This is a genomic window from Oceanobacillus neutriphilus (assembly GCF_014645515.1).
Classification (GTDB): Bacteria; Bacillota; Bacilli; order Bacillales; family Amphibacillaceae; genus Oceanobacillus; species Oceanobacillus neutriphilus.
On sequence record NZ_BMLW01000018.1, the window covers coordinates 1 to 57,671 of the forward strand.

At 37.9% G+C, this 57,671-nt stretch carries 59 protein-coding genes, 3 pseudogenes and 1 riboswitch (1 of these 63 running past the window's edge); of the genes and pseudogenes, 15 read left to right on the forward strand and 47 right to left on the reverse strand.

Annotated elements, in window-relative coordinates:
- Positions 1-1,104 precede the first annotated feature (1,104 nt).
- The 10 genes from IEX29_RS23055 to IEX29_RS23100 all read right to left on the reverse strand — a co-directional run bounded on the left by IEX29_RS23055 (position 1,105) and on the right by IEX29_RS23100 (position 8,887).
- Positions 1,105-1,596 carry a YrvL family regulatory protein gene (locus IEX29_RS23055; RefSeq protein WP_188737661.1) on the reverse strand — a complete coding sequence of 164 codons (492 nt, stop codon included), beginning with the start codon at positions 1,594-1,596 and terminating at the stop codon, positions 1,105-1,107.
- A gap of 179 nt (positions 1,597-1,775) precedes the next feature.
- A complete protein-coding gene (locus tag IEX29_RS23060; RefSeq protein WP_188737663.1) occupies positions 1,776-1,985 on the reverse strand; it encodes a hypothetical protein in 210 nt (69 codons plus the stop codon).
- A gap of 85 nt (positions 1,986-2,070) precedes the next feature.
- A complete protein-coding gene (locus IEX29_RS23065; RefSeq protein WP_188737665.1) occupies positions 2,071-2,610 on the reverse strand; it encodes a hypothetical protein in 540 nt (179 codons plus the stop codon).
- Between the two features lie 321 nt (positions 2,611-2,931).
- Positions 2,932-3,507: a TetR/AcrR family transcriptional regulator gene (locus tag IEX29_RS23070; RefSeq protein WP_188737666.1), complete on the reverse strand. Its 576-nt coding sequence runs from the start codon at positions 3,505-3,507 to the stop codon at positions 2,932-2,934.
- Between the two features lie 139 nt (positions 3,508-3,646).
- The gene (locus IEX29_RS23075) at positions 3,647-4,105 is read right to left on the reverse strand and encodes a DUF2269 family protein (RefSeq protein ID WP_188737668.1); all 459 of its coding nucleotides are present in this window, start codon (positions 4,103-4,105) and stop codon (positions 3,647-3,649) included.
- 92 nt (positions 4,106-4,197) lie between these two features.
- Positions 4,198-5,622 carry a serine hydrolase domain-containing protein gene (locus IEX29_RS23080; protein ID WP_188737670.1) on the reverse strand — a complete coding sequence of 475 codons (1,425 nt, stop codon included), beginning with the start codon at positions 5,620-5,622 and terminating at the stop codon, positions 4,198-4,200.
- A 21-nt stretch (positions 5,623-5,643) separates the two neighbouring features.
- Positions 5,644-6,027, reverse strand: a complete 384-nt coding sequence (locus IEX29_RS23085) for a DUF4064 domain-containing protein (RefSeq protein WP_188737671.1) — start codon at positions 6,025-6,027, stop codon at positions 5,644-5,646.
- A gap of 275 nt (positions 6,028-6,302) precedes the next feature.
- On the reverse strand, positions 6,303-7,796 hold the full coding sequence (locus IEX29_RS23090; protein ID WP_188737673.1) for a carboxylesterase/lipase family protein: 1,494 nt from the start codon (positions 7,794-7,796) through the stop codon (positions 6,303-6,305).
- A gap of 435 nt (positions 7,797-8,231) precedes the next feature.
- Complete coding sequence (locus tag IEX29_RS23095) at positions 8,232-8,546, reverse strand: DMT family transporter (protein ID WP_188737675.1); 315 nt, start codon at positions 8,544-8,546, stop codon at positions 8,232-8,234.
- Positions 8,546-8,887 (reverse strand): DMT family transporter, encoded by a 342-nt coding sequence (locus IEX29_RS23100; RefSeq protein ID WP_188737677.1) that lies wholly within the window; start codon positions 8,885-8,887, stop codon positions 8,546-8,548. Before IEX29_RS23100 ends, IEX29_RS23095 begins: the two co-directional genes overlap by 1 nt.
- Positions 8,888-8,962: 75 nt before the next feature.
- Positions 8,963-9,062: riboswitch (guanidine-I (ykkC/yxkD leader) on the reverse strand.
- A gap of 267 nt (positions 9,063-9,329) precedes the next feature.
- Here IEX29_RS23100 and IEX29_RS23105 point away from each other — a divergent pair.
- The gene (locus IEX29_RS23105; RefSeq protein WP_188737679.1) at positions 9,330-9,989 is read left to right on the forward strand and encodes an RNA polymerase sigma factor; all 660 of its coding nucleotides are present in this window, start codon (positions 9,330-9,332) and stop codon (positions 9,987-9,989) included.
- 64 nt (positions 9,990-10,053) lie between these two features.
- Positions 10,054-11,010 carry an NAD-dependent epimerase/dehydratase family protein gene (locus IEX29_RS23110; RefSeq protein WP_188737681.1) on the forward strand — a complete coding sequence of 319 codons (957 nt, stop codon included), beginning with the start codon at positions 10,054-10,056 and terminating at the stop codon, positions 11,008-11,010.
- 39 nt (positions 11,011-11,049) lie between these two features.
- Here the strand turns inward: IEX29_RS23110 and IEX29_RS23115 are convergent.
- From IEX29_RS23115 to shc, 3 genes and pseudogenes are all read right to left on the reverse strand, one after another.
- Positions 11,050-11,145 (reverse strand): annotated as a pseudogene (locus IEX29_RS23115) (VOC family protein); the annotation flags it as partial.
- A 46-nt stretch (positions 11,146-11,191) separates the two neighbouring features.
- Positions 11,192-11,686: a L,D-transpeptidase family protein gene (locus tag IEX29_RS23120; protein WP_188737683.1), complete on the reverse strand. Its 495-nt coding sequence runs from the start codon at positions 11,684-11,686 to the stop codon at positions 11,192-11,194.
- 51 nt (positions 11,687-11,737) lie between these two features.
- A complete protein-coding gene (gene shc / locus IEX29_RS23125; RefSeq protein WP_188737685.1) occupies positions 11,738-13,615 on the reverse strand; it encodes a squalene--hopene cyclase in 1,878 nt (625 codons plus the stop codon).
- Positions 13,616-13,698: 83 nt separating this feature from the next.
- On the opposite strand from shc, the gene IEX29_RS23130 reads away from it, so the two are divergent.
- The 5 genes from IEX29_RS23130 to IEX29_RS23150 all read left to right on the forward strand — a co-directional run bounded on the left by IEX29_RS23130 (position 13,699) and on the right by IEX29_RS23150 (position 17,987).
- Positions 13,699-14,865 (forward strand): DUF2515 domain-containing protein, encoded by a 1,167-nt coding sequence (locus IEX29_RS23130; protein WP_188737687.1) that lies wholly within the window; start codon positions 13,699-13,701, stop codon positions 14,863-14,865.
- Positions 14,786-15,244, forward strand: coding sequence for a CBO0543 family protein (locus tag IEX29_RS23135; RefSeq protein WP_229720347.1), 459 nt, complete (start codon positions 14,786-14,788; stop codon positions 15,242-15,244). Before IEX29_RS23130 ends, IEX29_RS23135 begins: the two co-directional genes overlap by 80 nt.
- Positions 15,245-15,305: 61 nt before the next feature.
- Positions 15,306-16,349 (forward strand): YkvI family membrane protein, encoded by a 1,044-nt coding sequence (locus IEX29_RS23140; protein WP_188737689.1) that lies wholly within the window; start codon positions 15,306-15,308, stop codon positions 16,347-16,349.
- A 530-nt stretch (positions 16,350-16,879) separates the two neighbouring features.
- Complete coding sequence (locus tag IEX29_RS23145; RefSeq protein WP_188737691.1) at positions 16,880-17,638, forward strand: SDR family oxidoreductase; 759 nt, start codon at positions 16,880-16,882, stop codon at positions 17,636-17,638.
- 19 nt (positions 17,639-17,657) lie between these two features.
- A complete protein-coding gene (locus IEX29_RS23150) occupies positions 17,658-17,987 on the forward strand; it encodes a hypothetical protein (protein WP_188737693.1) in 330 nt (109 codons plus the stop codon).
- A gap of 24 nt (positions 17,988-18,011) precedes the next feature.
- On the opposite strand, the gene IEX29_RS23155 is transcribed toward IEX29_RS23150, so the two are convergent.
- The 5 genes and pseudogenes from IEX29_RS23155 to IEX29_RS23175 form a co-directional block, all read right to left on the reverse strand.
- Positions 18,012-18,389 (reverse strand): MerR family transcriptional regulator, encoded by a 378-nt coding sequence (locus IEX29_RS23155; protein ID WP_188737695.1) that lies wholly within the window; start codon positions 18,387-18,389, stop codon positions 18,012-18,014.
- An 866-nt stretch (positions 18,390-19,255) separates the two neighbouring features.
- Positions 19,256-20,041: an SDR family oxidoreductase gene (locus IEX29_RS23160; protein WP_188737697.1), complete on the reverse strand. Its 786-nt coding sequence runs from the start codon at positions 20,039-20,041 to the stop codon at positions 19,256-19,258.
- A gap of 82 nt (positions 20,042-20,123) precedes the next feature.
- Positions 20,124-20,525, reverse strand: a pseudogene (locus tag IEX29_RS23165) (alpha/beta hydrolase family protein); the annotation flags it as partial.
- A gap of 10 nt (positions 20,526-20,535) precedes the next feature.
- A complete protein-coding gene (locus tag IEX29_RS23170; RefSeq protein WP_188737699.1) occupies positions 20,536-21,549 on the reverse strand; it encodes a S66 family peptidase in 1,014 nt (337 codons plus the stop codon).
- A gap of 105 nt (positions 21,550-21,654) precedes the next feature.
- Positions 21,655-22,455 (reverse strand): nucleotidyltransferase domain-containing protein, encoded by an 801-nt coding sequence (locus tag IEX29_RS23175; protein WP_308423666.1) that lies wholly within the window; start codon positions 22,453-22,455, stop codon positions 21,655-21,657.
- Positions 22,456-22,534: 79 nt separating this feature from the next.
- On the opposite strand from IEX29_RS23175, the gene IEX29_RS23180 reads away from it, so the two are divergent.
- Positions 22,535-22,723, forward strand: coding sequence for a Uma2 family endonuclease (locus IEX29_RS23180; protein WP_268239113.1), 189 nt, complete (start codon positions 22,535-22,537; stop codon positions 22,721-22,723).
- A gap of 170 nt (positions 22,724-22,893) precedes the next feature.
- On the opposite strand, the gene IEX29_RS23185 is transcribed toward IEX29_RS23180, so the two are convergent.
- The 4 genes from IEX29_RS23185 to IEX29_RS23200 form a co-directional block, all read right to left on the reverse strand.
- Positions 22,894-23,085, reverse strand: a complete 192-nt coding sequence (locus IEX29_RS23185; RefSeq protein ID WP_188737703.1) for a hypothetical protein — start codon at positions 23,083-23,085, stop codon at positions 22,894-22,896.
- A 126-nt stretch (positions 23,086-23,211) separates the two neighbouring features.
- Positions 23,212-23,373 (reverse strand): hypothetical protein, encoded by a 162-nt coding sequence (locus IEX29_RS23190; RefSeq protein WP_188737705.1) that lies wholly within the window; start codon positions 23,371-23,373, stop codon positions 23,212-23,214.
- 88 nt (positions 23,374-23,461) lie between these two features.
- A complete protein-coding gene (locus IEX29_RS27275; RefSeq protein ID WP_188737858.1) occupies positions 23,462-23,653 on the reverse strand; it encodes a DUF3658 domain-containing protein in 192 nt (63 codons plus the stop codon).
- On the reverse strand, positions 23,634-24,239 hold the full coding sequence (locus tag IEX29_RS23200) for a DUF1835 domain-containing protein (RefSeq protein WP_188737706.1): 606 nt from the start codon (positions 24,237-24,239) through the stop codon (positions 23,634-23,636). The genes IEX29_RS27275 and IEX29_RS23200 overlap by 20 nt, the downstream gene beginning before the upstream one ends.
- A 208-nt stretch (positions 24,240-24,447) precedes the next feature.
- Between IEX29_RS23200 and IEX29_RS26885 the strand changes: the two genes are divergently transcribed.
- A complete protein-coding gene (locus IEX29_RS26885; protein ID WP_229720348.1) occupies positions 24,448-24,603 on the forward strand; it encodes a hypothetical protein in 156 nt (51 codons plus the stop codon).
- A 105-nt stretch (positions 24,604-24,708) separates the two neighbouring features.
- On the opposite strand, the gene IEX29_RS23205 is transcribed toward IEX29_RS26885, so the two are convergent.
- The 13 genes and pseudogenes from IEX29_RS23205 to IEX29_RS26895 form a co-directional block, all read right to left on the reverse strand.
- Entirely contained in the window at positions 24,709-25,158 is a 450-nt protein-coding gene (locus IEX29_RS23205; RefSeq protein ID WP_188737708.1) for a DUF1569 domain-containing protein, read from the reverse strand.
- Between the two features lie 310 nt (positions 25,159-25,468).
- Positions 25,469-26,323 carry an aldo/keto reductase gene (locus tag IEX29_RS23210; protein WP_188737710.1) on the reverse strand — a complete coding sequence of 285 codons (855 nt, stop codon included), beginning with the start codon at positions 26,321-26,323 and terminating at the stop codon, positions 25,469-25,471.
- A 323-nt stretch (positions 26,324-26,646) separates the two neighbouring features.
- Positions 26,647-27,210, reverse strand: a complete 564-nt coding sequence (locus IEX29_RS23215; RefSeq protein WP_188737712.1) for a GNAT family N-acetyltransferase — start codon at positions 27,208-27,210, stop codon at positions 26,647-26,649.
- 458 nt (positions 27,211-27,668) lie between these two features.
- Complete coding sequence (locus IEX29_RS23220; protein ID WP_308423667.1) at positions 27,669-28,169, reverse strand: HAD-IA family hydrolase; 501 nt, start codon at positions 28,167-28,169, stop codon at positions 27,669-27,671.
- A 15-nt stretch (positions 28,170-28,184) separates the two neighbouring features.
- Positions 28,185-28,706, reverse strand: coding sequence for a GNAT family N-acetyltransferase (locus IEX29_RS23225; RefSeq protein ID WP_188737714.1), 522 nt, complete (start codon positions 28,704-28,706; stop codon positions 28,185-28,187).
- 384 nt (positions 28,707-29,090) lie between these two features.
- Positions 29,091-29,651: a GNAT family N-acetyltransferase gene (locus tag IEX29_RS23230; RefSeq protein ID WP_188737716.1), complete on the reverse strand. Its 561-nt coding sequence runs from the start codon at positions 29,649-29,651 to the stop codon at positions 29,091-29,093.
- Between the two features lie 175 nt (positions 29,652-29,826).
- On the reverse strand, positions 29,827-30,372 hold the full coding sequence (locus IEX29_RS23235) for a hypothetical protein (protein WP_188737718.1): 546 nt from the start codon (positions 30,370-30,372) through the stop codon (positions 29,827-29,829).
- 346 nt (positions 30,373-30,718) lie between these two features.
- Positions 30,719-31,159: a DUF3995 domain-containing protein gene (locus IEX29_RS23240; protein WP_188737720.1), complete on the reverse strand. Its 441-nt coding sequence runs from the start codon at positions 31,157-31,159 to the stop codon at positions 30,719-30,721.
- Positions 31,160-31,179: 20 nt separating this feature from the next.
- Positions 31,180-32,217 (reverse strand): hypothetical protein, encoded by a 1,038-nt coding sequence (locus IEX29_RS23245; protein WP_229720349.1) that lies wholly within the window; start codon positions 32,215-32,217, stop codon positions 31,180-31,182.
- Positions 32,218-32,609: 392 nt separating this feature from the next.
- Positions 32,610-33,278, reverse strand: coding sequence for a response regulator (locus IEX29_RS23250; protein WP_188737722.1), 669 nt, complete (start codon positions 33,276-33,278; stop codon positions 32,610-32,612).
- Positions 33,235-34,299 (reverse strand): HAMP domain-containing sensor histidine kinase, encoded by a 1,065-nt coding sequence (locus IEX29_RS23255; protein ID WP_229720350.1) that lies wholly within the window; start codon positions 34,297-34,299, stop codon positions 33,235-33,237. Before IEX29_RS23255 ends, IEX29_RS23250 begins: the two co-directional genes overlap by 44 nt.
- A gap of 48 nt (positions 34,300-34,347) precedes the next feature.
- Complete coding sequence (locus IEX29_RS26890) at positions 34,348-34,782, reverse strand: hypothetical protein (protein WP_229720351.1); 435 nt, start codon at positions 34,780-34,782, stop codon at positions 34,348-34,350.
- Between the two features lie 428 nt (positions 34,783-35,210).
- Positions 35,211-35,534: pseudogene (locus IEX29_RS26895) on the reverse strand (GNAT family N-acetyltransferase); the annotation flags it as partial.
- A gap of 446 nt (positions 35,535-35,980) precedes the next feature.
- On the opposite strand from IEX29_RS26895, the gene IEX29_RS23260 reads away from it, so the two are divergent.
- The gene (locus IEX29_RS23260; protein WP_188737724.1) at positions 35,981-36,754 is read left to right on the forward strand and encodes a TetR/AcrR family transcriptional regulator; all 774 of its coding nucleotides are present in this window, start codon (positions 35,981-35,983) and stop codon (positions 36,752-36,754) included.
- 146 nt (positions 36,755-36,900) lie between these two features.
- Here the strand turns inward: IEX29_RS23260 and IEX29_RS23265 are convergent, their stop codons facing one another.
- The 3 genes from IEX29_RS23265 to IEX29_RS23275 all read right to left on the reverse strand — a co-directional run bounded on the left by IEX29_RS23265 (position 36,901) and on the right by IEX29_RS23275 (position 40,136).
- Complete coding sequence (locus IEX29_RS23265) at positions 36,901-38,355, reverse strand: FAD-dependent oxidoreductase (RefSeq protein WP_188737726.1); 1,455 nt, start codon at positions 38,353-38,355, stop codon at positions 36,901-36,903.
- Positions 38,356-38,457: 102 nt separating this feature from the next.
- Positions 38,458-39,252, reverse strand: a complete 795-nt coding sequence (locus IEX29_RS23270; protein WP_188737728.1) for an ABC transporter permease — start codon at positions 39,250-39,252, stop codon at positions 38,458-38,460.
- Positions 39,249-40,136 carry an ATP-binding cassette domain-containing protein gene (locus IEX29_RS23275; RefSeq protein WP_188737730.1) on the reverse strand — a complete coding sequence of 296 codons (888 nt, stop codon included), beginning with the start codon at positions 40,134-40,136 and terminating at the stop codon, positions 39,249-39,251. Before IEX29_RS23275 ends, IEX29_RS23270 begins: the two co-directional genes overlap by 4 nt.
- A gap of 248 nt (positions 40,137-40,384) precedes the next feature.
- On the opposite strand from IEX29_RS23275, the gene IEX29_RS27280 reads away from it, so the two are divergent.
- Positions 40,385-40,654 (forward strand): tetratricopeptide repeat protein, encoded by a 270-nt coding sequence (locus IEX29_RS27280; RefSeq protein WP_188737732.1) that lies wholly within the window; start codon positions 40,385-40,387, stop codon positions 40,652-40,654.
- Positions 40,642-40,929 (forward strand): hypothetical protein, encoded by a 288-nt coding sequence (locus IEX29_RS26900; protein ID WP_229720352.1) that lies wholly within the window; start codon positions 40,642-40,644, stop codon positions 40,927-40,929. Before IEX29_RS27280 ends, IEX29_RS26900 begins: the two co-directional genes overlap by 13 nt.
- Positions 40,930-41,145: 216 nt before the next feature.
- On the opposite strand, the gene glmS is transcribed toward IEX29_RS26900, so the two are convergent.
- Positions 41,146-42,948 (reverse strand): glutamine--fructose-6-phosphate transaminase (isomerizing), encoded by a 1,803-nt coding sequence (gene glmS, locus IEX29_RS23285; RefSeq protein WP_188737862.1) that lies wholly within the window; start codon positions 42,946-42,948, stop codon positions 41,146-41,148.
- Positions 42,949-44,036: 1,088 nt separating this feature from the next.
- Here glmS and IEX29_RS23290 point away from each other — a divergent pair.
- Positions 44,037-44,630, forward strand: coding sequence for an AAA family ATPase (locus tag IEX29_RS23290; RefSeq protein ID WP_188737734.1), 594 nt, complete (start codon positions 44,037-44,039; stop codon positions 44,628-44,630).
- Between the two features lie 89 nt (positions 44,631-44,719).
- Here IEX29_RS23290 and IEX29_RS23295 read toward each other — a convergent pair whose 3' ends face one another.
- Complete coding sequence (locus tag IEX29_RS23295; protein WP_188737736.1) at positions 44,720-46,513, reverse strand: S9 family peptidase; 1,794 nt, start codon at positions 46,511-46,513, stop codon at positions 44,720-44,722.
- A gap of 305 nt (positions 46,514-46,818) precedes the next feature.
- Between IEX29_RS23295 and IEX29_RS23300 the strand changes: the two genes are divergently transcribed.
- Together IEX29_RS23300 and IEX29_RS23305 are read left to right on the forward strand one after the other, a co-directional pair.
- A complete protein-coding gene (locus IEX29_RS23300) occupies positions 46,819-47,886 on the forward strand; it encodes an LLM class flavin-dependent oxidoreductase (RefSeq protein ID WP_188737737.1) in 1,068 nt (355 codons plus the stop codon).
- 3 nt (positions 47,887-47,889) lie between these two features.
- Entirely contained in the window at positions 47,890-48,456 is a 567-nt protein-coding gene (locus IEX29_RS23305) for an NADPH-dependent FMN reductase (protein ID WP_188737739.1), read from the forward strand.
- A gap of 197 nt (positions 48,457-48,653) precedes the next feature.
- Here the strand turns inward: IEX29_RS23305 and IEX29_RS23310 are convergent, their stop codons facing one another.
- The 7 genes from IEX29_RS23310 to cdaA form a co-directional block, all read right to left on the reverse strand.
- Positions 48,654-50,090 carry a glycoside hydrolase family 1 protein gene (locus tag IEX29_RS23310; protein ID WP_188737741.1) on the reverse strand — a complete coding sequence of 479 codons (1,437 nt, stop codon included), beginning with the start codon at positions 50,088-50,090 and terminating at the stop codon, positions 48,654-48,656.
- A 125-nt stretch (positions 50,091-50,215) separates the two neighbouring features.
- Complete coding sequence (locus tag IEX29_RS23315; RefSeq protein ID WP_373290717.1) at positions 50,216-51,061, reverse strand: histidine phosphatase family protein; 846 nt, start codon at positions 51,059-51,061, stop codon at positions 50,216-50,218.
- Positions 51,062-51,086: 25 nt separating this feature from the next.
- Positions 51,087-53,021, reverse strand: a complete 1,935-nt coding sequence (locus tag IEX29_RS23320) for a beta-glucoside-specific PTS transporter subunit IIABC (RefSeq protein ID WP_188737746.1) — start codon at positions 53,019-53,021, stop codon at positions 51,087-51,089.
- A gap of 145 nt (positions 53,022-53,166) precedes the next feature.
- The gene (gene licT / locus IEX29_RS23325) at positions 53,167-54,006 is read right to left on the reverse strand and encodes a BglG family transcription antiterminator LicT (RefSeq protein ID WP_188737748.1); all 840 of its coding nucleotides are present in this window, start codon (positions 54,004-54,006) and stop codon (positions 53,167-53,169) included.
- Between the two features lie 437 nt (positions 54,007-54,443).
- Positions 54,444-55,787 carry a phosphoglucosamine mutase gene (gene glmM / locus IEX29_RS23330; RefSeq protein ID WP_188737750.1) on the reverse strand — a complete coding sequence of 448 codons (1,344 nt, stop codon included), beginning with the start codon at positions 55,785-55,787 and terminating at the stop codon, positions 54,444-54,446.
- Positions 55,788-55,821: 34 nt separating this feature from the next.
- Positions 55,822-57,054 (reverse strand): CdaR family protein, encoded by a 1,233-nt coding sequence (locus IEX29_RS23335; protein ID WP_188737752.1) that lies wholly within the window; start codon positions 57,052-57,054, stop codon positions 55,822-55,824.
- On the reverse strand, positions 57,047-57,671 hold the 3' portion of the coding sequence (cdaA, locus tag IEX29_RS23340; protein ID WP_077605003.1) for a diadenylate cyclase CdaA. Its footprint extends 197 nt past the window's final position; only the last 625 of its 822 coding nucleotides appear in the window; its start codon lies beyond the right edge, outside the window; its stop codon occupies positions 57,047-57,049. The genes IEX29_RS23335 and cdaA overlap by 8 nt, the downstream gene beginning before the upstream one ends.

The following is a 57,671-nucleotide window of genomic DNA, read 5'->3' on the forward strand; positions in this document are numbered from 1 at the left end:
TAGCTTTCAGAAGTCAACTTCTGACTTAAATATTCAAGAAAAACGAGGTGTTTTTCTTCTTTCGTACTGGTTGTTTTGTTCAGTTTTCAAAGAGCAATTTCTTTGCCGCTTTTAAAAACAGCGACCAAATTAATATATCATGTTTTGAAAATATTGTCAATAACTTTTTTAAAAGTTTTCTTAATCGCTATCGGCTTTTCAAAAGCACAAATAGAATCATACCATACTATTAAATTAAAAATCAATCTTTTTTTTAATTTTTTTATTCCCTCTATCAAATAGATAGCTATTGCAGCATTTTTCTATATCCAATTAAACCCCTTTTCCCTCTGTAAATAGGCTATATTGACAAAGCTACTAGTGCAGGTTCACAGCTTAATTAAATAACATATAATATCTTACTTTCGCACATCAAAGCATGCATATAAAGTTAGATGAATCAACTAACCATTGCTTTCATTGGCTTTGATTATTTTTGTATGAACGCCTAAATAGTAAAAATATAAATATATTAAATCCTGACCAGCTTCTTTTCTATTGATCATTTTAATATTCTTATTTGTTTCATTCGAGTACTCCTATAGTTTAAAAGACTATTGTATACCAAAACTCGATAAGATAATTCCAATAGCAATTACTATTACAATAAAAGCAGGAATGGAAAGTATTATTTTATTTCTAAAAGGAATGGTATGAAATTTCTTAAATAACTTAGTGAACGAAAATAGGATGAAGCCAATAATAGGAAAAAATATAATAATTGCTATTAAATCCACTTCTGTAAATGGATGCTGGATGTAACCATCGAAAAAATAATTCACTATTATAAGCAAACCAAATAAGATAATTTCACAAATAAGAAACTTAACATAATTCATTTTAGAGTCCCTTGGCATATTCTTTCCTTCCCCGCTGCTTTATGATGAAATATAAATAGCGTAATAGCATTTAAAATAACGGTAACAATAAGAAGAACCGCCGAGGCAAAAACTATTGCCCCTGCTGTATCCATAAGAGCCGTCAAATCCTCAATTTTCACTAAATGATAGTTATAAACTATTCGGAAGCATAGATTTAAAATGTTATATCGTCCACATGGACAAGTTACTCGTCTTCATCATTTTTTTCATCTTCGTCTTTTTCATCATCATCTTCATCCTTATCATCATCAAAAACAATTTCTATTACAGTAATTAGCAGTGCGATAATAATCTCTGTTTTCGCAGAAAGCGTGATACTGCTCATAAATTCATCCACAGTAAATAGTACGAGCCAGTTCAATGTGAATTCAATCATAATCCGGACAATAAGTACCGTTGTTTTTTCAGTAATGTTCCGGACAGACAACATAAAAATTAATTTGGCGAAAATCTCAAATATGCCGCTTACAATAAACATGATGATAACAAAAAGTAACAAGGACCAAATGGAATCATACTGAACACCGAGCAGCTTAAAAATCCCTGCCAAGCCGAAGAAATAAAGCCCAAATACAAAGCCCATCGCAAAGATAATAAGTAGTGTTATCCCTATAATTATTGCTATTTTTTCCTTTACGTTCTTATCTCGAAAGGAATCATTTTCATTTTCTGACATACGTCTACTACTTCCCCCGTTCGTATTCTGCGATCTAGCATAAGTCCAAAGATAGCAGGATTTATATATTTTCTTTAACTTCATTGATTTATTATCTTTAATCTTTGATATCCTTTTTTATTTCTTATGCAGGTTTATTCTCAATAATACATTTTACGTTCTTTTAAACTATCCTACAATCAAACTTGATTATTTCCTTCCGTTATCGTTCTCTTGATATCAAAAATTCCTATCGTACCACAATTCAGGACTCCTATTCCTAAGAAACAGGTGAGTATCCAATTATTTCTCCAGCTTATAATGGTGCTGCCTAAACAGCTTAACGCAGTTACTACCGCTCCATATTTCGCATGCCATTTTTCTAGTTTTGAAGAACTTTTATCACTCAATTAGTCCATCCTTCGTTTTAAAATTTACAGTACAAATATCCGCTAATGCTGCTCTGTTATTCAATTATTCTGCATTAATAAGATTTTAATCATAACCACCTTTAGCATCTGGCAGCTCCTTATACGCTTCCTTTCCTCTAACGATGCCAAATACATAATTACGTAATTTAATTAGCTGCTCTGTATCATCGGTTGGGTCACAGTAGGCTCCTGAAACAGAATGTGTTATTGTTTCACCATTAATAATAATTTTCCAATCGTCATCTTCGTGTGGCTCTATATTACACATCGTGCCGTTTACAGGTTCAGGTGTGAATTCTTTCGTTTCAACAACATTGATTTCTATCATTCTTTCATAAATAGCTTTCATTTCTTCCTCTGTTAAAGTAATCTCTGTAGTTGCTGTCCCATCTGTTATTAAATCCTTCGTCACGGTACCTTCAAAAGTGTTAATAACATTATTTTTCCCCACGCCAAACTGAATAGAAAAGCCAAAGTCGTCGGGCATATCCTTTGGCATACTTACAGCTGGATCAACATGAGTCGGCTCGATTTCATTTGGTTCAGGTTGACTGCATGCACTCAGAGAAAGAATCAGTAAAGTAAAAAGTAATAGCTTTTTCATTAACAGCCTCGCCTCCTTCTATATAATAGATGAATGCTATTCTATTTCGTTTCATTATTATTGAAAAAAGCTGCTCATTTATGAGTGGTTATTTGATTATTTATTTGAATTCATTTTACAGTAAACTGCGGTTGGTTTAAATAAAAGTTTGAACAATTAATTATTTCCAATAGAAAAAAGAGCAGAAGAAGACAGCATGATTTTCTTCTGCTCTAAACCAAAATATATCAAAGCTTTACAGTTGGATATTTAATTTTATATCATCCTGATTCACAATAAATAAATTTTAAAAATTCATTCAGAGAGATATAAAATCCTATATCATTTATGATGATTGGTTAAACCTTGTATGATAAATTCAACTAAATAATTTATAACCTGCGGAAAATGTTGAATACCAACTTCATCTTTATGTGTATCGATGCAGATTAGTGAATCAAAGAAAACAGGTAAAAGTTCTTCATCGATATCTTCTCTGATTTTCCCTTGAGATTTCCAATTCTTAAGTAAATCCACGTACAAACTGCGAATAGCATCAATGTTTTTACCATTTTCATTTCTATAGTATTGCTCAAGTTCTTTATAAAAATCCTGATTATACCATTCTTTCAGTATAGGGTTTGCATGAATCTCCTTAAAATTTTCCATAAGAAGCAGCTTTATTAGTTTTACCGGCTCTTGCGTTAAATCAATTGATTCAATAAGACGGCTCTTGAGCTTCTCGTTCTCTTGGGTATATATTTCTATAAACAACTGCTCTTTGGACGTATAGTAGTTATAAAATGTTCCAACGCCTATATTGGCCTTTTCGGCTATCTGTTTAATATTCGTTTTTTTGAATCCTTTTGTACTAAATAAGTCCTTACCACATTTAAAAATATTTGATTTTACATCCATTGGCCCTCAACCTTTTTAGAGTGAATATTTATTTAATTATTCATATTAAAGCATACCGTTTTCATTACTGTCAACTTCAAGCGGGTTCCAGGATGAAGTTAGACAGGGACTGTTTAAATCTTGCCTTGAGCCGTTATTTTTAATTACCAGGCTTAAAAACCATCAGAATAAAGATAGTAATGAGCAGTGCGTTTTGTACCCAATCATGTGATATCTTCTGGTTTAATAGTTCTATATATTCTTGCGGAATATTTTCACCAACGTGAGTCTCGGAAATATTCAACATGGATTTCAGTTTACGCTCTATCGTGAACGAGCTGTAGATCCCTAAAATGATAAATAAACCCAATGCCAACAAATACCAAACTGTTTTAAACAATGATGGATTCATAACTCCCATTAATAAACCAGTGGTTACAAGCAGACCAAAGCCGATACTGGATAAGGGGTTTAATTTTCCAATGATTTTATGAGCATTTTTTAACTCATTCATATTTCCGGCGTTTTTTAAAATTTGATTAAATACCAGAATAGGCCCCAGCCCAATGATGGCAGCAAAAATATGGATTCCCACTAAAAAAGTATATAATTGATACATGTGTTTTCGCTCCTTCACCTTTTTTCTACATAGACGTTATCTCTTGATTTGAAATGATGTTTCCACTAATATCGATTATCACTCGAGCTTCATTATCCTTTCCTTCTGAATTTCAGCCCTTTATAATCCATTTCTGCGATATGACCATGTACATTTCTGTTAAATTTGACACAATCCATTGTCCCTTCCAATAAAAAAGTATTTTTATCAATAGGCTTTAAGCCCATTGGAGAGTCAAGCACATATGCCTGAAGCTGACTCTTTTTTACTTCAACGAAAAGAGACAAATTCATCGTCTCTGATTGATAATTACCAACATACTGTGATAAACAACCTTGTGACCCTGCTGCTTTGTTTTCATAGATAACATGAGACGCTTCAGCTGACCGGTTCTCCATGCAATTAAATGCCCCATTCATAATTGCAGTTGGTGCCACACTTAAAATATTAGTGAGGACTATCCCCGTTAAACCTTTTTCAGCAATAATATACATTTGTGCTCCTCCGCCTTTAAGACCGCCGGCATGTTCCACCAGTTTTGTTCCATGGTAGTCAGAAACGGTCGATAGGCCATACCCATATCCTTGTCTAATTCGTTTATTTCTCCAAATATGAGCCTCTGTCATCTGTTTGACACTATCATTTGTCAAAATCCGCTCGGGTCCTGCCTTTCCACCTGTCCGAAAAATCTCTGTAAATTTCAGCATATCGGAAACGGTCGATTTCAGGAAACCAGCGGCTCGCTGCACTGGAGTATCCCACCAGTTTCGGGAAGGGACAATGGTTTTTTCTCCATGCTTTTCACGAGATACATAAATTTTAGTTACATCTATATTATAAAAATCATCTAGAAAAAAAGAGGTGCGTTTCATCCCGGCAGGCTTCAAAATATGTTCATAAATATATGTTTCATATTTTTTCCCGCTTACCCGTTCGATAATTGCTCCTAACAAACCATAGCAATCATTACTGTAAAGCCACTGTTTCCCAGGCTCCCCCAATAATTTGAAATCCAATTGAGAAATATAATGGAGATATTCTTCATACGTATAAATCGGTTGAACCTCTTCTTTATTCCCTTGGATTGCCGGATCATACCTGAAATCATCTTCTGTTAAGCTTTCGTACAATACCATTGGAAATGTCTGGAGATCAGGGATACCACTTGTGTGAGTCATGAAATGATGAATTGTTATTTGATCAGCGTCTTTCTCATTTTTAAGTTGAAAATCGGGTAAATATTTTTTAATGGGGTCATGCAAGGAGAGTTTCCCCTCCTCTTTTAATTGCATTAAAGCAACACAAGTAAATGTTTTTGTAATCGATCCAATAGCGAATACAGTATCGCTTGTAATCTTCAATTGGTTTTCTAAATCACTGTAACCAAAGCCCTTTTCATAAAAGGTATGCCCATCCTTTGCCAGTCCGACAGCAACACCAGGGAGATGAGACTCTTTCAATACTTTTTCTACATAGGCTTCAAAAGTAGTAATCCAATCATCATTTTGCATTTGCATCACGCCCTTCTCCATACACTCCTATGGTTTTCTAATCAAAGTCATAATCCCTGCAGCGATAAAGAATATAGCGGGAATCATTCCGATTACTGAAATGGTACTAATCACTACAGATATGATAATCAATATCCACCCTGCAAGTTTTGGACTACGATTTCTTTTCAACAGCTGTGCCGCAATTACCCCAAATACAATACCGATCATTCCAGGCAAAATAAACATGGTACCGGCTTGACCTAACTGTTCCAGTGTATAAGCGTTTTGCTGCTCACCCCAGCCGGAGTCCAAATACCGCAGAAAAGATGCGCTGTTCTTGAGATATAAGAAAACCACACCAGTTCCAGCCATGATAAAACTCATGATTACTCCAAGCATACTTAATACGATTTCTACTGTACGTTTCATATGAAAAAACCTCCATTAAAATTAAATTAACGCATACTGAGAAACATTGCTTCTACAGATTAGTGGTTAATTGTAATAGTCCTTTTAACGCGTCTTGGTCAAGCTCATTTAAAATAATCAGTCTCTCATGCTTTCTACTCTTTAATCACTCACGCTCCTTTATCGTCCAATATGAATGAATATTTTTAAATTCATTCATATTGGACGATATAAATTTCATCTATATGAACTAATCCCGATTCCTTGCAAAAGCTGTGATGATGGGGAACATATTTCTAACGCATATGGAAGCGGTGATTGATTTCAGCTACATCACCCAGAGCTCCGATAACAGAAGCATACCGCATAGTTTGCCTCTGATTCCTCTCATAAGAAGGCCATGAGATAGAAACAGCAGGGTTGCCAGTTCTAATAAACCCAATCCACGCACTTTGAATTGCAGCTGTTAAATCAGCAACTACCCCTGGATCAGCCCCCTGCAATATCGGTACATCCTTGTATGCTTCGATATTTCCGAATATAAACGGCAGTTCTAAACCATGACAGGCTTTAAAAGGAGACCCAAATGGTGCCCAATCAAACTGATATACCCAAGTATGTGAGCCAGCTTTATGAGATGCTTCTGCTAACCTGATAGACGGCAGGAGGAATATATAATCAGTAATCAAGTCAGATACTAAATCGACAGTTGTACTGCCAGGGCGCCGCCACCGGTATTGCTCGATTGCCTCTTCTTTCCCGTTCAAAGTAACAAAACGTTCTTTAACAAGGGCTGGATCAAGGTCTTTTAGGTTCCCAAGAAGAATATTTGCTTCCTCTCTATTGGTACCCACAATGAAATCAATGCCGGCATCACCTGCTCCTTTTGCGGCTAAATCAATAAAATTATCCGCTGTAGAAAAAGAATTAAAAACAGGCATAAAAGGCAAATTAAGCTGGCCAAAGCGTGAAATTTCTTGAGCTAATTTTCCCGTTGCCTGTATAATTCGGGCAGGTGGCAGGGTATTCAATTGCGTGATTATTTCTTGTGGATCTCTCTGATTAATACCCAAAATATCCAGAAACCGGCTCGCATTTTCCAATGCTTTTGCTTCTGACAATGGAGCAAGACCTGCGGGAGCACTCTGCAGGATCGCTCTTCTGAAAAGCCCCCGCGCCTCCTGCATAGCCAATAGGCACATAATGGCATGGGCTCCTGCGGATTGCCCCATGATCGTAACCTGATCGGGATCGCCACCAAATTGCGCAATATGATCTTGAACCCAATTTAGAGCAGCGAGGATATCAGAAATCCCCATTTTGCCATCGCTAATCCCTGGATAATGCAAAAATCCAAAAGCACCAAGCCGATAGTTGACGCCTACAGTTACTATATCTCCCTCTTTGGAAAGCTCCGCTCCATCGTACCAGTCCAGTGATCCAGATCCAGTCATATAATGTCCACCATGTAACCAAACAACAACAGTCCGTTTTTGCTGATCTGCTGCAGGAGTTGAAATTGTTAAAGATAAACAATCTTCTCCTTGAGACGGTTCAGAAGCTTCTCCGATAGCTTGACGTAATGGAGAAGGCGGTTGTGGTGCAATAAAACCATGAATACTTGCATCCCGAATTCCAGTCCAAGCTGAAACAGGGCGTGTTGGGGAAAAACGAAACTCCCCTTCTGGTGCGCCGGCATACGGAACATTACGAAACTGAACAACGCCATTCCTTAGAACCCCTTGAAGTGAACCAAGAGAAGTTTGTACGATACATGATTCGTTTCTCATAGAAAGCAGCTCCTTTATTTAAAATGATATAGATGTTCTGGCTATCTCTTTCATATTCATTTTTTTGAAATCATTATTTACCCTCCCAATGAATGAATATTTTTTTATTCATTCACATTAAAGCACATATATTCATGCACTGTCAATCGGCATATATACCTTAGCAACTGCCGTTTATCCCCAATTACATGGTCATAATATATGTTTAACAGCGATGATACTCGGATTATATTATGCATTAATCAAATTCATTATGAAAACAAAAATAGGCAATAATAATTTAATTTATAGTAATTCAGCTTTATAAAAGTCCTGTTTCAGAAAATAAGAGCCTGGTTTGAACAGTTTTATTCAAAACAGGCTCACAAAATTATAATTCCGGCTTTTTTCTACCTAAATCCTCAAAAACAATCATTTATTTATATTTCTCATAAGTTATGAGATAAGTTTAAGCCCAATCACCGAGCATAAAACCATTGTTATAAAAACGATCCTCTTCCAGTCCTTTGATTCGCCATAAAATATCATGCCAATTAGTGCCCCGCCGACTACACCAATCCCTGTCCAAATGGCATAGCCAGTTCCCATAGGAATGAATTGCAATGAATAACTGAGTAAAGCAAGACTGGAACCAAATCCTAAAATGAGTAAAATAACGGTTTGCAAATTCCGCTTTACAGAAAGCTGATTAATCATTGCAACGCCAAATGTCTCCAGTAATCCCGCTATAATTAAAGTAAACCAGGCCATCAGGATTCAGCTCCTTTCTTTTCCTTATCAGGCGTAACTAATTTCAGCCCCATAACTCCAGATAATAGCACTGCTATTAAAAGAATTTTCATCCATTGGAATGCTTCTCCAAAGAAAAGAATCCCCGCAATCACAGTACCTGCTGTTCCTAAGCCTACAAAAACAGCATAAACCGTTCCAGCCGGAAGTACCTGTGCTGCTGTAATCATTAGATAATTACTGACGATAATAGCAATAACTGTTCCAGTCCAGGTCCAAAAATCATAAGAATGGGTCAATCCAATCACCCAAAAAATCTCCAAAAAAGCTGCAATAAACACTTTAATCCAGTTTCGACTCAACGAAAACACCTCCAATTTTATTCTTGCCAAAAAAAGAAAAAACAAAAAGCCCGGAGAGATAACTGTAGATACAGTTTCTCCCGGGCTTTTATCCCTCCGTGACACAGTATTTCACTGTGAGTTTTCTCTCGGTCCAGGCCAATATTAGCATTGCGGAACCCTAGAAAACATTTGCTTTACTCTATTCCTTTAATTTCTTATCATTATACACAAATTTTAAAATGATTCAAGCTTACCGATCTCTAACAAAATATAAAGAATGGTGGGACATAACAGGCTATATTACTTGTGCATGTTACACATATCCGCAATAATGTTGATAATATAATTAATAATCGCCAGGACTTTTTCGCATTCAAATATTTTACCCCAAAATCGTATCCTTTTCTCCTTGTTTTTCGTTAAAGGAAGTGAAAGGAGTGCTTAAAAAGGAGTGTAAATCATGAATCAAAAGTTTAATAAAGTTTGGGAAGACTATTCTTCTTCAACGTGGAAGGCTTGTCTGCATTTTACCAATAATCCCCATGATGCAGAGGATCTTATGCAGACAACCTGGATAAAAGCCTACATAGGTTGGCGAAAGAAACCTAAATCACTGTCAAAGGCATATTTTACCGCCATTGCAAAAAATACATGGATTGATGAGATCCGCAAACGAAAACTGCCAACTGTTCCATACGAAGATAACTGTCAGCAGTTCGGCAGTTCGACTGAGTTAATGACTTCTTTAAATTTCACACATGTTTTAAATACACTTGTCACCAGACTAACCATAAACCAGCAAATACTATTTCTTTTATCTGATGTATGCAGATGCAGTCTGAAAGAAATAGCATTTTTGACGAATATGCGTGTTGGAGCTGTGAAGGCAGCTCTTTTCCGGGCAAGACAAAAGGTAATAAATGAAGTTCGCGACAATATAGAAGAGGCACACTCTTTAGATGAAGAAGAAGCACTTCGGGTACAGCTATATAGTCAAGCACTGCAGAATGAGGACATACAGCTGATTGCCAGTCTTCTTACTGACAATGTAAGTATTCCAGCGTTATATGTTCAACAGCAGCAAGGCAATTCTTCAATAGATTGTAAAATGGCGGCTTAAGTACTTTATACCGTCAAGAGAAGTATCGGGTTACAGACTTTACCTTTAGGGAGGAATTAGACTAATGAAAGTTCTATTGCTGGGCGGCACATTATTTTTAGGGAAACATATCGCAGAACAGGCTTTGAATAAGGGAATGGAAATCACATTATTCAATAGAGGAAAAACAAACCCGGAATTTCTGAAGGAAACAGCTGGTGTCACACATATCGTTGGCAATCGCAGTACAGATGATATTGAAAAGCTTACGGGTTACTGGGATGCAGTGATTGATCCAGGTACTAATCCAAATGATGTACAGCGCTCGATAAATCAATTAAAGAATCGTTGCAATACTTATATTTACATCTCCAGTATTAGCGCATATAGGCATCTAAATAAAGGACCTGTACTCGAATCGAATACGTTACACGAACTGGATAAAGATGACTACGCCAGCAATAAGGCTACTTGCGAGGTCATTGTAAACAGTGATTTTTATAATAACTCACTTACTATCCGTCCAGGTCTTATTGTTGGACCAGATGACCCGACAGACCGCTTCACCTATTGGCCCTGGAGAATGCATCAGGGCGGAAGAATTCTCGTTCCAAATGTGAATGATAATAAAAAGATTCAGTTTATTGATGTGCGTGATTTAGCATCATGGATTGTTAAAGCTATTGAACAGGGTGTAAAAGGAACATTTAATACAGCTGGTCCAAAAGAGAAATTGGGATTTAAAGACTTTATGTTAACTTGCCAAAAACTAGTTTCACCAGAAAATACAGAGCTTTGTTGGGTGGAGGAATCTATTTTACAAGAAAATCAAATTCAGCCTTGGATAGAGCTTCCTTTTTGGCTTCCTGACTCCTTAAATATGAATGGAGTTTACGTGACCGGAAAGGACAGTGGAAAGCAGGGCTTGAAAGCGAGAAAGAGAAACGTGTGCTGGAAAAAGCGGGAAATAGTGCTATTTGACTTTAATGAAGCATCCTTTATAAATCCAGCTGTTGTATTAAATGAAAAGAACCCATTTTGAAAAAGCCTGCTCAAAGTGGGTTCTTTATTTGTTAAAAATTTATTCTGGTAAGTTCAGTTGCCAGGATACACCAAATCGGTCATTCAACCAACCGAATTTTTTACTGAATCCATAGTTATCCATAGGCATGAGTGCCATCCGACATTTCAGATGGCATTCTCCTTGTTATTGATTATACAGGTTACGGATGTATAAAAACCGGCGTTCCAATTGGAATAATCCCCGCCAATTCCTCCACATCCTGATTGTACATTCGTATACAACCATGCGATACGGCTTTGCCAATCGAACTCGGATCATTCGTTCCATGAATCCCGTAGTGTTCCTTTGACAGACTCATCCACATTGTACCGAATGGACCGCCTGGATTGGGCGCTTTATTAATCACGATATAATTCCCTACCGGTGTACCATGCAGCATTCTTCCCACTGCAATTGGATATTGCTTTTGCTGTACGCCGTCCTTTAATAAAGTCAGCTTCCGATTATTGACAGATATATCGATCTGATATGGAAGTGTATTGGCAGAAGAAAAGCCTGGTATGATTATAGACTGTCCCGAATAAATGACATTTGGATTTAAGGTCGGATTAGCGTTTATGATCGTCTGTATTGGTATACGATAATCCCTTGCTATTTGATGGAGTGTCTCCCCTGGTTTAACTATATGAATCATATCCAAGCACCTCACATATTTCTATCGTTATTGCACATCCGTATGCTTACTTCAACAAAATTTGTCCCGGTAATTTGCTAAAGCAAGCAGCGGAAACAGATATTCATAGCTATGATAATGTATATAAAATCCTCCTGCCAGCCCCTGCCCTTTCGGATAGGCTGTCGTACAATCATCTTTCTCCGATGACTCAAGTAAATACGAAATCCCCCGCTCAATCTCAGGTGTTGCCTTTTCCTCTGCAGCAATCAAGGTGTCTATTGCCCAGGCTGTATGAGTACGCGTACTCATCTTTAGCGGAACATACTTTTTCTCTATATCACTTTTACAGGATTCTCCCCAGCCGCCATCCTGATTTTGAATGGCATACAACCATTTAATTGCTTTTTGAATCTGCGGATGATCACTGCGTGTTTTAACCGCTGCTAATCCCGTAATCGCTGCCCAAGTTCCGTATATATAGCAAATTCCCCATCTCCCATACCAGGACCCATCCTTTTCCTGATTATGCAGAAGCCATTTTACTCCACGTTTAATAAGGGGGTGATTCGTATCTGTGCGGGTATCATTCCCAAAGAACTCCAATGTTCTCCCTGTCAAATCCGCTGTTGAAGGGTCCAACAGCATCGATCCTCCTCCTTCAATCGGCAGCCAGGAAAGCAATGTATTATCCACATTTTTCTCAAAGGCAGGCCAGCCCCCATCATCATTCTGCATAGAAACAGCCCATTGAATTCCGCGATCCCAGGCTTGGCGATAAATTGTATCTTCACGGGAGAGGGAGCGGATAGATCTCAACGAAGCTGTTGTATCATCCAAATCGGGATTAATCGTATTGATATTGGAAAACCCCCACCCGCCAGGTATCACATCTTGGTTATGAATGGCCCAATCACCATATTCCATTTGCTGTCTCTTCAGTAAATATTGGTTGGCTTTGTCAATTACCGTTGTGATCGGAGATACTCCAGCCTTTTGCAAAGCATGACTAATCAAAGCAGTATTCCAGACGTTTGCGGTCGTATACTGCATATGCGTTTGTTTTCCAATGTTGGTTTTAAACCCCTTTAGGCCCTCTACAGCCTTGATAATAATAGAATCCTGTTTTGAATAGCCCCTGGCCATCAAAGCAAATATCATCAAAAATGTCGAACTGAAATAACTGTAAAACGTGCCGTCTGACTCCGTCCGGTTTAGCATATACTCCTCCGCGCGCTGCAGGGCTAATTCATGAAGGTCTTCCGGCAGCCCTATCAGACTCCCAATCCCCCGTTGAAAAGGTGTATCAAAGGGGCGCCAGCTGTTTAGCTCCGTTTCCCAATCGCCATCATCTCCCCGCTGTAAAAATAAATCAGACAAATCGGGTGAGCGTTTGGTTTTCCGGCTGAATTTATAATCTGCTGTGATTAGTATAGGAATTAAATTTGACCGTGCGTATAAGGATAAGTCAAATATATTAAGTGGAAACGACACTGGAAAAAGAATGAATTGAACTGGAACAGGAAGATAACGCGGCCATTTGTACTGCCCTGTCAGAGCTAGCATGACTTTTGCAAACATATTGATTTCTTTTAAACCGCCATGCTGCTGGATAAACCTTGTAGCTAAACGTATCTCCCGGTCCTCCTTTTTTTTGCGGCCGGAGTAAAGGAGTGCATAACAGGCCTCCACTGTTGCCGTGAGATTCCCACCCGCTTCATCGTGAAATATTTTCCAGGCTCCATTTTTACCTTGTTTACGAAGGATTCTGCTTACCAGTGCATCAATTAAATCCTCCTCATCCATTTCCAATGTACGTAAAAGGATAATCATATAACAGTCTGTTGAAATTCCGGTTTCAAAAGGATATGACCAGGATCCATCAAGCTTCTGTTCCCCTGTAAGCCTATCAACCAGTTGATTTATTTCTGCATCCACCTTTTCTTTCATAAAAAAACCTCTCTTATAGGAACTATTTTTTTATACATATGCCACACGATGAGAGCATATTCCTTAGGTAAGGAGGCGACTGGATGACGATTGGCTGTTTCAAAAAGAAGAAAGTGTACGAAAAGTCACTTCTTGATATAAAAAAGGAATTGAAAATTAAAAGGAAGCAAAAAGCAAACGGCCTATCCTTATACATGCTGCCAAAAAGAGAAAGGATGTTAATTCACAGCATCCATCAAACAACAAATAAGCGGAATAAAAACAATGTTACCCGGACACAGGCTTACTACGATTTTTATATACAGCATCCTGAAATCCACTGGGCTTTATTAGGACATATGGTATCGCGGAACGGCGGCTGGAATATGACTGATTTAAAAGGTGACCTCCTATCGCGTTTGTTATCTGAAAAAGAACAAAATAACTTCTATTTATTTTTAGAGCGGGGCAATTGGTTAATATTTCAGGATGTTTACCCGCAATTATTACTATACGAGCAAAGCTTGAAAATAAATAGGAGCCTTTTTCACCTTCTTCCATTCCTGAACGTCTCTATCTTTATGGAAGTGGTATGGCAGCATTTCTGGGAGTATAACGATCGCTATCTTTTATCCATCGCAACCATTATTAACGAGCAAAGCTATTTGGAAAAAAAGGTGGTTCATCACCCCCATTATAAAGAAACTGTCTTAGATACATTAGGCTTTAAGCTGTATGATTTTCTGCGTTTTAATCATATCATTTTCCCGTTTTATAACTCTGAAAAACTCAAGAAGAAGCCTGCATTAATTGGCGATACACTGCACCATTTCGGTTCCCTCCATGAACGGATTATGCTGGGGAAGCGTTTATATTCCATCCTTTTTCAACAAGCGGATGTCTTACAGAATGTTTTGAGATGGACCGAGAAGCATCCTCATACAGGTTCCAGAGCAGATTATTGGGAGGATCTGTTTCATTCTGTAAATGAATCCGCTCCTGGTGCGATATATCAGCGAAGGACAAAGCATTGTAAACGTAAAAAAGGAATGCCCCGAATCTATAGTCCTCCACTGAAATACGCATGGAAAAACGTAGACCACTCACCGGCTGAAAAAGGAGACTGGTTTGATGATTTAACTATTATTGATTATTTAATAGAGGAAGAAAAAAATACAGGTGGGGAAATTCATGAAAAATACTGCAAAGCAATGGAAAAAATCGAGCTTGCCATCATTGCAAAAAAAGCAATCTTCCTCAGAGAGGAATAAAGAACAGCAGGCATATATCATAGCAGCTCTCCTTTCTTCTATCATTGGGAGCTATCTGGATTTATTTTTTGTCGGGATCGGCATGTATCATTTTCCAATGAGACTTTTTCCGGATATATTTACGGTTAATATCGCATTTACACTGCTCCTTCTTCCTGTCTCCGTCATTCTATTTTTGTATGTGGCCAATCGGCTGCGGTTTCTTTCACGATGCATTATGATTCTTGGTATCGGTATGGCTGCCCTTTTTATCGAAAGCGCCTCGGAACAGCTGGGATGGTTTGTCCATCATACCGATTGGAACCATGCTTATTCTTTTTTTGGATATATGTTGTTTTTCATGATTGTTTGGAGAGTTTTCCGCTTTTTTTCAAGCTAAAATCCGAAAAGCTGGTCTTTACCCTCTCCCATTATCATAGACATGTTGAAGAGGTGGCGTGATGAGAAATCGAAAAACTTCTATATTACTGTTAGCTGCGACGTATGTTGGAACGGTTATTGGGGCCGGCTTTTCTTCCGGAAAAGAAATTGTTACATTTTTCAGTGGCTATGGAGCTTTTGGAACCATTGGCATTGCAATTAGCGGACTGTTATTTATTCTGATTGGAACCAAAATAATGATTATATCTGCCCGAATCGGAGCTTATTCTTATCAGGAGTTAAATGAATATCTATTCGGCAAAAGCATTGCCAGAGTGGTTAATATTTTTATCTTCGTAGTCGTTATTGGTGTCACTTCCGTTATGCTTTCCGGAGCGGGAGCTGTGTTTCATGAACAGCTTGGTCTTCCATTTCAAATGGGCGTTATCATTACACTTATTCTCTCTTATATCGTTGTAATGAAAGGATTAAATGGATTATTTGCGATCAACTCATACATTGTGCCATTAATGATCCTGTTCAGTCTATTTATAGCGGCTTCCATTGCGGGCGGGCATCCACATCTGCTGGCAGAAAAGCTGATTCCTTTTCAATTATCGGACAACCTTGCCTGGGCAGGGTCGCCTTTTGCATATGCTGCATTTAATCTGATGACAGCACAGGTTGTCCTTGTACCGCTGGGGAAGGAGATTCAGGATGAACATATCTTGAAGTGGGGCGGCTTTTTAGGAGGACTGGCTTTATTTTTTATTCTGTTAACAATTCACTTTTCATTATCAGTCTTTCCAGAAACATTTCTTTATGAAATTCCAATGGCCGAGATTGTCCGATATTTTGGAACCTTTATTCACGTCCTGTTCTTAGTCGTTATTTACGGGGAGATTTTCAATACGGTTGTTGGAAATGTGTTTGGAATAACACGTCAGCTCCAGTCGGCATTCCATCTTCGTTATCAGCATGCTGTCTTGATCATTCTGTTTGTTATCTTTTTAATCAGTCAGGTGGGGTATGGTAAATTACTGTCGGTATTGTATCCTTTATTTGGTTATTTGGGACTATTCTTTCTGTTGTGGTTATTGATTAGAAAATTGCCTGGAAAGTAAGAGGTGGAGGTGCAAAATAAATTCTTTTACTTGAAACAAACTAATAGGTATATCAGTTTATCTTTAATAAGAATTCGCTTTTTATTTTAAATAAGGACGGTGGATGATTTAATAAAATACAAGCAGGATAATGAAGAAAATGTTCCCCCCTGGAATAGGAAGGTATAGATACTACTCTCAGGTGCAAAAGTTGAGTTAAATAATAAAAGATGGCCAAACAACAGCAAATACCTCGCTATTGTTTGGTTTCACTGTGTTTGTGTACTATGAATGTTTCCCCGCTTATATGATACTGTAAGCAACCGCGTCCATAATAAATAATCCACACGTTACAGCACTTAGGAAATATGTTTTTTCATTTATTTTTTCAAGCACTCTATGTCTTTCATCTAAAATAAAACGGAAACCACTTCATCTTTACTGAAGTTAATATCTCATTCAATTTATAAAGTATTTTTAAATTTTTTATTGCCTTCAAGCGCACTTCAAGGTTTATACTCTAAGTGCATTAAATTAAGGAGGTAATGATCATGGCAAAATTTGATACATTGAAAGATAAAGTAGTAGTTGTTGCAGGCGGCGGGAAAAACCTTGGCGCTTTGATAAGCAAGAGTTATGCACATGATGGAGCAAAAGTAGTCGTGCATTATCACAGTTCTTCCTCTGAGGAAGAAGCAAAGCAAACCGTTGAATTGATTAAGGATAATGACGGGGAAGCTGTATTATTTCAAGGTGATTTAACAAGCCTAGCTAAAATGGAAGAACTGTTCGATTTTGCCGTAAGTCAGTATGGCAACATTGATATTGCTATTAATACAACCGGCAAAGTTCTTCGCAAACCGATTGTAGAAACGTCTGAGGAAGAATATGATAGTATGCAACAGATTAATGCAAAAACTGCCTACTTTTTTATCAAAGAAGCTGCAAAGCATATGAACGACAACGGGAAAATCGTTACGATCGTCACAGCATTATTAGCTGCTTATACCGGGGGGTACTCCACGTATGCGGGCGAAAAGGCATCTGTTGAACACTATACACGAGCTGCTTCGGCAGAACTAATGAGCCGGGGAATATCCGTCAATAATATTGCTCCTGGCCCAATGGATACGCCTTTCTTTTATCCGCAAGAAACGGAGGAAAGAGTAGCATTTCATAAGTCACAAGCACTTCATAATCAATTAACTCAAATTGAAGATATCGCTCCAATAGTTAAATTTTTGACAACAGACGGATGGTGGATTAATGGTCAAACCATATTTGCTAATGGAGGGTATACAACCCGTTAATCAAAAGGAGGAGATCTCTATGCATTGTTTTTTTGCCGAATATGCTCCACTGGAAACGACGATATCTATTTTGGCTTCCACTGGGGATGTAAATGCAAGCAGAAAAGTTTCCATCTCTAAAGAATCTTTCGTTAATGATTTAACGAAAAAAATGATTGAATTGTCACATGAACAAGGTCTTTACCATCATGATATCTTTGCAATTGGTGTAGTAGTGAATACGAAAGAAATGCTTGGACGAGAGTCGGGACAGCTCCAAAAAGAACTAGCATCTTCATTTGGTTTTACATCTGTTGTTGATTCGGAAGAAAATGTTGTTCGTAAAAAGCTACTGCAAAATGCCAAATGAATCATATGAAAACCTCTCAGAAATTTAAATCTGAGAGGTTTTTTTAGATGGTCTCTCTTCATCCAGTATTTTCATTTTCTTGGTTAACTTGTCCAACGCTATATCAATATCCTGTTTCTGTTTCTGTAGTTTTTCCTGATGCCCCCGAAAAATTTGTGTTCTTTCTTCTAAAGTGCTATCCCCTTTCATGTGTAAGTGCGCCACATGCCTTAATATTTCAATAGACATTCCCGTTGCACGCATACAGCCTATTAACTCCAGCCAGAATAAATCTTCTTCTTTAAACATCCTGTAACCACTTTCATTCCGCTCAATAAATGGCAAAAGCCCTTCATTATCATAATAACGAATGGTTGATGCCGGGACTTCTGTTTTCTCAGAAGCCTCTTTAATTGTCAGCATATTTTCACACCACCTGTTTCTCATTTTCTTCTGTGCGCCATTTCCAGCAAAACAATAATGTAACATTTTACTTAGTATAAATTCTCAACACACAAAAATTTTCCGTGAGACGAGTAATCGCAGTCCTGCGACACCGCATACTTAAGGGAGCCTTGTAGCCGTTTATACTGTAAGAAGACGGCATTGATGAAGAACCAACCTGATTAAGTTCTACATTCCACCATGATAACTTTTAAAAATTGTACCAAATGAATACTCACCATTCATTTCTTTAAATATAATATTATTATAAACATGCAAGTAATCTTGAATGCAACCAGAAGCGTGAAGAACATACTTTTTCTTCTTTACCTTTACAAGTACTAAAATAACCTTTATTTTATGATGGAACTTATGCTAGGAACATCGCACTTGGCAGCGACGTTAAGCAATATCACAGAATCGACAATAGAAAAATGGCATAAAAGTCTAAAAATACAGTACTCTGTGCTCTATCTGGATAGAACTTATTTGAAGTTACGCCAGGATGTTATCGTGGAATTTTAGGATAATAAGGAGCTGATATGAACGTATCCGTAAAATATTTTTGCAGCTTTAAATTTTTAAAATAGACATTAATGATATACCTCCTTCAAAGTAAACATTGAAGGAGGTATATCACATCTTCAGCACCTCGTATTTTCTATCATCGGTATTAACTTTATAATAATGTATTGTACGATTTGATTAAACGTATCATGATTTATACGCTTGATGAAAATGGAGAAGTGCAATTTGATTTAGTCAGCGATAATAAGAAAGCGACTTCCAGGTTATTTAAAAACTTTAAAATTGAAACAGAAAATATGCTTTTAATGGCATCTCACTTAAATATCCAGATCCCACCACTTTTTTTCTTCCTGCTTCATCTCATTTACCGTTTGCTGTGGGTATACGGTTCGGAATTTATGATGATCAGCTGGAATGACTTCTACCATTTTCGCAATCATACCTTCCGGATCAAATTGATCCTTTAACCCCTCTTCCTCTTTTTTTATATCCTCTTTCTTCGTAAAATTTTTCTCTTCATCGTACCATTTCCATAGCTCATCTGCAGCTCGATCATTAAAACCTGTGTGGAAGGAACCAGGGTTGATGGTGGCAACTTGTACTCCAAATCCTTTAAGCTCCTGCTGCAGAACATGGGCAATTGCTTCAATCGCGTGCTTTGTAGCTTCATACGGACCGCTGTATGGAGTTGCTACAATTCCAGATCGTGAACTCATAATGACGATTTTCCCGCTCCCCTTTTTAACCAGCTTCCGTGCAGCTATCTGTACTGTTTCTAACCCCGCAAAAACATTCACCTCAAAAAGCGCCCGAAACCGGTCCATCGGTATTTCCCCGAGTGGGCCACGTTCATTAATGGCAGCATTTGCAACAAATACGTCAAAATCATACTTCTCAATTTGTTCCAGATCTAAAGAGTTGGTAATATCAATTTTAATCACCTCTACACCCAGCTCCAAGTCATTTACTTCCTGTAAAAGGTCTGTTTTTTGGGAAGCCAGCTCTGTTGCGGCAATTACACGATGGCCATTTTTAGCGAGACCAATTGCAGTACCTCTGCCAAATCCAGAGCCTGCACCAGTAATGAAAATTGTTTTGCCCATGTTATATTCCTCCATTCAAATTAGCATGTCTATATATTTTCCCCCAATAACAGTATAGGTAAACCAGACCTGACAAAAATATTTATTGATTAAAATAACTAAAACCCTTCATATCTTCCCCAAGAATATAATGCGAAAACCACATCAAATTCTGCCTCATTATAGCCTGACTAATCCCCGGCTGTTCAGGACTATATGCCATCCCATTAAATATGATTAATTCTGTATCAACCTCCATATCCCTTAATCCTTGATATAACTCATAAGCATTTACAGACGGGACTCTTGCATCCATTTCGCCATGCTGGATTAATGTAGGGGTACGGGCTGTTTTAATATATGACATCGGTGATGTTTTCGAATATATTTCCGGATCATTCCATGGGGTATTTCCTAAATACGTCCGAATAAAATAAGGTATGTCTGTATTTACATAATTGGTCGTCCAATTAGTAATTCCACCTCCAACAGAAACAGCTTTAAATAAGAACATTTTAGTTAAAGGTTTGTAATACAGTACCTTTTCCATTATCGACTTCTATTTCAGCGAATGCTCCATTTATAAAAGTAATTTGTGGTGGTACATGACCACAATCAATATCGTAAATTATAGGAATTTGAAGTTCATCGGAAAGCTCTTTATAAACGTTGTCAACTGTATAATTTGCGACAGGTGTATTAGCCGAACTCCTTCCAAAAACGATACCATTACAATTATTAAACCAACCAGCCAATTTCATTTGTATTAAAGTCCTGCGCAAGTCAGTGGTTGATAACTCACAATTTTCGAGAAACCATATAACAGAATCTCCAGCAATATAGTTATTTTTAAAATACTGTACATCCCCGTATGGTGTACCAATTAAATGTCTTATCGTATCAATACATCCACCAAGTAATCTCCCCCGAACCTTAACTTTATGATTTGCAGTTGACTTCCAATAAGTATTCTCTGTTAGATTGAAAATATGAGGAGTAGGTTTATCAAATTGCCATTCCTTTTGATATTTCTTTGATGAATGCTGGAGAATTGATCCGCCTGTTTTGGTGGATAAAACAGATTGCCACATTGCAGTCGTATCATCAGAATAATCCCCTCTCAAATCTATTAAATTTGTTCCATGAGCAGTAGCGATACCTGTATTTAAAGTAATAGCTAACAATAATAAACTAATGTCAGAATAGCCCAAGACCCATTTGTTCTGTATATTTTTAAAATCAATATGCTCTAGCGTTTCAATAAGTAGTTCTCCACCCCAGGGAGGAATAATCAGGTTAACATCTTCATTAAGCATCATATCATTAAATTCTTCTGCACGTTTTTTTGCAAATGCAGACTTTGCCTTATCCTGAGTCCAAGGAGTGTCACCACATTCAATGTGAAAACCCTTCTTTTCCATACTTTTCAACGCTGAATTTAACAATTCATGTAATTCACTTGGCACTCCGGATGATGGTGCAGTTACTCCTATCGTCATACCTTTTTCTAAGAATGGATATTTAATCAATCTTGTGCGCCTCCTATTTTGAATATTAGATTAATAGAATGTTCTAATAACCTACTCTGTTGTTAAGATAAATATTACTCCTTACATTACTTCGCGTTCTCTCGCTTAACCTTCACTGCCTTTTCCTTCACTTTTTTGCTGGTTTAGCTTGGTTATCATCATGCTTATAAATGGGGCTGCTTGGGAACCCTTTTCTACCTTTGATTCTATCCAATCGTTTTCATCACTCAATAATTTAATTAAGTAATACACTGCCTTGTTATGGGAGTTAGGCGTTATATGCATGAAAATTGTTTTTACTTTATTCAGTTGCATAGGCGGTAATTGTGATTCAAGACTTTTTAATCCTAATTGTGCTTTTTCAGGTCTATATCTATGTAATAATACCTTAGATAGGTTGACCATAACGTGTTGCAGCATCTCCACAGCCCATAAGTCATTTCCCCTCTGTTCTGCCTTACTATATTGAAATAGATACCAAGCTACATTATAGGCATAGCCACTAAACTCTTCTAAAGAAAGAGATAGATTTTGAGTCGATTGAAATTTAGTCAGCCTTCCTTCAGGGTCATGTAACACATGGAAAAAATCCTTTTCTTTGAAACTACTTTCTGTAACAGTAAATAAATCTACATGAAGAAGGTTATCAAAGACTGCTATTATTTGAGGCGCAATGATAAAAAAATCTTCATAGAATAATATCTTTCTATAGGACTCTAAATGCATTAATCGTTTTGTCAAAAATTGCTCTTCATCTTCTTCATCTACCAAGCAGTAAAGATCTATATCCGAATATTCATCATGCTCCCTTCTTCCCATCGAGCCTTTTAAAAAGATCGCCTTTACAAGTTTATCTTTCCTTAAACTCTGTGAAATAACCTTAACAGCGGCTTCCTGCTTCATCATTACCCCCCTATTTAAAAATAAATATTACGCCATTATATTCCATTTACTTAGAATAATCAATATCTAATTCACTTCGAAGTTGAATTTATATATGGAATATGGAGTGAAGGAATATTGGATTGTTGATCCAATGGAGAAACGTGTCATGATTGATACGCTTGATGAAATTGGAGAGGTACAATTTAATTTACTCAACGAGAATGAGAAAGTATCTTCCAGTTTATTTGAGAACTTTAAAGTTGAAACTGAAAATTTGCTCCTTGATTAAATATCAAAAGTTGCAAAGATCTCCGGATTTATTGGAGTTCTCTACAACTTTAATTACTGTTTAATATATATCTTCATTAAATTATGTAATAAGACTACCAAATCTTTGTACAATACTACATTTCCCCAGTCGGGACTATAATATTAGATTCTTAATTGCTGGCAGTCAGCTTAAATATAAGCAGCATAAGCAATTATTCCGATTAATCCCAGCAAAACTAATGCAGTACTTTTTTTGAAATTTGTTACCCCTTTTTTCCAGCTTACAGCACTAGTAGTCAACCAGCTAATAAATATCATAATCACACCGATATACTGAACTGGCTTAGATGCTATAACAATACCTGAAAATAATAGTAACAATCCGATAATAATACTCCCGAATCCCCAAAGTACGAAAGGCTTTTCTAAACTATATTTAAATTCTTGTCTCTCCTTTTTCTATTCTATAAAATAAATGATTCGATTATTGGTAATCTCACTATTTAACTATTCACTTCTCTTCTCAGCGAATAACAAAATTAACGTTGCTATCGGGCCTAATACAAGAGACAGCAAAAACCAGTTCAAGCCTGTTCTGTTTTTCCCTTGTGCAAGTCCAGCATTTATTAACGCTAATGTACCCCAACCTACAAAATATTGATTATCCATTAATTGCCCTCCTCTTTAGATTAATAAACAAACCAGTTATATGGCAGTATCCATTAGATTTATATGCCACTATAATCTGTAAAAGAATCTATTTGAGTTTCACACTATAAAACCGCATTGCTTTTGGAACACCTTTTATTTCAAAAATGCCATTTTCGATTAAATATCTTACTCTAAACTCTACATACACATCACTAATATATTGACCTAAATAGCCGATAACTTCACCAATTAGACGTGCAGATGGAATAAATTCAGTACTATCTTGCTCTCGATGCAGCTTTTTTGCCTTGTTTGATTATAAAGTCATCATAATAGTCGTCATCGACACTCTTTATTTCTTTATTTTCCCACGCTCTCAGAACTTTTCGCGTAGCAGCTAACTCTTTCCATTCCTCTTCAAATTTTTTACGTTGTTCTTGGCTTAATACCGGAACCTTTCTTCTTTTTTCATAAATCATCATCAATTTTTCAGGTATAATTTCTCCTGTGTGTAACGGATAACAATCGTTTTCGGGAATAGCGTTTATCATGGAAAGTGTATTATTGAAATGGAGCTGAACTTCATTTATATCATCATCCAGGATGAGGTGATTTTTTATCCAATCATTTCTTTGGTCAAGCCCTGCTTTATCATGCAATTGCCAAACCGGGCCGATAGAAAATAAATCTGAAAGGGAGATAACTTTTTCCTTATCTTGTATACCCTTTTCTTTCAAAGCCCATTTCAAGCTCCCAGACGCCGAATCGCCAAAAAGAATATGTATGGCCTGACCATTGTTATTACTTTTTAAATCCGTTTGATATAAAAGTGAATTCACTTTATCTGCCGGATTGTTTTTAAGCGTTCTTTTTAATTCATCCATTAATTTATTGTCCTCCTTACAAGCCGTTCTAAACGAATGCTGAAGGGTTATTGAGTCAGCACTTCTAATTTTCAACTGTTAGATTCTTTCCTCAGTCGTTTTTGAAATTAGTTAAATGTATATAAAATAATTAATGTTTTCTATGACTGCAAACTATATGATTCAATTTCTATAAAGCCTTTGCTTAAACAGTACCATATTTTACTAATTGGAACATAGATTTTCAAACAAGATTTTATTACTTTATATTAATCAAAACGCTGTAATGGACTTAAAAAATGGGGACATGAAGCTGGGATTATTCGTGGTTTCTATGACAGATACAGACATAAAGAATGAAGGCCTGGTTGGAATATATCGTTAAAGCCTTCAAGTTTGAACATATTTTTATTTTTTATTATTTTTAGTCAAAAAAATACTTTATTGCTTTTCTCTTTGGACAGCTTTTATTTATATTTATAAATACTGGCTAAACTCCAAACTGCCTTAAATGATGGTCAAGATGCTTGTAAATTCCTTTTCCCCATTGTTCAGAGGTGAATTTACCGAAAAAAGCATGGGGATGAGTTGTACACTTCTCCGGACCATTCTTTTGGAACGTTATAATCTTTTGCTTCAGTATTTCTTTTTCTGTTTTAAATTCTTTTTCGTCCGTGATTAAAATGGTCGGTATAGTGGACATATTATGAGGTACCGGTTTATCATTATAAAAAATAGGTTTCGCAAATCGTCCTACCATTATTCCTAACCATCCTCTCTTTGGAAAAGAATTTCCCATTGCAATGTCCTGGAACGCTGAGCAATGAGCTAACATTTGAGCAACAGCCATTTTCCCCCATTGTGCTTTTGACTCTGGACTTAATTTGTCAATACGTTTTAATATCTCCTCCATATGCAATGGATTAAAAATATTATTCATTTATGCACCCTTCCTTTGCTAATCAATTCCTACAACAACACAAAAACATCCCTTTTGATAATCATATCCAAAGAGATAAGACTCCGCAATTTCTTTATCAACATTATTACTTCTACACATTTGTGTAATGACAGTAAAGTTATTTAAATTAATCGTTCTTTCACAATTCACATTAACGGAACACGTTTTAAAAATAAAAGGCAGGTCTGCTTAAAACAGGCCTGCCTTTTATCTATTGCTCCAAAATATCTAACTCAGATAGTGTATTTTTCTGTTTCAAACCGAATACAATACTCATATAGTATCCTGTCTATACATATTCATGATATTCATAGGGATCCTGCCCTTCTACACGGCCAGCCTCCCCTTTATCCAAGGAATCAATTTTGGAAATATCCTCCGAATCTAATTCAAAGCTGGTACTATTGATATTTTCTCTTTGATGCGTTGGATTACTTGATTTTGGAATGGCAAATACGCCGGCCTGATAATTCCAGTTTAAAATAATCTGTGCCGGAGTTTTATCGTATTTATCCGCAATTTCTTTAATTGTGGCATTTTCCAGTACGTCATTCAGATAACCCCGTCCAAATGGACTCCAGGCTTCCGTAAGAATACCTCGTTTTTTATTTTCTTCAACCATACGCTTATTATTAAAATACGGATGGCGCTCTACCTGATTTGTAGCAGGAGTCACACCTGTTTCTTCAATAATATTTTCCAAATGTTCTGGTTCAAAGTTCGAAACACCGATGGTTCTGATTAATCCTTGTTTTTGAGCATCCACTAAAGCCTTCCAAGCTTCTAAATATTTATCGTCTTTAGGGTTCGGCCAATGAATTAAATACTTGTCAAAATATTTTAGCCCCGTGCGACGTAAAGATTCTTGTATAAAGATAAACGCCTTGTCATATTCATGGTGAGAGCCGGGCAATTTCGCGCTGACTAAAATTTCTTCTCTGGGCAGTGCGGATCGACGTACAGCTTCACCGACAATACCTTCATTATTATAGTTTGTTGACGTATCAATTAAACGGTATCCCAGGTTCAAGGCGTTTAAGATTTCAAATGTGCCCTGGTCACCGTCGATACCAATCGTGCCTAATCCTATAGAAGGAAGCACGGTCCCGTCATTTAGAGTAAAACCATTATTATTAACAGTCACAATCTCATCTCCTTTAAAACCTTTATAATGTAAGTTGAGTTTGATAGAAAAGTTACTTTCTTCCTGTCTTCCAATATAAAATCAACAGGTCGTCTTCGTCTAACAGTGTTTCCAGCAAAAAGCTGCCGGTCAATCATCAAACTCAGGTCACATTACCAGTATTTCATGTTTTCATCCCTTACTGAGATGTCTACAATTACTATACCCGTTTCAAAAAAATCCTACACTAACTGGAACTGATTAAAGGAATTTCCTTAAAAATACCCACTAACGGCGTTATGGACGCAAGTTCAAATAAACTGAGTTACGCCCGTTGTGACCTCTTATTTGGAGTTCATATAAAACACCATATTATCGGTCCATGCACCAAATTCAAATATAAAACCTTTTCTAATACATTCAAATTTCATGCCTACGCTCTTTGCAAGCTTTAAGGAAGGTTCGTTATCAATATTGATGTGAGCCTCAATACGATGGAATGCAAGATTTTTAAAAGCGATATTAAGAGCAGCTTTTACTGCTTCTTTCCCATAACCATTCCTCCAAAATTGGTTGTGAATAGTGTAGCCTAAAAGTCCCCATTGAAATTCATCTCTTATAATCGTTTCAAGTTCAACCTTACCAAGTTGTTTTTGATCTGACTTTCGAAAGATACCAAATACATACACTTCGTCCCTATCAGCATACTCTTTAAATTTTGAAACTACCTTATCATTGAATTTTTCTTGCGTCCATCCGCTCAAATCCATTTTATCGTCGTCGTATTTATACTGAGAAGGTAATCTGTCACGACAACCCTCCAGCCAACGATTATAATCCCCGTTCTTTAACGGTCTTAATACCAATCTTTCCGTTTCTGATTGAAGTTTGTTTTCATCAATTTCCAATGTAATGCCTCCTTAGCATAGTTTTTCCAATGACCAACGCTTCTATATCTAAGTTTATATGCCATAAGCCATCACACCTTTCGTTTAAATTATATAAATAGTATACATCTGAAAGGACTTATTCCTTTCAAAATAGCATGTAAGAACTCTTCCACCTTTTGTAACTTCGGACCATCCGCTCGCAAAAAAGACAAACCTACATCAAGAGGATCTTCAAAGATATGTCCCATAACACCTGCCAAGAGGAATCGTCTCGCAACCAGTATAGTCAGTACAGCACACTCAAGTTCAAATCTTTCCGATTATGAAAGAAAGCCCTATGAAAGATGTTGTCAATACAACTAAAAGTCCAAAAAGCCATTTATCCAAACTTTACTTGTATTCACAATTGTTCCTATCCTTAAGTTTGTAAGTATTGCATGAAATCATCTACACTACTAAACATCTGGTCTGGTTGACTATGAAACTCTAATGTCTGGTAATTGGGGCAGCCATTGGGCTTCGATTGTATGTACATTGGCTTGTTTACCAGCCAAAATGTCAGCATCACTATCTCCCAGGAAAACACCCTCGGTATTTTTTATGTTAAGCTGTTCCAAAGTCTTATTTACTCCCTCTGGATGAGGCTTTGACATAGCAACATCATCACCAGTAATGATTACATCAAATAGGTCATTCATATGAAGGCATTCTAAAGAAATAAGCAGACTTCTTCTTGCTTTCCCAGTCACAATTCCTAATTTATAGCCATCGCTTATTGATTGCAAAAGTAAGTCGCTAATTTTCTCATTATCCAAAACAAGTTCTCTGTGCTTTTCACTATATTTTTCATAATATAATTCTATTGCCTTATCATGATTGGAATTTTTAAGATTTTCTCTAATAATTCCAGCCTCTGATGGGCCGACAATCGTCTTGATCTGATTTACTTGAATGCTAATTGGAGTATTGGATGGAATCTTTGAGCTGTTTTTTTATACATACTTTTCCATACGGATATCAGACCACATTTTATTTTGATAATAGGTAAAATCTTTTATACGCCCAATTTCTTTGTAACCAAGCTTCTGATACAACTTCTGTCCTGCTATATTAAACTCAAACACACCTAATTCAATACGCTTAAGGCCACTTCCCTTAATCTCTGTCTCCAAATATTGCAGGCCTTCGTAACCTACTCCTCTGCCTCGACCTTCAGAATCACCAATCGTTATCGCTATCCATGCAGTTCCCGGTTCCTTTTTGTAAAGATGTTTTGGATCAATCATATAGTTCATTTCGCCAATCAAGCGGTTATCATCATATATAAGATATAGGTATTGACGTTTTAAGCGCTGTGTCAAATTCTCTAACGTAACAATTTGCCGGCTTTCCAGTTCTGACTGGTTTGAGTTGGGCCGTGTCAGGGGAATCAAATCAGGATTATTCTCCCAGCGATTAAAAATATCTACAAGTTCTGGAGTTGGTTGAGTTACTTTAACAAAATGAGTACTCATAGGACATTCCCCTTTAAATTTTAATTTCATTTGCTTTAACATAATTATACTACACAATCTGGGCCGGTTTCGGTATAATCTTGTCTTACCTTTACCATAAAAAAACCCCTATAGACAAATTACAATCTAAAGAGGCAAAGCTTCGTTGCTTTATTTTAAACTTACGCAAACTTGTGTAGTTTTGGAATAAATTTTGACCAAAAACAACAAGTAAACCCACGTTTTAAGGCAAATGAAAAGAACCCGTTTTGAAAAAAGATTGATCAAAACGGGTCAATTCTTTGTGAAATATTGTGCAATTTTATAATAAAGTTTGATCATTTTCTACTATTGATTCGAAACAAATGCACCGGTTTGTTGTATAGGCCCAACTAATGTATTGTGTTACTTAAATATTATAGTCATATCCTTAGTACTTCTTTTCCAAATCATATGATCTGTTCCCTGTGACCAATAATCCTTTAGCAAATAATCAGGTTTGCCAAATTTCCTTTCCCATATTTTTTGTGAATTGGTATATCCACTATCTAAACAAAATTCTTGGACCCCGTTCCCAAGAAAGGTCAAAAACATTGCATTTAAAAGCAAAGTTCCTATACCACGGCTTTGATAACCAGGAAGCACAAATACAGTCCCAATTTCAAACATCCCTTTTAAAGCACCATTTGTACAAATATTAATCAGTTCACTGGCTTGACCGTATTCAATTGTACCAATAACCTTATTACTTTTTTTATCAAACGCAATCAAAAAATAGCGACTTTTCCCGTTGCTATCAAGGTCATATTTCAAGTATTGCTTCTTGGCTTCAATTTCATTTTCTATATCATCATGCCATTCCGATAAACCTTCTCTAGCAAATGTATCCCTTATCACTGTACTAAAAAATTGGTTCAGCTCTTCACTGTCTTCAATTCGTGGTCTTCTTATTCCAACGTTATACACTAACATCCCCTCCAAATATAACCCTTATTTACTCAACAATCTGGCTCAATTCTATAATATCAGGCGCTGCTGTTCACTTGTTCCAGAAAAGCGTCTGATATTATAGAACTGGCCCAAAACACCAACACAGAAAGAATATTTAAGATAAGCACTTGAAATTGGTTATTTCCTAACATCATTTTTTAGGACTATTTTTTTTAATCCGATGCTGGAAAGACACTGTAGCTATAAATACAGTTACTCCCCACAAGAGTAATCCTCCGTACGTTACCACATACACCCAAATAGCTAACCCTTCGGTGTATCCTTTTGGGAGTACTCCTAAAAATTGAAGTGTTGTCAAGAAGCAAATTAGAACCGTTAACACCCCAACTGACCATCCAAGTATAATTAATAACCCTTTTGGCAGTTTCTCCCCCCAGGAAGTCACGAGAGCTAAAGCAAATAAAGATGCCAATATCGCCAAAACAGCTGTGAAGTCTATTCCAATGGTATATAACGTATATAGAAAAGCAGGCCCTTCCTTTAATGTGTCACCAAACCCCGCCACATTTTGTACAGCCTGTTTTGTTGTTAGTCCTACCGTTGATCCCCACGCCCAAAGCGATTTTAACATCGCATACGGCAACAGCGCTAGCGCTGCAACATAACCCCATCCTTTAGTCAAATAAGTTTTATTAGTTATATCTGACCTTATATGTCTCTCATGTTTTAAGCCCAAAGGACATTCTCCCTTCTCAAATTAACAGTAATAATCACCACAAACAAATAAGTCTGCAGTTTTTTAACTCCGTTTTTCCCCATACAGTCCATTCCCCCAAATTGATTTCGATATTTTAATTATGCAACACCTGGCCTGATTCCAGAACATAGCTATGCCGCAATAGCGGCATATTCTGCAATACTGGGGCTTCAATTAAAAAATATAGCCAATGTGGATTCAAAATTCGTAAATGTCTACCTTAGCCCTAAATCTGGGTAAAGGATACCGATTAAATAGTAAATTGAAGCTTTTTCATGTTAGTAAATTACTTTTCGGATCCCTTTTGAATTGGGACAATGCATTTTTACACCTTTATATTTCTTTGTTGTGATAACCTATAAACAACTGCTAGAGCGCCATATAATATTCCACCTGCTACGAATAACGGCTCAAAGATTAGTAATATGAGGGGAATATCATTGATCGAGAGCTGAAATGTTTGCCAAATGCCAACACTGCCCCTTATACCCAAGACGCCACATGCAGTCCCAGCTGCACTTAGGAGCATCCATGACGGAATCTTTTTACCCCAAGCTTGAACGAAAGCAAAGGCAAGGATTGCAGCTAAAACACTTAAAATGATCGCTGCTATATTAATGAAAAACAATAAACTACCTATTTTCATACTTTGCCCATCAAACAATAGGATTCCCCCGAAAGCCCAATAAACATGAATCAAACCAAATAAAACCGACCAAATAAATGCAGCATAACCAAGAAAGTCAAGCGATCTTTTATACTTCATTTTAAAAAAACTCCTCATATTTAAAATTTCCCGCAATGCTTACACCGACTACGTCTTCTTAGATAATAGGCTATTGTGGCGATCCCAAGTGATAAACCCCAAGGTAACCATGATAAAGTTGGAACCATTTCACCCCAATTTTTCATTGTAATTTCACCATTTATGATCATCATTACAACCTGAGGGGAAACCTTCAAACCAGTTAAGAAAATAATTACAGATACGGAGGTGGCGGGAATGACAACCAACCAAATCGGAATTCGCTTTCCGGCAATAAATAAACACCAACGCGGGAAAACCTCGCCCCACTTTTGAATAAGAGCCAGTGTTAAAATTGCCCCGCCAAAACATAATCCTCCTAAAATTGCCTCTCCACTAAAATCACCTATAATGGCTATATTTTCAGTTCCAAGTGGGATGCCAATGGCCCAGGCAAAACGGACAATCCCATAAGGAAGTGCCGTTAATACTGCACAATAGGTAAAGACTTTTCCCCACTTGGAAGCAGAAATGATTGATGCCCCCTCCCCTGCCCTGCCACAATTCCCGCAAGCATCCCTTGATATTCGGTAATATGCTAATGCAGTTGTGCCCCATAAGACCCCACCGATCATACAAAAGACTTGATGTATAACGATCCAATCAATAAGGTCAAAATAAAACATAAATAAATAGGCAACATTTTGTAATATACGGGAGTCAGGGATAATGAATAGAAGAATAGCACACATTACCCATGCGTAAAAAAGCAATAGAAAATATAGCCTTTTTTGATTCCACTTACGGACCATAGCTAACGCTGCGAAAATACCTAAAAATCCAGTTAAAGCAATCATTGTTCCCCCAACATGGACACTCAGATTGGCTAAATAGGAACCCATCATTTGCCCGCGCGGATCATTTTCGCCAAAAGGAAATCCATCTCCTCCCAAAACCCAGTACAAGCCAAGGGCTCCGAATATCAAGGACCATAGTGCAGCAGCATACCCTACCCGTCTTGGCCATTTGACAAGCCTTGGAAAACCTATTGATTGCCTGATGACCATTTTCGATTCCATTCTTTTCACTCCCATCATCACTTACACCAACTTTTTCTTGGATTCTCCTGTGCTCATCCAAACCAAATAAAACTAAAGAAGCCAAAAATCGCGATATACATGACATCATCTCTCAGATAATCATTCATAAACCCTTCTAACAACCAACCTATTTCATCATACTATGTGAAGCAAAATTTGAAACGAATCTACAGAACTGTTTATCAGCGGGTCTAAAGGATGTTTTTTTGCCAATAAAAAAACTGCTCCAGACTGAAACAGTTTGATTCGAAAATTTGATTATTTTTCTAAAAAATCGCTCCAGATCAGATCAAATTCTCTCGAACCTACATTAAAGTCGCTCGAGTTCTTGATATATCTGCTCAAGTATAACTAAATCCCACTCCATATCCTTACTCTTCAGTTTCCATAAACCCTTGTTTCCAAGCAAACACCGCTGCTTTTGTGCGGTCTAACATGTGTAGCTTACTTAAAATGTTGCTTACATGGCCTTTTACCGTTTTTTCACTAATAAACAATTGCTCCGCTATTTCGGCATTTGTTAGACCGTTCGCGATTGACTTTAATACTTCCAGTTCCCGTTCACTTAGTTCGGAAAAAGGATTGGAGGAAGTTTGTTTCGTAGCACGAACTTCATGAACCACCCGAGCAGCTATTTGCGGATCCATCAGACTTTCTCCTTTGACAGCCCTTTTTACTGTTTCCAATAACTGCATAGGTTCGGTATCTTTCAATACATAAGAAATTGCTCCCGCCCGCAGTGCAGGAAAAATATACTTATCTTCATAAAACGAAGTGAGAACAATCACCTGTATCCGTGGGCTTATTTGTTTCACTTTTCGAATCGCTTCCACACCAGTAATTCCTGGCATGGATAGGTCCATTAATACGATATCAGGTACAAGCTCTTTTGCCATTGTTACCGCCTTTTCCCCGGTTTCTGCTTCTCCTACCACCTCAAAATCATCATGTATGGTGAACAACGTCATTAAGCCTTGGCGCACGATGGCATGGTCATCAACGACTAAAATCGTAATTGGCTTTATTATCATTTGTTCCATTCACCCCTCCCGCATTGACTGCAACTTCAGCCTGGTTACATCGTACAGTGATCTTCACACCATTCCCCGGTGAACTCTTAATATCAATTTCCCCCTTTAGTGTGTGGATTCGTTCCGACATAGAAGAAAGCCCAACACCTCGTTGTTTTTCTGTATTGATATCAAATCCAAGGCCATTATCTTCAATAATCAGAGTTACTTCCTCATCACAATCCAGGTGAATGTTGACTTGACTTGCCTCACTATGACGTGCCACATTGTTAAGTGCCTCCTGGATAATACGAAAATAAGCCTCCTCAAAAATCGGTGGAATTTGCTTTTCACCAGTTAACTTTAATTTCGCATCGATTGCGGTTTGCTCCTGCCACATTGCTATATAATCCGCTAAAGCATGGGATAGATCCTTCCCCTCTAGTACAACGGGACGCAATTCAAGAATTAACGCACTGAGTTCTGCGCGAGTCTGATGTAACAATTTTTCCGCTTTAAGCAAATGTTCCTTGGACAACTGCACATTTGTTTCAATTAAAAACCTGCTCGTATTGAGCCAAATAGAGGTGGCAAACAGCTGTTGTTTCACACTATCATGAAGTTCCCGTGCTAGCCGATTCCGCTCCTCAAGCGTCGCAAAATCCTGTTGCACCTGAAACAATCGGCGTAGCTTAAGCGCCATCTGATTTAGTCTCCGCGCAAGTTGCCCTAACTCATCTTTAGATGGGTCATCTACTAGTTTCGTGAAATCCCCAAGACCCCATTCGTCCGTGGAGGATAAAATATTTCGAATCCTCTTCACCAAATTTCTTGAAGTAAAAATACCAAAAGTAATGCCAACAATTGCAGCTCCAAACAGAAAAATGAGTGTACTTAAACTAAAAAAGCGATACATACCCTTCCAGAAGTTTGTTGGTGAAAATACAATGTCTTCTGCCTTCACTACAAGCGTGCCGCGGACATCTTTTTCATTTGCAATCGGTACAACAATATAAACAATGCCATCTTTTTTTAAGCGGTATGTTTTCATTTCATGTGCCTCTGACGGTGTTAATGCTAGGGCAGCCTGCACGTCTGTTTAGACCTCCTTGGGCAGTTCGGACTGAATATCTATTTTCTTAAGTTCAGACCCTGACATAGCAATCATTTCCCCATCACGATCCATCACCGTCGAAAAACCCTCGAATTCCACGCCAATTTCAAGCTCCCAATCTTTTAAAGCTGTTTCCAAATTGGTTTTATTAATGAAAGGGCCATTAAAATTATCAGACAGTATCTGTGCCTGTATGCCTGCCTGAAGTTCGAGAGCATGACCTTTGTTATACATAACAAAGCTGAAAAAAAGAACCAGTGCGATGACTTCAAGTACTAGCAGAACAATAAAGGTAATGAAAATATAATATAAAGTTAGTTTCCATTGTAAACGATGATATTTAAATCCCATAGTTGTTCCTTTCCATTGACCCACCTCCAGAATAATCGAAAACAAATATCTTAAAAATCTTACTGCCACAATTATTCACTATGTTTCAGCCCTTCCTCCCGTTTTTATCAATACAATAAGGAAAAATTTCTTATAAGGTTAAAGTATCGCCAAATAATAATTATAAAGGGTTCTTGAAATTATTACATTTCCCGATAGTGGAGGTGGTTTCTTTACTGACATGACATATTTTTGGGATATAACCAAAAGCATTATTTATTCAGGGCTTGTTGGATATAATAGGTTCCCCCAACCACATCTGATGTCCAAAGCATTAGAAAACTTTTCTATGGATACAAGGTCTTTTATTATTTCGATCCATGTGTTGCCAATCTTTCAAGTTGTATAATTACCACGATTTTTTTGCTATGAAAATCAATTTTCTCTTTACATCCCCCATTTATGATATAGTATTTTCTGGCCCTTTTAACTGCCCTGTTTTAGTATTGCACGCGCTCTTAAAGTTTACGCAAATTCCAAACGACTTCTCCATGCTCAACCCATGTAATGTAATCTCGCTCGAAGCCTAATTTTTCAAGCACATTGGAGGAGGCAATATTCCTGGAGCCTACAATAACCAGATCCGAATCCGCCCAGTGGTGATAGCGGCTTCTAGAACAGCAGACGCGGCTTCAGTCGCATATCCATTACCATGCACCCTGCTTACAAAATAATTCATAAGCGGGCTCAGTCTCCTCCAGAGCGGAACGACCGGTAATCAACTCGCATCACCAAATGAAAACGCTTTCTTTTTTGACGTTATATAAACTAAAACCATTCTGTACTTATTTTAGTATCCATAGGCGCAAATGCCCCTTTCCATGGTTCAATTTCTCCCTCTAACGGGAATTGCATAAGGGTACATAACGGCATTTCCGTTCATAGCTGTATTTGATGATCCCTGAAGCAGTAATGTCGAACGTTCTACTATAACCACGTTAAAACCGTGGCGATGCAGCAAGTAAGCGAGCACTGAGCTTACAATACTAGCACCTGAAATAAGCACACATATCGTTTTTTTCATCATTATTATTCTTTACATACAAGTTGTATATAACATATACAATTTATTGCATATATAGTATATAATATATACAATGGTATTACAATCAGAAATTAATAAGTTTTTGCCCCTTTTTGAAAAAGTTAGATGGTGTAAAAGTTTTATACTCTTCTGCTACCTTGCAAAAAGAAAAAATGGGATTTAGAAAATATAGGAGGAAAAGACATGGACGACAATATAGATGAGCTATTACCCCGCGGTGTTGCACTCAGTTGGGGGTTAGGGAAACAGCCAAAAAGAGGGCCAAAAAGAGAATTAAGCATCGATCAAATCGTGGAAGTTGCCGTAACGATTGCTGATAAGGAGGGGCTTACTGCCGTCTCCATGAATAAGGTCGCAACATCACTCGGATTCACCCCAATGTCACTTTATCGATATATACCAAGTAAAGACGACTTACTCATTCTCATGCAAGATGCGGTATGTGATATTCCTAACCCAATAATAAAAGGAGATACCGATTGGCGTGGAAACCTTCGCAAATTTTTTCAGGCATTCGTTGGAATATATTTAGATCATCCATGGTTTGATGAAATTCCTATTTCCGGTGTCCCTATTTCCCCAAATAATCTCAAAGTCACGGATTGGGCATTAGGTGGTATTCAACAGCTCCCCCTCAATGACCATGAAAGGATATCGTTTATATTGTTAATTAGTAATTATGCCCGTGGATGTGGAATGATCAAGCGGGATATGGCTCAGGCAATTCAGTCAGGTACCAGTCTCGGGGCGCTTAGTGGTCAAGATTACAGTAGTGCGCTAAAGCAATTGGTTAGTCCTGAACGCTTCCCAAATTTACAGCCAATCATTGCATCAGGTGTCTATACGGAGGAAAATAATCAAAATAACAATGTTGGGGATGATTTTGACTTTGGCCTTGAGCGGATATTAGATGGTATTGGGCACTATCTTCATTTAAAAGAAAAAGATAAAGTGTAGGTAAAAACAAAAAAATGGGGACTGTCTCCAAATGTGAACAGCCCCTTTTAACCCTATTTTACAAAAAAGAAGCTCGACCATTTATTTAGAAATCAGATTCTAAATAAACTTTGTTTGCCTTGGAGAAACTGAAACTGATTTGCTCCCTATTTAAAGGAAGGAATATTCTCTGCTATTATATCTTCCAATTTTCGCCCGTGTGCTCCAGTGAGTTCACTGTGCCACTTTTTCCCTTCCTCTGACCCATTAAGAATACTTTCCATCATACGTTGATTGATTATTTTACTTGGTGAAAACAATATTGCATTCACAGCCCAATATAGCGAATACAACTCGAAGTCACCTTGTGATGTAACTTGTTTAAGATATAGGTCAAAATACTTCTGGACAAAAGCAATTCCTTTCAAAGGGCGCCCTTCATATTCTACCCCCGGCCATTTTAAATCTGCAACGGCATTTAGCCACCAGATAGGTTCAATAATTTCCTGCAATCTTTGAAGTACCCTACGCTCAAAAGATGGCTGGGGGTTGGTACGTTGATCCCGTAAACAAGATTCCAGCACTTCTACTTCAACCGCTGCCATGGTCATCCCTTGCCCATAAATTGGATCAAAATTACATAATGCATCTCCAAGAACCAACAATCCGGATGGCCATCGTGGCATTTGCTCGAAACGATTACGAAACAATTCTTTAATTCTATAGCCTCTTGGAGTCGTAATCGGTTCAAGCTTTTTCCAAATATTTGCCATGATAGGATCTGCAAGATGGGCAACCTCCTGTTCATATTTTTCGGCATTCGTGGTAGGAAAGTTACCACCTATGTTCCAAAGTAGCACCTCCACAATATTATTTTCAATCATGGCGAAAATCCCGGTATTTTGCTTCCGAACAGGCTGACCCTCAACATGAATGAGCGCCCATTTTTCTTCTGAATCTGCAGCAATCTTATAATGACGTGTACTATATCCAAGCGAGACTTTTAAAACGTCTGCTTTTGGTATATCATATGCTAAATCCTGAAGCCAATTTACCAGTTTCGATTGACGTCCACTTGCATCTATTACCATATCAGCTGTAATTACCTTCTGCAGATTAGATTGTCCACGTTCTCTTACACGGATACCAGTTACCATTTTCTGATCCTGACTCGTTTGTAAACCAATAACGTTTTGTTTAGCTAGAAAACGAACATGCGAGATTTCCTTCATGCGCCGACGTAAACCCCACTCTAGTAAAGCCCTGCTACACATAATGTCTTGTTCCGCATTTGACATGGTCAAAATTCCATATGGATTGGTAAACCGATAGATCTTGTTCAGTGATGAAGCAGCTCCTTGTGCAAGCAGATCATTGCTAATACCTGGAAAGTAATGCTCAATAATCATTTTCCCACGGGGTGTTAAACGATGTGGCTGAAATCCCTGCGGAACACCGGAGCGATTTTCAGGCTCTTCAGGAAAATCATCCCTGTCAACAATCAGAACCTCGTCATAATAATCTGAAAGTACTTTTGCTGCTAATAATCCTCCAATGCCCCCGCCAATAATAATTGTCCGTTCCGTTTTCCCTTTTACAAGTGCAAAATTTACATCTGTCATGAAAACCCTCCCTTAGAATAAACACATATAATCAATCCTTCCTTCCCCATAGCGAAGGAAGGAACCTGGTTACTTACTAATTTTCAAGAATGTAGAATGCTTTTAGCGACTTCCTGCCTTACGAAGAAACGTCCATGTACACCAGACATAAGAACCTAATAAAATTACAAGACACCAACCAAGCGCCCACCATACATTACTGTTATCAAGATTACCAGTAAGCAGTCCCCGAATCGCTTCAATTACCGGTGTAATCGGTTGATTTTCTGCCACACCTTGAATCCAATTAGGCATGGTCTCCGTTGGGACGAATGCACTGGATAAATAAGGAACAAATAATAAGGCGAAACCATAGCTGCTTGCAACTGCAGGACTAGACGCAACAAGACCGATCGCAGCATAAAGCCAGGTAAATGTGAGAATAAATAGAACGATAATGCCTATCGCTCCTAGCCACTCCCAAAAGCTGGCATTGGATCGGAAACCTACTAACAACGCAACACCAATAACTACCCCGGTAGCCAAAAGATTACGTGCTAGACTAGCGACAACATGGCCTGTAATAACATGTATACTTTTAATCGGCATGGTGCGAAACCGTTCAATAATACCATTGGTCATATCTGCGGCCACATCCACAGCTGTGATTGATGAACCATATCCGGCACATAATAAAATGATACCCGGAACTACATAAGTGACGTAGTCTCCGCCCGGGTCTATTGCGCCACCAAACACATAGGTAAATAACAGCATAAGCATAATTGGTAAAGCGATAGCCATGACTAATGCTTCCGTGTTTCGTAAACTATGGCGAAGGCTTCGCCCAATAAAGACAGCATTTGTTGCACCAAGAGTAGCTGCTTTCGTTTCCGTCGTAATAGGAAAATTTGTCATGATGATACCTCCTGTTTTTCGGTTGTTAAATCCAGAAATACGTCATCCATTGTTGGTCGGCGGATACTAACACGTGCATCATCCGAAAAACTTCCATTATACTGATCAAGCACTCGTTTTAATCCCTCCATACTTCCATCGGTGGGGAACTCACGGATAATTTGATCATTTTCATTTCTTAACTCTATCACTTCTCCACCAATCCGTGACTTTAATTCCTCGGCAGATCCTTGAGCCACTATATGCCCATTTGCAATAACAGCAATTTCATCAGCAAGCTGATCTGCTTCTTCCAAATACTGTGTTGTAAGAAAAATGGTAATGCCACTTGCAGCAAGTTTTAAAACGATATTCCAAAGCGCTTGTCGACTTCGAGTATCCAAACCCGTTGTTGGCTCATCAAGAAATAGTATGGATCGACCCACAACTAGGCTAATTGCAAGATCCAGACGACGACGCATACCTCCGGAAAAGGTTTTCATCCGTTTATGTGCGGCCTCGGCCAAGTCAAAATACTTGAGAAGCTCTGTTGCACGGATACGAGATTCCGAAGCAGAAAGCCCAGAGAGTCTTCCCATCATCTGTAAATTTTCTGTTGCTGTTAACATTTCATCAACCGCGACAGACTGTCCAGTAAGGCTGATCGATTGTTTTACCCTTTCTTTATTTGTGACAACATCGTATCCTGCCACAAGAACACTCCCACTATCAGGTATAACGAGCGTGGACAAAATATTAATGAGCGTCGTCTTACCAGCACCATTTGGGCCAAGTAATGCGAACACTTTTCCTGTGGGTACATTTAGGTTGATATTTTTTAAAACAACCTGTTTTCCAAAACTCTTTCTTATACCAGATACTTCAATGGCAAATGCAGTAGCCATATATATCATCCTCCTAGTTTTTTTATAATTAGTATATAACATACACTGTTTACTCAGTATACAATGTACGTTATATACAATAGAATTGCAACAATAAATTTAAAATTTTTGTAGCCTTGGAATAAAGTTTTATTAACTTAACTTAATAAATCATGATAAAAAATGTAATCGATCACATTATTCCCGCTAAAAAAGTAGGGGAATTTTCAAATTTCTCTGGCTTGGTCTCTGTACAACTTTGAAGAAGTATGCAAATTTTTTGCAAATTACTTCGGAGGTTTTTAAATGATCCTAGTAAAATCAATAAATATGATAAATCATTAGAAAATCATCAATTAGCAGTTACTATTGCTAAAAGTATTGATGACACTTTCACTTATGCACTATGCTTGCAAAACATAGGGAAATTATATTCTAAGAAAAATGAATCGAATAAGGCTATCGAATATTATCTGAAGAGCTTTGAGATGCGGAAAAATAACTCCACAATAAAAAGATTATCCTTGTGTCCAGTTTAGTAAAGGAACACTACAATAATAATGATATAAACAAAGCTGAGCAGTGGTTAGATAGAGGATTGGAATTAGTTCGTTCACTTGATCATTCGGACTCTATTTACGTTTACGAATCTAAGGTATATATGCATTTAATTAATGGGGTGGGTTCTACATTTGAAGATTTAATTCTTAAACATGTATATCCATTTTTTAAAGAGAAACAGTTATACTATGAGCAATATCGTTATTTAAAATACTTGCAAAGTACTATTTCGACAACAGGAAATATAAATTAGCTTCTACATATTTCGATCAGGCAAGTAATATCCCTACTATCGCTACATTCCTATTCCAATTCAGTATAGAGTCATTTTCTACTAAATTTGAGCGTAAAAAACCCGAAGGTTCGGTGAGAATATACCGGGAAGACCTTCGGGTTTGGGAACGTTATTTTTTTATAAGGTACGTTAATTTTCTATCGGGACAATACATTAATATTTCCTTACCTGCACCTATTCCACTGTAACACTCTTCGCCAAGTTACGTGGTTTATCCACATCACAGTCACGATGAAGTGCTGCATAATAAGCCAGAAGCTGCATTGGAATAACACTTACCAATGGAGTTAACAGCTCGTGAACCGGAGGCAATACAAAAGCATCCCCATCCTGTTCTAAGCCTTTTGAGCTGATGATAAGCGCATGTGCTCCACGGGCAACTACTTCCTGCACATTTCCGCGGATAGAGTAGTTTACATTTTCCTGTGTTGTTAAGGCGATAACTGGTGTACCATCTTCAATTAAAGCAATAGTTCCGTGCTTTAATTCTCCTCCAGCAAAACCTTCTGCCTGTATATAAGAGATTTCTTTCAGCTTCAATGCTGCTTCCTGAGCAACATGATAGTCTGTACTGCGGCCAATATAGAAAGCATTACGAGTTATAGCAAAATAATCTCTTGCTAACTGCTCAAGCTCTTCTTTCTGGTTTGTAATAACCTCCATTGCATTCGCTACAATAGCAAGCTCTTGTAATGGATCAAAATCTAATTTAATACCTTTTGCTCTCGCTGTATCTACCGCAAGAACTGCTAAAACAGCAATTTGTGCTGTGTATGCTTTTGTGGAAGCCACAGCAATTTCTGGTCCGGCATGTAAAGGTAAAGTATAATTTGCTTCACGAGAAAGGGTTGATCCAGGCACGTTTGTTAATGTAAGTGCTGGATGTCCTAATTCTTTTATCTTAACTAATACGGCACGACTGTCTGCAGTTTCACCACTTTGGGAAATAAAGATAAATAATGGTTTTTCAGACAGCAGCGGCATGTTATATGAAAATTCACTTGCAACGTGGACTTCTACAGGAATGTTAGAAAGCTTTTCAAGAAATTCTTTTCCAACTAATCCGGCATGATAGCTTGTTCCTGCTGCAATGATATAAATGCGGTCTGCTTTTTGCATGGCTTTACGAATATCTTTATCTAACTTTAATTCGCCTTTTTCATCCTGATATTCACGAATAATATTACGCATAACAATTGGCTGCTCATCAATTTCTTTCAGCATGAAATGAGGATATGTTCCTTTTTCTGTATCACTTGCATCAATTTCCGCAATAAACGGCTCGCGTTCGATGACTTCTCCATCTAATGTCTGCACTTCTACAAAGCTGCGATTAACAAGAACAATTTCTTTGTCATAGATTTCCAAGTACTCGTTTGTTTCCTTCAACGTTGCCATTGCGTCACTGGCAATCAGGTTAAATCCTTCTCCTAATCCAACCAATAACGGACTTTTATTTTTGGATACATATAAAGTATCATGATCTTCTGCATCAATCAGGCCAATAGCATAAGAACCCTTTAGCAGGCTCATAGCTTCACCAAAAGCTTTTTTGGTATTTTTATGCTTTTCATAAAGTTTTTCAATAAGCTGTACGATGACCTCTGTGTCTGTTTCACTCACAAAGTCAACATCTTCCAGGAATTCTTTCTTTAGATCGATATAGTTTTCAATAACACCATTATGCACAATGGTAAAGCGTTCTGTTGAGCTTTGATGCGGGTGCGCATTTTGCACACTTGGTACACCATGTGTAGCCCAGCGGGTGTGACCAATACCAATTGTAGCTTCCCCGCTGCTATCTACTTCTTCACGTAACGCCGCGATACGTCCTTTTACTTTTGTTACGTGTACACCGTCTTCACCTAAAGTTGCAATACCTGCAGAGTCATAACCGCGATATTCTAATTTTTCCAAGCCTGTTAATAAAATTTCTTTCGTATCATTTTGTCCAATATAACCGACGATTCCGCACATGTCGATGTCCTCCTTGTTTGAAGGGGCAGGAACAAAAGACCGATTCGAAGCGAAGGGGCCCTGTTCTGCCCCTTTCTCGTGTTTGTTTTGATAAGACATCATTCTTTATCTCTTTGTTCATCAAGTCACCCTGATGGTTTAAAGATAAAGCAGCAGCTGCGATGTACAGCTGGGAGGCACCCGCCGAATAATTCGATAACCCCCGACCTCGTCAACTATTCTTCCTTACCGTCCGTAGAATAGTCCTGGCGCTTGTTATTATAGATTCCGTTTTGTATTCCCCCTGCTCCTCTCCATTTTTATTTGTTCTTGTCAAACGGACTTTTACATTTGGAAAACAAGAACTTTCTATATTTTATCGGAAAGTCATATTTCAGGTCAACCTTTTTCTTTCTTTCCGATTAGAATATTTTATGAAAGCCTTTTAGAAATGTTGCAGAATATACACAAATGACTGAGTAGATGCAGGTTAGTATGACTATAAGAATGTTTGATGAGGTTTAAAGCAGAGTGGTATAATTAATTATATATTAAGAAGACTTTAGGAAAGCTGTTTAGCTGGCTGGATAAATTGGTGCTAACCTTAGGCGAACATCAATTACTAAGGAGGTTAGCACCTCAATGTGCTCAATGTTTTCAGGGAAAATGTTGAGGATAATACCTCTTTATGTTCCTTTTGATAAGAGGTTAGCACTTTTTATTATTTGAAACCTTGCTGGACAAGGGTTTATTTTGTCCACTTTCTCACCTTATATGGGTGAGTGGATTGAAATTTTTGTTGTGTAGGGCAACAGTTGGAGGGGAGAGTTCTCACCTTATATGGGTGAGTGGATTGAAATCTCTTAAATAAATCCAAATTCAAAACATAAAACTTCTCACCTTATATGGGTGAGTGGATTGAAATAATTTACCAAGCGCCTTGCTACCGAGTGCCTTGCTTCTCACCTTATATGGGTGAGTGGATTGAAATAAATAGCCAAACAGAATCTAAATAACAGGTAGACAAAAAGAACAAAGCTTATCCCTTCCCATCTACCTCTGCACAACCAACATCATCATTAAAAACCACACCAAAAAGGAGCCTCCCCATGACAAAAATAATCTGGTTAAACGGAGCTTTTGGAGCAGGGAAAACACAAACAGCCTACGAACTGCATAGACGATTAGAGAATTCCTTCGTATATGATCCAGAAAATATCGGTTTCTTTTTAAATCAAAATTTACCCGGCGAGGTAAGAAAAAGAGACTTTCAAGATTATGAAATTTGGAGAGAATTTAATTACAAAACTATAAAATATATTGCTGAAAACGATGATGGAACAATTATTGTTCCTGTGACAATCACGGATATATCTTACTTTGAAGAGATCACTGGAAATCTTGAATCTGAAAAAATTGAACTGTATAAATTTGTTTTATCTGCTTCCAAAGAAGTCATTGAAAGCAGGCTAAAGAAACGTTTTGAGAGAAAGAGTTCATGGGGCTTTAAGCAAATTGACAGATGTATCACAAGCCTGGCTGATGAAGCATTTGGAGAAAAAATAGAGACAGATTATTTATCCATCGATGGCGTTGTAGAAATCATTGCAGCAAAAACAAATTTAGTATTAAAAGAAGACAATTGCTCCAATCTAAAAAGAAGAATTGACCGCATAAAAACACAGATAAAGCATATTAGATGATTTACAAATACATCTATTGGTTAAAAAAACATCAGCATGCCTCCATTATCATTACCCTTCCTTCCCGGAGTTCTGCTGATGTTTTATTCTTACTTATGCTTCTCCATAAAATCTAACATCCGCTTATAAACTTTAATTTCATTTTCTTTTTTCGAGAATCCATGTCCTTCATCCTCCAGCACCAGATACTCGACGTCCCTACCTTTATCCTGCAGCTTCTGAACAATTTGATCCGACTCCTCTTTCACAACACGGGGATCTTTTGCGCCCTGGATTACCAGCATCGGCTTTGTCATTGTTTCTAAATAAGTGACTGGAGAATCTTTTACAAAACGTTCCTTATCCCGTTCCGGATCGCCAAGCCATCTTTCCATAATCGGCTTCCAATGCGGCGGTACAGAATTAACAAAAGTAAATAAATCGGAAGGACCAAAGATATCGATTACTGCTTTAAAGTACTCTGGATGACGTCCATGTAGGAGCAGCGCCATGTAACCGCCATAGCTTCCACCTACCAGGAAGAGATGGTCCGGATCGGTAATTTTCTGGTTGAACAACCATTTGATACCTTCTACATTATCAAGCCGCGGTCCGTGCCCCCAATCCTGCTCAACAAGCTTAACAAAGGAGGAGCCATAGCCTGTACTCCCTCTGAAATTCGGCGCAAAAATATGGTAACCGCGATTTAGGATGCTTTGAAACATAGCACGGAAAAATTTCCGTTCAGCTGCCTGAGGACCGCCATGCGGCCAAAATACAGTATAGCCATTAGCATTCTTCGGCTTCGCTCGGAATAGCAATGATTCCATTTCCATCCCGTCAAAAGAAGAATAGGTTACAATTTCAGGGTCAACAAGCTCCTCTTCAGATATTCCTAAAACACGATTATCCGTCAGCTGCTCCCATTCCCCGCTGTTATTCAGACGATAAATATTATCCGGTTTTACCGCTAACCGTCCAAGAAGATAAACTGCACCTGATTCTGTTATTGTCACCTGATCAATCATATCAAAAGGTTTCGTAATTTCATTCAGCTCTTCTGACTTCACCTTATACTGATAAAGCTTATCTACAACACCTTTTTCCGTTACCAAATACAGTGAATCAGATGTTTTATCGTATTTTACCGTCTCTATTGATTCTTCTTCTATTTCAAGAACCTTGGAAAATGCACCTTGCTTGATGTCATACTTTGCTAAATACGTATATTCACTTTCATAATCCGTCGGGAAATAAATAGTATTATTATCCGTGAACACCGGTTCATAGGATACATGCACCTTTTTCGGATCGGGAGTAAGATATATTTTTTCATCTCCCTTTTGAATGAAAATATTATTATAGGTATTCGCAAACATGCTTTCATATACCAAGGTCTTCTCATCATCAGATACAGCCACAAGTGATGTCGGCGCTTCTTCTCCTTCTACCAGGAGCTCATCTTTATCTGTATCCAGATGACGCACCCGTGTGTTTAAAAAGCTTGGATTATTCTCTGAAGTATTGTAATATACGCGTTTCCCGTCTTTACTCAGATATGCAAATAAATATTTTTCATTCTCTGCTCCTGTAATCAGCGGCTGCGGTAATCCTCCCTCTGGAGGTAATGCGTAAATCTGATAATTTTCGTCCCCATCAGAATCAAAGCTTGTTAGCACGTACTTACCATTTGGATCAAATTGCACAAATAAGGAGGCTTCATTCTTTTGGGCAAATTGAAACGGATATGTATGCTCTTTACTTAAGTCTAAGGCCCATAAATTACGTTTTCCACTTAAGTTAGTTGAAAACACCAGCTTTTTTTCATCTTTACTTAGTTGAAAATGGTAAATACTATACGTGTAAAAGAACTGTTCAACTTTCGGTTTAGGAAATGTTATCATTCTATATCTGCACTCCTCTTTTTCAGTATTTTCTATATTATACCATTATTCACAGCATAAACCAGCAACTTTAGTCTTTTACCCCCTCCGACTTCAGACGGATATTTAGAAAACAAACTATCTTTAATTCAAGCTATTTTAATTGCATTTTTATCAATTGAACAGTAAAGTGATAGGTGGAACAATCGAAACAGAAGAAAACAATATGAGTAAAGTACTTTTGAATGTATTTTTAATAAATAGTTTTAATTGGCGTCCAGTCATACGGAAAATAAGACCTAAAAAACAAAAGAGGAGCAAACAGGATGGAAAAATATCGTATTAATCAAAAGAAGGGAATGGAGTTTGGACTTTACACGCTCGGAGATCATATAGCTAATCCTTTCACTGGAAAACGAATTTCGGCACAGCAGCGGATTAAGGAAATTATTGAATTAGCAAGGCTGGCCGACCAGGCAGGATTGGATTTTTTCAGTGTCGGAGAAAGTCATCAGGATTACTTTACAACGCAGGCGCACAGTGTTGTGTTAGCTGCTATTGCGCAGGCAACAGATAACATCAAAATTGGCAGCTCGTCTACCATTATAAGTACCTCGGATCCTGTTCGGGTTTATGAGGATTTTGCTACAATTGACTTAATTTCTGATGGGCGTGCGGAAATTATTGCGGGAAGAGCTTCCCGGATTGGACTCTTTGATTTATTAGGCTATGATGTGCAGGATTATGAAGCATTATTTGAAGAAAAATTTGATCTATTATTGCAAATTAATGAAAATGAAAGCCTCAGCTGGGAGGGGCAATATCGGGCCCCATTAAAAGATGCGCAGGTTCTGCCCCGTCCTAAAAATCACACATTGCCAATCTGGCGTGCAGTCGGCGGCACCCCTGCCAGTGCCATGAAAGCAGGCTATGCCGGTGTTCCTATGATGCTGGCAACACTTGGCGGTCCTGCAAGTGCTTTTAAAAATGTTGTTGATGCGTATCGGGAAACTGCAAGAAGAAGCGGTCATGATACGACTGAGCTTCCTGTAGGGGTTACTGGATTTTTCCATGTGGCAGAAACAAGCCAGGATGCCTTGAAACAGATATATCCTTATATTAATGAAGGAATGAAGCTGTCCAATGGACAAGGTTTTCCAAAGCAGGCATTTGCACAGGCCAGGGATAAACGGAGTGTTATCAATGTCGGCAGCCCGCAGGAGGTTATTGAGAAAATCCTTTATCAATATGAGCTTTTTGGACATCAGCGTTATCTTGCTCAAATGGACTTTGGGGGTGTCCCATTCGAACAATTGGCAAAAAATATTGAAGTCATTGCGGAAGAAATCCTGCCGGCGATTCGCAAGTACACAGGAAAAAATCAGGAGGAATAACAAATGAATATTATTGGTTTATCCGGATCCATTGTCGGATCAAAAACACGGACAGTAATGGATGTGGTCGCAAAAGAAATCAATGAAAAATATCCGGAAGCAGATTTTCAACTGATTGATTTAAAGGATTATGATTTGCAATTTAGTGACGGCCGTAACTATCTGGATTATTCAGGAGATACAGCCTCGGTAACCAGGAAAATTATGGAGGCAGACGTGATTATTATTGGTACACCGGTATTCCAGGCATCTATCCCGGCGAGCTTAAAGAATATTTTTGATTTGCTTCCTGCAGGAGCCTTTCGTGATAAGGTAGTCAGCTTCTTTATTACAGCAGGTTCTTCCAAGCATTACTTAGTAGCTGACTATCAATTAAAGCCTACATTAGCCTATATGAAAGCACAAATCGTCCAAACTTATGTCTATATCGAAGAAAAAAGCTTTCGGCAAAAGCAATTAATCGATGACGATGCGGCTTTTCGATTAGAGCGTTTAGTGGAAGATACTGTGGATACTTTTGAGGCAGCTGAATGGGTTAGAAAAAAGAAAGAGGATTCTTACGGGTTCTAATGGAATAACAATTAAAATACCTGATTAGGGATAAGAAGGAACTGACGCAAAATACATGAAATGCATTTGATAAGAGTTTATTTTTCTATGCTAGTGTACCATCATAGGTTAATAATACAGACCCCTGGTGATCTTGTTTCTTTGGGTTCATAAAAAGCTGCTGCACAATCCGGTACCGGATTGTGCAGCAGCTCATTTTATAACTCTTCCCCATTCGTTTTAATAACATTTTGATACCAGTAAAATGATTTTTTCTTTTTACGTTCCAGTGTTCCATTACCTTCATTGTCTAAATCTACATGTATAAAACCATAGCGTTTAGACATTTCACCAGTTGAAGCACTTACAAGGTCAATACATCCCCAAGGAGTGTATCCCATCACTTCCACACCATCCTCAATTGCCGCGCCTATTGCATCAATATGTTCCCTTAAATATTCAATTCGGTAATCATCATTAATACTACCATCTTCTTCAACTTTATCGTAAGCGCCCAGTCCATTTTCTACAATAAATAATGGTATTTCATAACGGTCATAAAGTTCATTTAGCGAAACACGAAGTCCTGTTGGGTCAATTTCCCATCCCCAATCACTCGCTTTAAGGAATGGATTTTTAATGCCGCCAATCATATTCCCTTGAGCCATTTCATCTGCTGTTTTTTCTTTTCTCTCTGTACGGGACATATAGTAACTGAAAGAAATAAAATCCACGGTACCTTGATTTATAAGTTCCAGATCTCCATCTTCCATGTCAATATTAATATTATGTTCCTTGAAATAATGATTTATAAATGCAGGATATTTCCCGCGAACTTGAACATCCCCACAGAAATTATTAAAGAAACGACTTGCTTCGTGGGCATACATGACGTTTTCAGGGTTTGAATCATAAGCATAAACAGGGGCATAAATCAACATACACCCAACTTGAGACCCTTGGATAATTCGATGCGCAGCTTTAACAGCAAGCGCACTTGCTACAAATTGATGGTGAAAAGCTTGGAATGTTGGCTGGTATCGATCTTCCTCTTCTTGAATAGCAAATCCGAGTCCCATCACAGGCATCATTATTCCACTATTTATTTCATTAAATGTTAACCAATATTTCACTTTATCTTTATAGCGATTTAACACGGATTCAACATATCTTTCGAAAAATGTAACAACTTCCCGGCTTCTCCAACCGCCATAATTTTTCACTAAGTTTAATGGCATTTCATAGTGCGACAGGGTGACAACTGGTTCAATATCATATTTTTCCAGTTCGTCAAATACACGATCATAAAATGCTAATCCCTCTTCATTTGGTTCACGTTCATCTCCGTTCGGGAAAATTCTGGACCAAGCGATTGACATACGGTATGTTTTGAACCCCATTTCCGCAAATAGAGCGATATCTTCCTTGTAGCGATGATAAAAATCAATACCTAAATGGTTCGGATAGTGGTATTTTTCTTTATCGATTTCCCAGTTAAATCCTGGTTTACTTAATACTGTCAGCCTTTCTTTACCACCTGGCAGCACATCGGCAATATTTAATCCTTTATTACCACTATCAAAACCGCCTTCTAATTGATTGGCAGCAGTTGCCCCGCCCCATAAGAAACCTTCTGGAAATCTTGTTGTTGTCATAAGACATTACCTCCTAATTATTTGTACTGTTTTTTATTATTACCCTTGAAAAATCGAGTACGGGTTATGCTAAATGCGATATAATTTTTCTTGAGAAATAGAAGTCCATTTCACTTAAAATCCTGTTATTCCTGCCCCTGCTCCACGTAGCTCATATCATTAATAGATTCCAGTGTAAATTCCCCATTTTGATACTTTACAACAGATACACTTGCATTTTGCAACCCGCCTTCTGGTGTTTCATAATCTTCAAAATAAGTATCTAATAACGCAGATATACTTAACCCATGTGATGCCAGCAAGATATTTCCTGAACCAGCTTGACCAGCTTCGTTTTCTACTAATTCTTCAAAACCGGCTGTTAAGCGTTCTGTAATTGTTTGATAGTCTTCCGCCGGCCAGTTGAGTCCTTCTTCATCCCTTCCTTCATCCAAAGCAGCAACACTATCCGCAAATGATTCCAGGTTAAGATTCGCGCCGAATTCCTCTATAGTAACCCCCTGAAGATCGGCAATATCCTGCCACATTGTTTCATTTAAGTCCCCCTCATAAGTCCCGAAGTTAAATTCACGAAAACGTTCATCTGTTGCAATGCTAAGGTCATCCGACGCTTCGTTCTCTTCCATAATAATCTCCGCTGTCTGAATGGCTCGTCCGCTATCACTGCTATAAACGTTTTGAAATTCTATATCCTGTAAACCACTCCCAGCTTGCCTGACTACTTCTTCACCGGCTGGTGTCAGCACTGCATCTGACCATCCTTGCACCCGATCTGTTGTATTTAACATTGTTTTTCCATGGCGTACAATATAAATAGTAAGTTCTTCACTATCTGCACTTACGGATGCTTCTACATCGTTCTCTTCTGTATCGATATGAGTGTTCCTTTCTGATTCCGCATTATTACTACAAGCGGTAACAGCAACGAACAAGAATAATACAGCAAATAATTTCCAATATTTTCCCATAATCCCCCTCCCAATATTTTTTCTATCGTTATTCATTTTCCAGTGTTATTAATGGCTCACCAATCTGGATATTCCCTTGTGATTCAATCTCTATAACCCTATACTGATCATGGTTTGTGATAACTACCGGGGTAATTACCTCATATCCAGCCTTTTGAATTGCTTCTATATCAAACTCAATGAGCAGCTGGCCTTTCTCTACTTTATCTCCTTGGGAAACATGAGATTTGAAAAATTCCCCATCCAATTGAACTGTATCCATTCCAATATGAATCAATAGCTCTGCGCCATGTTCTGTTTCAATACCAATCGCATGGTGAGTTCCAAATAAAGCAGAAACAGTTCCGGTTACAGGGGAAATTAATCTTCCTTCTGTGGGTTGGATAGTTACACCTTTTCCTAATGCACCAGATGAAAAAGCGGAATCGGAAATGTCAGCCAAGTTTTTAACTTCTCCATTTAAAGGGCTTCCTATCACTTCATTTTTTACGTTTTGTTCAACGTTATCTTCTGCCGGTTGAGCAGTTCTCTCTGTTACTGCTGTGCTTTTATTATTGTTAATACCGCCAAAAAAGTAAGTTAATACGAAAGCTAATACTGTTCCAACCACAACAGCCACAATGGCCCCCATGAATGCTGTGTTAAAACCTTCTTCTGGATGTATCATACTCGGGAACTGGAATATACCAAGACCACCCATGACATAACTTCTTGTACCAAATAATCCTAATATCGCACCACCAACTGCTGACGAAATGAGCGTGATAATAAAAGGTCTTTTAAGTGGCAAGGCAATACCATACATAGCTGGTTCAGTAACACCAAATATAGAAGATATAAATGCCGGCGCACTAAGTGTTTTCGTTTTCTGATTTTTTGTCTTAATCCAAATAGCTAGAATCGCTGCCGCTAAAGCAAATGAATGAACAAACATCAATGTTAAAACTGGGTCAGAACCTATAACTGTAAGGTTGTTAATTGCAACTGGAACAAGTCCCCAATGGAGTCCAAACATAACAAATACTAACCAAAAACCGCCAATGAAAGCTCCAGCAATCAAAGGACTTAAATCATATATCCAAACAGTTGCCGTTCCGAGCATCTGACTCGCCCATGTTGCGATAGGACCGATTATAATAAAGGTCAATGGAACAATAATCAGCAATGTAAACATTGGAACTAAAAACATTCTTACAACGGAAGGAATCACTTTCGTAAAGAATCTTTCAAGCTTAGCTGCAAAAAATGTTGCTATAAGAATTGGTATAACGGACATGGAATAGGTCATTAGAATAACCGGAATTCCAAAGAACTCAATATATACAGGAGATTCAAACATAGTTCCTGCAAATAATGTGTACAAAGGCTCTCCTGCTTGAGGTATCACTTCAAGTGCTGGATACACAAGAGCCATGGCAATGACCATACCAATAAACGGGGCTCCACCGAATTTCTTCATAGCACTATATCCTAACAGAATAGGTAAGAAATGGAACAGAGCATCCCCAGTTGCATTTAAAACTTGGTACGTCCCTCCTGTCTCATTAAGCCAGCCGAGCGCAACAAACAAAGCATTAAAACCTTTAATCATACCAGATGCTGCCAATACGCCAAGAATTGGAGTAAAGATACCAGAAATCATATCAATAAAACGATTAAATAGACTGCCTTTTTCTGCTCCATCTGCATCCTCAGCATCCACTGGTTTTTCAGCATCAAAACCGCCTTCAGCTACAACTGCTTTATAAATATCGGCCACATGATTCCCAATTACAACTTGATATTGACCGCCACTTTGCCTGACAGTTACAACGCCATCCATATTTTCCAATACTTCTGTATTCGCTTTCCCTTCATCCTTTAATTTAAATCGCAAACGAGTAATACAGTGGAAAACACTCTTAACATTTTCTTTACCGCCGACATTTTCAATAATATCTTTAGCTAATTTTTCGTATTTCATCTTAACCCCCCTTTTATTATCTAAAAAAATAAAAACCCGAATGCATTTTGGAAGAACACAAATAGTGCTTTCCAAATCATTCGGGTTATGCCCAAAAAGGTTACATTCCCATTTCTTTATTTTATTTTTATCAACCGCAATCTACTTAATCCCGGCTTGTTAAACGATAAATATGCAATGTTAAATATAATATCTCATCATGTGAGATTGCCCAATCATAATCATTCTTAATATAAGTGGCAATACGTTCAGCACAACGAAACGCTTTATTATATTTGATTTTGATTTGATCATATAAAAATTCGTCATAATTGTTTTCCGTCTTTTCTTTTCGGACAAAACGCATTGCAAAAAAGCGTAAATGTGTCAAAAATCTCTCATAATTAATGGAGTCTTCATCTAAGTCCATTTGATAATAATATTTAACAATGTTTAATATATCATTCACCATTTCGGTCACTTGGACTGTCTTAGCCATATTTTCCCCAGATATCTGGCTATTAACGAAATGCAATGCGATAGAGGCAGCTTCATCTTCTGGCAGATTTATATCCAATTCTGCATCTATCATATCAATTGCTTCTAATGAAATTTTAAATTCTTGTTTGTAGTATTTTCGGACTTCCCACAACAAGACATTTTTTAAATCCAATCCACGTTTGTGTCTTTCAACAGCAAAATTCAGATGATCTATTAAAGCAACATACAAGTATTCATCTAATTCATAGGGCAGTTTATCCTTTGCTAACGCAATAATATCATGCGCTAATTCTAAATAGATTTCCGGGATATCTTTTAATAATTCAGCGATTTTATTGGATATGCCTTTACTTTCCAAAATAAATATTTTATCAATTTTAGATGGATCAACCGAAGATCCTTCTTTTTTTTGAAAGGCCAGGCCCAGCCCCATTACAATGATTTCCTGATTCAGCTCATTATGGGATATGGCAACATTGTTATTTAAGATTTTTTTGATTTTCATTTTTACCCACACCTGATTCGCATTTTACTAAAACAATCAACCATTACTTTTTACTCGATAACTCATGCATGCAGTATCTGATGGAATTAAAAAAAACCTAAATTGTTTAAAAGCGCACTAATAGCGTTTTTAAATCAATTCAGGTTATGCCCAATTAAGGTTACATTCCTTAAAAAAAGTTAACTTTTATCTTATGATTAAATCGTAGCACAACTTTTCGTCTATGTCAACGCATACATTTTAGAAAAATTTGATTTCTTTTTCATATTAATAAAAGAAGGAAGATTATCATTTGAAGAAATTTCATACACGAGGAACAATCCATATACGAAACGTGCTATTAATTCCAGCGTTTGGTTATAGTCTGTCAATAAAATACATATGAAAGGAGCTATCATGCAAATACTGCATTTGATGATAGCTCCTTTTCTGCTTCCTTAAGCGCCTAAAAGATTTTCAATCACTTTTACAATGCGCTCTGCATATGTTTTGCAATCCTCTTCTGTCTTCGCTTCTACCATGACACGCACAAGCGGTTCAGTTCCGGATGGGCGAACTAAAACACGTCCATTCTCTCCCAGTTCTTCCTCTACAGCCTGTACCTCGTCCAAGATGATTGGGCTTGTCAACGCTTCGTTTTTGTCCGTTACGCGAACATTAATTAAAGTCTGTGGGAAAATGGTCATCTCATCTGCCAGTTCTGATAAAGGCTTGCCTGATTCACGCATCACATTTACAAGCTGCAATGCAGATAACAGTCCGTCCCCTGTTGTAATATAATCTAAAAAGATAATATGACCAGATTGCTCTCCGCCTAAGTTATAACCGTTGTTGCGCATTTCTTCCATAACGTAACGGTCACCAACTGCTGTCTTATCACTTTTCAGACCTGCTTCTTCCAATGCTTTATAAAAGCCTAAATTACTCATTACAGTCGACACTACTGTATCCTTGCGAAGCATGCCAATTTCTTTCAGATACTTTGCGCAGATGAACATGATTTTATCGCCGTCCACGATTTTTCCTTTTTCATCAACAGCAATAAGACGATCTCCATCTCCATCAAAAGCCAGTCCAATATCAGCCTCTTTATCCAGCACAAATTGCTGCAAGCCTTCAGGATGCGTGGAACCAACACCATCATTGATATTCAAACCATTTGGTGTGGAGCCCATAGAATGAATATCTGCTTCTAAATCCGCAAATAGATGTGTAGCCAGACTGGAAGTTGCTCCATGCGCACAATCGACTGCGATACGTAATCCGTCAAAGTCATTATCAATCGTATCTTTCAAGAAGGACAGATATTTTTGTCCACCTTCAAAATAATCACTCACTGATCCGATAGCAGGGCCTGTCGGACGAGGTAAATCATCCTCTTCTTTTTCTAATAAAGCTTCAATTTCTGCCTCTTGTTCATCTGTCAGCTTAAATCCGTCCGGTCCGAAGAACTTAATCCCGTTATCTTCTACGGGATTATGGGATGCGGAAATCATCACACCTGCCTGTGCGCTCATTGCTTTTGTTAAATAAGCAACACCAGGAGTTGAGATAACACCCAGCCGCATAGCCTCAGCGCCTGTAGATAATAAACCGGCAATCAATGCTCCTTCCAGCATATGTCCAGAAATACGCGTGTCTCTGCCAATTAAAACTCGTGGTTTTTCACTGCCTTTTGTTAACGTATAACCGCCAAAGCGGCCGAGCTTAAATGCCAATTCAGGAGTTAAGCCTTCATTAGCTACTCCTCTGACACCATCTGTTCCAAAATATTTACCCATTATTATACCTCTCCTTTGACCATCCAATATACAGCTAGTCTTCTGCCGTTTCAGCCGGATCAATTATTTCAACTGTTACTTCCTCTATACTTCCTGTAGCAGTCACATCATCTGGTGCCTCAATCGTAACAGGCACATTATGCTCTCCCGGTTCCAGATCAGAGAAATCCAGCACCGCACGAATATCATCTGCTGTTAAATCATTCAACAACGCGGAATCTCCCTTTAGTTCCACATCAAGTGAAGAGTCCGGATAAGAGACTTCCAGTCCATTTCCTAGGCCTTCTTCTTCTATAGGCACATCTTCAATCGTCTTCGTCTCATCTACTTCAATCGTTACTTCTACCTCATCGGTTTCAGGCGCCTGCACATTTTCCGGCAAATCAAGCGGGACCTCCACTGTGCCGGATTCTTCAACATCTGACAGGTCTACCGGTTCCGTGTTAACTTCAGAAATATCATCAAGGACATCACTTTGAGAGTAAATTTCTACTTCATCTGTGTTCGCAGAAATAGAACCAAGCTCAAGGTCATCTCCTAATTCACCTGTTGTTTCTACAGAGAGCGGTACAGACTTACTGGGATTATCCACTTCCACGGAAACCTGAATACTTTCAGGGTCTAATCTAACATTTAATTCATTTCCCTGCACATCATATACATTTACTGGAAGCTCGCGATTATTAATCGACTCATCTACATCTTCCATATTTACATAAACCTTTACGGAACCAATAGAGTTAATGACAGTTCGGGAGCTCGTTATCGTTATCGTTTCCGGGTCAATGCTGTAATTGACCACTTCATATCCATCTGCCATTTTGTCCTGATTAATAAGATCGGCAGTTACAGTAAACTCTTGAGATGCCCGTTCTTCTATGTTGACCTGAACCGTTTTCGGCTCAATAAATACTTCCACATCACCCGGTATATTATGCTGCAGTTCTACATCATGAGGTCCTTCCCCAAGACCTTCCAAGTCAACGTATACCTCAAAATTACGCTGAAGTAAATACGGTGTCAAGCTGGCCCTGTTCCCCTGCAAAGTAACCTGGACCTCTTCCGGAACATCGCTGACAACATATTTATCGCGGTCAATTCGAATATCTACGGGAACATTATCCAGGGTTTCTGTGGCATCGCTTGAGCCAGAGAACGTTGCATCTGAATTTGGCGTTTCTGATACATTTACAAACGCATAGAGCGTAACCGCAAAGGCTAAAGAAAGCACACGAACAAACCATTTACTTCTAAACCAATTATCCACGCTTACCATTCCCCCGTTTCCATAATTTTTTGTCAGAGGTTTTCGGCACAATTGATAAATGTGTTAAAAGCATTTCTCTTAATTTTTCTTCATTTATATCACGATGTAACTCGCCATTCTTTGTACAAGAAATGGAGCCTGTTTCCTCGGAAACAACAATCGTCAGGGCATCTGTCACTTCACTGATTCCCATTGCTGCACGGTGCCTGGTGCCTAATTCTTTAGAGATAAAAGGACTCTCGGATAAAGGCAGATAACAGGCCGCAGCTGTAATCTCTTCATTTTTAATAATCACCGCACCATCATGCAATGGTGTATTCGGTGTAAATATGTTTGTCAGAAGCTGGTGGGTGAGCTTTCCGTTAATCGGAATTCCTGTCTCCGCATATTCTCCAATTCCAGTTTCTCTTTCAATGGAAATAAGCGCACCAATTCTTCTTTTTGCCATGTAATTACAGGATGTAACAATTGCTTCAATCTCATTTTGTATAATTTCTTCAGCCGTGCTGCCGGACCTGGCAAAGATATTTCCCCTTCCCAGCTGTTCCAGTGCTCTCCGAAGCTCCGGCTGGAACAAAACAACCGTAACTACTACTCCCCAAGTGATTGCCTGCCCG

Coding starts and splice junctions, on each gene's coding strand:
- IEX29_RS23055 (WP_188737661.1), bottom strand. CDS start 1,596: ATGTCAGAAAATGAAAATGATTCCTTTCGAGATAAGAACGTAAAGGAA.
- IEX29_RS23065 (WP_188737665.1), bottom strand. CDS start 2,610: ATGAAAAAGCTATTACTTTTTACTTTACTGATTCTTTCTCTGAGTGCA.
- IEX29_RS23070 (WP_188737666.1), bottom strand. CDS start 3,507: ATGGATGTAAAATCAAATATTTTTAAATGTGGTAAGGACTTATTTAGT.
- IEX29_RS23075 (WP_188737668.1), bottom strand. CDS start 4,105: ATGTATCAATTATATACTTTTTTAGTGGGAATCCATATTTTTGCTGCC.
- IEX29_RS23080 (WP_188737670.1), bottom strand. CDS start 5,622: ATGCAAATGCAAAATGATGATTGGATTACTACTTTTGAAGCCTATGTA.
- IEX29_RS23085 (WP_188737671.1), bottom strand. CDS start 6,027: ATGAAACGTACAGTAGAAATCGTATTAAGTATGCTTGGAGTAATCATG.
- IEX29_RS23090 (WP_188737673.1), bottom strand. CDS start 7,796: ATGAGAAACGAATCATGTATCGTACAAACTTCTCTTGGTTCACTTCAA.
- IEX29_RS23095 (WP_188737675.1), bottom strand. CDS start 8,546: ATGGCCTGGTTTACTTTAATTATAGCGGGATTACTGGAGACATTTGGC.
- IEX29_RS23105 (WP_188737679.1), top strand. CDS start 9,330: ATGAATCAAAAGTTTAATAAAGTTTGGGAAGACTATTCTTCTTCAACG.
- IEX29_RS23110 (WP_188737681.1), top strand. CDS start 10,054: ATGAAAGTTCTATTGCTGGGCGGCACATTATTTTTAGGGAAACATATC.
- IEX29_RS23120 (WP_188737683.1), bottom strand. CDS start 11,686: ATGATTCATATAGTTAAACCAGGGGAGACACTCCATCAAATAGCAAGG.
- shc (WP_188737685.1), bottom strand. CDS start 13,615: ATGAAAGAAAAGGTGGATGCAGAAATAAATCAACTGGTTGATAGGCTT.
- IEX29_RS23130 (WP_188737687.1), top strand. CDS start 13,699: ATGACGATTGGCTGTTTCAAAAAGAAGAAAGTGTACGAAAAGTCACTT.
- IEX29_RS23135 (WP_229720347.1), top strand. CDS start 14,786: ATGAAAAATACTGCAAAGCAATGGAAAAAATCGAGCTTGCCATCATTG.
- IEX29_RS23140 (WP_188737689.1), top strand. CDS start 15,306: ATGAGAAATCGAAAAACTTCTATATTACTGTTAGCTGCGACGTATGTT.
- IEX29_RS23145 (WP_188737691.1), top strand. CDS start 16,880: ATGGCAAAATTTGATACATTGAAAGATAAAGTAGTAGTTGTTGCAGGC.
- IEX29_RS23150 (WP_188737693.1), top strand. CDS start 17,658: ATGCATTGTTTTTTTGCCGAATATGCTCCACTGGAAACGACGATATCT.
- IEX29_RS23155 (WP_188737695.1), bottom strand. CDS start 18,389: ATGCTGACAATTAAAGAGGCTTCTGAGAAAACAGAAGTCCCGGCATCA.
- IEX29_RS23160 (WP_188737697.1), bottom strand. CDS start 20,041: ATGGGCAAAACAATTTTCATTACTGGTGCAGGCTCTGGATTTGGCAGA.
- IEX29_RS23175 (WP_308423666.1), bottom strand. CDS start 22,455: ATGATGAAGCAGGAAGCCGCTGTTAAGGTTATTTCACAGAGTTTAAGG.
- IEX29_RS23190 (WP_188737705.1), bottom strand. CDS start 23,373: ATGGATAATCAATATTTTGTAGGTTGGGGTACATTAGCGTTAATAAAT.
- IEX29_RS23200 (WP_188737706.1), bottom strand. CDS start 24,239: ATGGATGAATTAAAAAGAACGCTTAAAAACAATCCGGCAGATAAAGTG.
- IEX29_RS23205 (WP_188737708.1), bottom strand. CDS start 25,158: ATGAATAATATTTTTAATCCATTGCATATGGAGGAGATATTAAAACGT.
- IEX29_RS23225 (WP_188737714.1), bottom strand. CDS start 28,706: ATGAGTACTCATTTTGTTAAAGTAACTCAACCAACTCCAGAACTTGTA.
- IEX29_RS23240 (WP_188737720.1), bottom strand. CDS start 31,159: ATGAAGTATAAAAGATCGCTTGACTTTCTTGGTTATGCTGCATTTATT.
- IEX29_RS23245 (WP_229720349.1), bottom strand. CDS start 32,217: ATGGAATCGAAAATGGTCATCAGGCAATCAATAGGTTTTCCAAGGCTT.
- IEX29_RS23250 (WP_188737722.1), bottom strand. CDS start 33,278: ATGGAACAAATGATAATAAAGCCAATTACGATTTTAGTCGTTGATGAC.
- IEX29_RS23255 (WP_229720350.1), bottom strand. CDS start 34,299: ATGAAAACATACCGCTTAAAAAAAGATGGCATTGTTTATATTGTTGTA.
- IEX29_RS23260 (WP_188737724.1), top strand. CDS start 35,981: ATGGACGACAATATAGATGAGCTATTACCCCGCGGTGTTGCACTCAGT.
- IEX29_RS23265 (WP_188737726.1), bottom strand. CDS start 38,355: ATGACAGATGTAAATTTTGCACTTGTAAAAGGGAAAACGGAACGGACA.
- IEX29_RS23270 (WP_188737728.1), bottom strand. CDS start 39,252: ATGACAAATTTTCCTATTACGACGGAAACGAAAGCAGCTACTCTTGGT.
- IEX29_RS23275 (WP_188737730.1), bottom strand. CDS start 40,136: ATGGCTACTGCATTTGCCATTGAAGTATCTGGTATAAGAAAGAGTTTT.
- IEX29_RS27280 (WP_188737732.1), top strand. CDS start 40,385: ATGCAAATTTTTTGCAAATTACTTCGGAGGTTTTTAAATGATCCTAGT.
- glmS (WP_188737862.1), bottom strand. CDS start 42,948: ATGTGCGGAATCGTCGGTTATATTGGACAAAATGATACGAAAGAAATT.
- IEX29_RS23290 (WP_188737734.1), top strand. CDS start 44,037: ATGACAAAAATAATCTGGTTAAACGGAGCTTTTGGAGCAGGGAAAACA.
- IEX29_RS23295 (WP_188737736.1), bottom strand. CDS start 46,513: ATGATAACATTTCCTAAACCGAAAGTTGAACAGTTCTTTTACACGTAT.
- IEX29_RS23300 (WP_188737737.1), top strand. CDS start 46,819: ATGGAAAAATATCGTATTAATCAAAAGAAGGGAATGGAGTTTGGACTT.
- IEX29_RS23305 (WP_188737739.1), top strand. CDS start 47,890: ATGAATATTATTGGTTTATCCGGATCCATTGTCGGATCAAAAACACGG.
- IEX29_RS23310 (WP_188737741.1), bottom strand. CDS start 50,090: ATGACAACAACAAGATTTCCAGAAGGTTTCTTATGGGGCGGGGCAACT.
- IEX29_RS23320 (WP_188737746.1), bottom strand. CDS start 53,021: ATGAAATACGAAAAATTAGCTAAAGATATTATTGAAAATGTCGGCGGT.
- licT (WP_188737748.1), bottom strand. CDS start 54,006: ATGAAAATCAAAAAAATCTTAAATAACAATGTTGCCATATCCCATAAT.
- glmM (WP_188737750.1), bottom strand. CDS start 55,787: ATGGGTAAATATTTTGGAACAGATGGTGTCAGAGGAGTAGCTAATGAA.